This is a genomic window from Achromobacter sp. ACM04 (genome assembly GCF_014851465.1).
Classification (GTDB): Bacteria; Pseudomonadota; Gammaproteobacteria; order Burkholderiales; family Burkholderiaceae_B; genus Achromobacter; species Achromobacter aegrifaciens.
On record NZ_JACUZS010000001.1, the window covers coordinates 954,818 to 1,012,289 of the forward strand.

A 57,472-nucleotide genomic window follows, 5' to 3' on the forward strand; every position below is an offset into this window, starting at 1 on the left:
CCGGTGGCGCCCAAGGCCTGGCGCCCACCCATGCGCAACTGCGCGCCTTCGGCCGAGCCCGCTTCGATGCGGGCCAGCACGCCGCGCATCTGGCGTTCGTCGACCATGGCGCCCATGGCGGTGGCGGGATCCAGCGGATCGCCCGGTTGCAGGGCGGCGGCGTAGTCCGCGACCTTGGACATGAAGGCGTCGTAGATGCCGTCCTGCACATACAGGCGCGAGCCCGCGATGCAGACTTCGCCCTGGTTGGAGAAGATGGCCAGGGCCGCAGCCTGAGCGGCGCGGTCCAGGTCGGGGCAGTCCTCGAACACGATGTGCGGCGACTTGCCGCCGCACTCCAGCCACACGCGCTTCAGGTTCGATTGTCCCGAATACTCCATGAAGCGCTTGCCGGTGGCGGTCGACCCGGTGAAGGCGATGCAGTCCACATCGGGATGCAGGCCCAGCGCCTGGCCGGCCTGCGCGCCCAGGCCGGGCACCACGCTGAAGACGCCGGCGGGGATGCCTGCTTCCTCGGCCAGCGCCGCCAGCCGGATGGCCGACAGCGAGGCCTGTTCGGCCGGTTTGAGGATGACGCTGTTGCCGGCGGCCAAGGCTGGCGCGACTTTCCAGGCGGCCATCATCAGCGGGTAGTTCCACGGCACCACCGCCGCGACCACGCCCAGCGCTTCGCGCGTGATGGTGGCCAGCGCGTCCGGGCCGGTGGGGGCGATCTCGTCGTAGATCTTGTCGATCGCCTCGGCGTACCAGGCGTAGCAGCGCGCCGTCTCGGGTACGTCGAAGGCCAGCGCGTCGCGGATGGGCTTGCCCATGTCCAGCGTTTCCAGCAGCGCGAGTTCCTCGCGGTGCTCGTCGATCAGCGCGGCCAGGCGCAGCAGATGCTGCTTGCGCTGGCGCGGCGCCAAGGCGCTCCAGACGCCGGCTTCGAAGGCGCGGCGGGCGGCCTGCACGGCGCGGTCCACGTCGGCCGCGCCGCAAGACGCCACGTCGGCCAGCTTGCGCCCGTCTATCGGGCTGGTGGCGGGGAAGGTGGCGCCATCGGCCGCGTCGCAATAGGCGCCGTCGATGTAGGCCTGGCCATTGAAGGCGAGCGCGGCGGCGCGGGCGCGCCAGTAGGCGGCGTCCTGGGTCATGAGCGGACCTCCTGGGCGTTGGCGCGCGCCACCATGGCGTCGAGCAGCACGTTGCACCCGGCTTCCAGGTCAGCGGGCTTGGCGTCCTCGATCTCGTTGTGGCTGACGCCGTCCTTGCACGGCACGAAGATCATGGCGGTTGGGGTGACGGCGGCCATGTAGACCGCGTCGTGGCCCGCGCCGGTGACGATGTCCATGGCGGCCAGGCCGCGGCGCGCGGCGCCGTCGCGCACCTTGCCGACCAGGTCCGGGTCGAACGGGGTGGGCGGGAAGTACTGCACGTGCTTCACGTCCACTTCCACGTTGTGGCGCTGGGCGATTTCGGCGCAGATTTCGTGCCAGCGCTGGTCCATGCGGGTGAGCGTGGCCTCGTCCTCGTGGCGCAGGTCCACCGTGAAACGCACCTGGCCCGGGATGACGTTGCGCGAACCGGGGTGCGCGTGGATTTCACCCACGGTGCCGCGGCCATGCGGCTGGTTATCGTTGGCAATGTCGACCACCGCCTGCAGCAGGAAGCTGGAGGCGTACAGCGCGTCGCGCCGGATCGGCATGGGGGTGGGGCCGGCATGCATTTCCATGCCGGTCACTGTCACGTCGTACCAGCGCAGGCCGAGCGACCCGGTCACCACGCCAACCACTTTTTCTTCATGCTCCAGGATCGGGCCTTGTTCGATGTGGGCCTCGAAATAGGCGCCCACCGGGCGGCCGCCCACGGGGTCCGTGCCGGCATAGCCGATGGCTGCCAGCTCGTCGGCCACCGACTTGCCGTCGCGGTCGGTCGCGGTCAGCGCCACTTCCAGCGGGAATTTGCCGGCGAATACGCCCGAACCCATCATCACGGGCACGAAGCGCGAGCCTTCCTCGTTGGTCCAGATGGCGACTTCCAGCGGCGCCTCCGTGACCACGCCGTGGTCGTTCAGGCTGCGCATGACCTCCAGGCCCGCCAGCACGCCATAGCAGCCGTCGAACTTGCCGCCGGTGGGCTGGGTGTCGATATGGCTGCCGGTCATGACCGGCGGCAGGTCATTGTTGCGGCCGGCGCGGCGGGCGAAGATGTTGCCCACTTGGTCCACGCGCAGCGTCATGCCGGCATCGCGCATCCAGCCGGTGACCAGGTCGCGGCCCTGGCCATCCAGCGCGGTCAGCGCCAGGCGGCAGTTGCCGCCCTTGGCCGTGGAGCCGATCTGCGCCAGGTCCATCAGCGACTGCCACAGCCGCTGTCCGTTGATCGATATCGTCGTCGTCATGTTGGAGTTCCTCTGTGTCAGTGGCTGGCGGCGGCATTGCGGGCCAGTGCGGCTTCGCGGATGCCCATCAGGGTTTCGCCCGGCGAAATGCCATTGGCGTCGTAGCGGATTTCCAGAAGGGCCGGCATGTTTTCGCGTTCGGCAAAGGCCAGCGCGCGTTCGAATGCGGGACCGAAGCTGGCGGTGTCTTCCACGGCTTCGCCGTAGCCGCCGTAGCCGCGGATGATCTGCGTGAAATCCGGGTTCTCGAAGGACAGGGCGATGGTGCGCGCCGGGAACTCGCGTTCCTGGTGCGCGCGGATGGTGCCCCAGATGCCATTGTTGAACACCAGCACCACCACGCCCAGGCGGTATTGCAGCGCCACGCCCAGTTCTTGCATGTTCATCTGGAAGCAGCCGTCGCCGGCATAGCAGACCACCGTGCGCTTGCGGTCTTCCAGCTTCGCCGAGATCGCCGCCGGCAGGCCGTAGCCCATGGAGCCCACGGTGGGCGTGAGGCTGGTGCCGGGGCCGGCATAGCGGCGGTAGCGGTGGGGATACAGCGCATAGTTGCCCGCGCCCACGGTGATGCAGGCGTCGGCCGGCACGTGCGCGTCGACGTAGGCGGCGGCCTGGTCCAGGCTCATCGGCCCGGGCGAAGGCAGCGGCTTGAGGCTGTCAACCAGTTCCTGGTGCGCGGCGCGCACCGCCTCGCCGCGCGCCGTCTTGTGGCCGGGGACCAGGCCCGCCACGCTGGCGGCGAAGCTGGCCACGTCCGCCACGATGGCCTGGGTGGGCGAGAACACGCGGCCCAGTTCGGCGGCGTCCGGATACACGTGGATCAGTTGCTGGCGCGGCAGCGGGCTTTCGATGACGGTATAGCCTTCGGTCGTGGCCTCGCCCATGCGCGTGCCCACGGCCAGCACCAGGTCGGCGTCGTGCAGGCGCTGGCGCAGCTCGGGCGTCATGGCCCAGCCGACGTGGCCGGCGGCGTTGGGGTGGCGCTGGTCGAAGCACTCCAGGCGGCGCCAGGCCGTGCCTACCGGCAGCTCGAAGCGTTCGGCGAAGCCGGCGATCTGGTCGATGGCGGTCTGGTGCCAGCCATTGCCGCCCAGCAGCAGGAAGGGACGTTCGGCAGCGTCCAGCAATTGGGTCATGCGGGCCAGGTCGGCGGCGCCGGGGTGGCTGTGCACGCGCGGGTAGCGCGGCAGGTCGGCCACGCGGGCGCGGCCCCACAGCGTGTCCTCGGGCAGCGCCAGCACCACGGGGCCGGGACGGCCGCTGGTGGCAATTGCGAAGGCGCGCGAGATGTACTCGGGGATGCGGTCGGTGCGGTCGATCTGGGCCACCCATTTGGCCATCTGGCCGAACATGCGGCGATAGTCGATTTCCTGGAAGGCTTCGCGCTCCATGAAGTCGTTGCCCACCTGGCCCACGAACAGGATCATCGGGGTGGAGTCCTGGAAGGCGGTATGCACGCCGATGCTGGCGTTGGTGGCGCCCGGGCCCCGCGTGACGAAGCAGATGCCGGGTTCGCCGGTCAGCTTGCCATAGGCTTCGGCCATGTAGGCCGCGCCGCTTTCCTGGCGGCAGACGATGGCCTCGATGGCATCGGTGTGGTCGTTCAGCGCATCGATGCAGGGCAGATAGCTTTCGCCGGGGATCATGAACACGCGGCGCGCGCCATGGATGCGCAGCTGCTGCATCAGGATCTGACCGCCATTGCGTTCGGGAATTGCTGCTGACGTCATGCGGAGTCTCCTTGTTGCGGGACGGCCTGCGCGCGGCGCTCGGCGGCCCATCGTTCGAATTGGTGATGGCGCGCCAACAGGCGGCGCGCGGTGTTGTAGACAGGCGGATCGATGCGCTCGGCGTCGTGGCGGCCGGCGCGCTGGGCTTCATAGCGGGCGACGCAATCATGGGCCGCCATGACTTCGTCCGGGGCGGGCGTGAACACCGCGTGGATCAGCTTGACCTGGTCGGCCACGGTGGCGCACTTGGACTTCAGGCCCATGCGGCGGGCCCAGCGCACATCGGCTTCCAGCGCCGGCATGTCGCGGTAGTTGAAGGGGCAGTCGATGGGCAGGCAGCCGGCCGCCGTGCAATCCAGCAGGAAGCGGGCGCGCAGGTGATGCAGTTCGATGCCGTCCTTGCCGCGCTCGGCGCCCAGGCTGGCGGTCAGGTCCTCGGCGGCCAGCAGGCAGGCGGACACGCGCGGGCTGGCGGTCAGGATGTCATAGGCGCGGTGCACGCCCAGCGCGGACTCCAGCGTGGGCACGATCTCGGTGCTGCCCGCGGGGAGGCCCAGTTCGGCTTCCAGCGCGGTGATCGCCTGGTCCAGCGCGGCGATCTGCGCCGCGCTTTCGGCGTGGGGCAGGAACACCGCGTCCGGCGCGCCCGGCATCACGCCGCGCAGGTCCGCCAGGCCGTCGTCTTCGAGCTTGTTGATGCGCACCGCGGCCACCACGCCCAGGGCGCGGCAGCGGCCGAACAGTTCGGCGATGATGGGGCGCGCGGCTGGCCGGTCCGCCGGGGCGGTGAACTCTTCCAGGTCCGCGACCAGCGCATCGGCGCCGCTGGCCAGGCCGTCGGCCTGGGCGTTGGGGTCGAATCCGGACACGAACATCCAGCTGCGGCGCAGGAAGGGGGGACGGCGGGAGGGGGTAATAGGGGTCATTGCACGTGCCTCGGCAGGAACAGCACCAGTTCAGGTACGAAAGTCAGCAGCAGCATGACCGCGGTCATGGCCAGCATCATCCAGGACAGAGGACGCAGGGTCTGCATCATGTTGATGCCGCCGATCTTGCATGCGGCCATCAGGTCGACCCCGACGGGCGGCGTGTTGGCGCCGATGGCCATGTTGATCGACAGCAGGATGCCGAAGTGCACCGGATCGATGTTGTAGTGCGCCAGCACCGGCATCACGACCGGGGCCACGATGATGATGACCGGGATCGCTTCCATGAAGGTGCCCAGCAGCAACAGCACCACGGTCAGCACCAGCAGCACGGCGGTCTTGCTGTCGGTCCATTCGACCAGCAGCGTGGACAGCGCCTGCGGCACCTGCTCGGCCACCAGCACCCAGGCGAACAGGCCCGACGCGCCGATGATGAGCAGGATGGATGCGCTGCTTTCGCCGGTGGACTTCAGGTTGTCCCACAGCGACTTCAGGCTCAGCGTGCGGTACCAGAAGAAGCCGATCAGCAAGGCGTAGATGATGGCGCTGGAGGCGGCCTCGGTAGCGGTGAAGATCCCGAAGCGGATGCCGCCGATGATCAGCACCGGCACCATCAGGGCAGGCAGCGCGTCGATGGCGGCGGCGCGCAGTTCCGGCCAGCTGAATGGCTGGCCGCCGGCCCAGTTGTGCTTGCGCGACTGCCAGACGGCCACGCCGATCAGCGACAGCCCCAGCAGGATGCCCGGAATGATCCCGGCCACGAACAGCTTGCCCACCGAGGTGTCGGTGATGGTGCCGTAGACGATCAGCACGATGCTGGGCGGGATGATGGTGGAAGTGGCGCCGGCGCTGCCGATCAGGGCGCAGGAAAAGCCCTTGTCGTAGCCGCTGCGGGCCATGGCGGGCAGCAGCAGGCTGCCGATGGCGACCACGTCGGCCACGCCGGAACCGGACAGCGCGCCGAACATCAGGCAGGCCAGCACGGCCACCACCGCCAGGCCACCCTTGATGTCGCCGACGATGGCGGCGCACAGGCGCACGATGCGCTGGGTCAGGCCGGCGCCGTTCATCAGCTGCGCGGCCAGGATGAACAGCGGAATCGCCAGCAGCGTGAAGCTGTCCAGCCCCACCACATACTGTTGCGCCGCCACCATCATGGGCGCGGAGTCGAAGACCGCCAGATAGGCCAGGCAGGACAGCACCAGGCCGAAAGCGATGGGCATGTCGATCAGCACCGTGATCGTGAACACGCCCATCAGGAAGAGAGCACCCGTAGACATCTTGTTAATCCTTTGCAGCGGCGGGAGCGGAAGAGAACAGCTGCGCCAGGTGCACCACGATGGTGATGGCGCAGGCGAAAGGCAGCGCCAGGTAGACGGTGCCGGCGGACACGTCCAGCGCGGGCAGGGTCTGGTCCATGGTCAGCTCGGCCAGCTGCCAGCCGGCATAACCCAGCGCCGCCAGGCCGACGATGATGAGCGCCTGGTTGATGCGTTCAAAGGCGTTGAGGATCCGGGGATTGCGCACCACGAACGGCAGCAGCCCGGCCATCAGGTGCGAACGCTCATGGCTGCAGACGACGCCGCCGATGAAGGCCGACCACACCAGCACCAGCCGCGGCAGTTCCTCGGCCCAGTGCGGCGTGGTGTGGGTGACGAAGCGGGCGAACACCACGTAGGAGATCAGGATCGCCAGCAAGGCCACCGCCAGGGCGGCGAAGGCCTTGCTGATGCCCGACAGGATCGCGGACAGTCGGTTGAGCATTACTTGGCCTCGCGGTACTTCTGCACCAGCGCCATCAGCTCGGGGCCGTAGGTGACCGAGTAGGTCTTCCACACCGGCTCCACCGCGGCGGCGAAGGCGGCCTTGTCGACCTCGTTGACCTGCATGCCCTTGTCCTTCAGCTGGGCGATGTATTGCTGGTCGCCGTCGGTGATCATCTGGCGCTGGGCGTCGCGCCACTTGTCGGCGGCGGCCTGCACGATCTTCTTGTCCTCGGCCGAGAGGCGGTTCCACACCGGCTTGGAGATGATCAGGTTGGCCGGACCCCAGACGTGGCCGGTCAGCGACAGGTATTTCTGCACCTCGAAGAAGGAAGAGGTGTAGATGATGGACAGCGGGTTCTCCTGGGCGTCGAACACCTTCTGCTGCAGGGCCGAATACAGTTCGCCGAAGGCCAGCGGCGCGGGGTTGGCGCCCAGCGCGGTAAAGGTGTCCAGGCGCATCTTGTCGGGCGTGACGCGGGTCTTCAGGCCGGCCAGGTCGGTGGGCTTGGCCACCGCGCCGCGGTTGTTGGTGACGTGGCGAAAGCCGTTTTCCCACCACGAGATGATGGTCAGGTTCTTCTTGTCGGCCAGCTTGGCCAACGCCTCGCCCAGTTCGCCGTCGAAGGCCTTGTAGGCCTGTTGCGAGGTCGACCAGGTATAGGGCAGCTCGACCACGCCGAACTTGGGTTCGATGGGCTGCAGCGAGCCCGAGCCGATGATGGCCGCGCCCTGGCTGCCGATCTGCAGGCCTTCGAGCATGGTCTTTTCATTGCCCAGCTGGCCGCTGGGGAACAGCACGAAATTGACGCGGCCGGCGGTCTTTTCCTTGACCTCGGCGGCAAAGCCTTCGGCGGCCTTGTTCCAGCTGTGGCTGGGCGCCAGCACGTGGCCGAGCTTGATATCCAGGGCGTGGGCCGACAACGGCGCGAGGCCGGCGAGGGCGAGCAGGGCGGCGGCCAGCAGGGCCGGTTTCTTTTGAGGAGCGGTGGTCATGGCGGAACTCCGGGAGCAGGGGGGATGGGTAGGGTCAGTAGGATTGGGCGCGCATCGAAGCGGGCCGTCCGGGCAGGGCGATGCGGGTGCCGGTGTCGCTCAGGTCGTGGTCGCCCACGGCCAGAACCTGCATTTCGGCATCGAGGAAATTGCCGACATAGAGGTAGCGGCTGTCGGGGCTGAAGGCCAGACCCTCGGGCAGCGCGCCGACTTCGATGGCGCCGGCGCGGGTCACGGACTGTCCGTCGATGCGCAGCAATACGATCTGTCCGCGCGGGTGGTGGAACCAGACGCTGGACGGGTTGTTGGAACCTTGCACGATGGCGACCGCGGCATGGCGGCCGTCGGGACTGATGGCGATGCCTTCGGGGCCGTCCTCGACCATGACGCGGTCGATCACGCGCGGCGGATCGGCGCGCAGGTCCACCACGCTGACCGAATCCGCGTGGCCGTCCGACGCGGTCGGGCTGCCCATGTCCACCACCAGCGCCAGCGCGCCGTCGGGCGACACCACCAGGTTGAACGGCACCAGGCCGGTGGTCAGATCCTCGGCCGGATCGTGGGTCACGATGGGGGCCGCGCCGCTCTCGTCGATGCGCAGCACGCCCAGGCGATGGGTGTCGGTCTTGACCACGAAGGCGCGGCGGCCGTCCGCGGAAAATGAAACGGCCACCACAGGGGTGCCTACGTCCACTTCGCCGCAGACCTCGGCGCGCTTGCCCGCGATGCGCAGCACCGACACCGAGCGGCCGGCCTTGTTGGCCACCAGCGCCAGCGTGCCGGCGCGGTTGATGGACAGGCCGGAGGGCTGCAACCCGACCTCCAGCCGCTGCACAATGGCGGGCGGGCTGGCTTGCAGGTCGATCACGTACAGGCCGCGGCCCGGCTCGGGCTGCCAGCCGGCGCCGTCGGCGCGCGCGGGCCAATCCATCGAATCCGCGATCAGGCCCAGGCGCTGGTCGGGCGTGACGGCCAGGTTGACTGGCGGGCCGAACAGGGAGTTGGGCAGGGACAAGGTGGCGACCAATTCCGGCGCGGCGGGATTCGCGCCGGCGTCGTAGACGCACAGGCTGTCATTGCCCGGGGCCAGGAAACGGATCCGGCCGTCGTCCCAGGTGACTTTCTGGTCGTTGCCGACCAGCAGCAGGTGGCGGGTGGCGGGTGTGGTCATGCCGCGAGCTCCTGCGCCTGCGGTACCGCCAGGGTGGCGCCGATGAGCTGCCGCGTGTACGGGTGGACCGGCTCGAAGTAAACCTGGCTGGCAGGACCGCGTTCGACCACGCGGCCGCCTTGCAGCACCACGATCTCGTCGGCAATGTGCTGCACCACGGCCAGGTTGTGGCTGATGAACAGATAGCCCAGGCCGCGTTCGCGCTGCAGTTCCATCAAAAGGTTCAGGATCTGCGCCTGCACAGATACGTCCAGCGCCGAAGTGGGTTCGTCGCAGATCAGCAACTGCGGCTCCAGCATCAGGGCGCGCGCGATGGCCACGCGCTGGCGCTGGCCGCCGGACAGCTCGCGCGGATAGCGCGCGGCGAAGGCCGGCACCAGGCCCACGGCGTCCATCATGCGGCGCACCGACGCGGCCTGGGAGGCCGCATTGCCGATGCCATGCGTGCGCAGCGGCGCGGTCAGGATCTCGCTGATGGTGCGGCGCGGGTTGAGCGAGGAATAAGGATCCTGAAACACCATCTGGATGCGGCGGGCGCGGGCGCGGGCCGGCATCGCGGCCAGCGGCTTGCCGTCCAGCAGCGCCTGGCCCTGGGTCGGCGCCAACAGGCCCAGCATCAGCTTGGCGATGGTGGACTTGCCGCTGCCGGATTCGCCCACCAGGCCGATGGTCTGGCCGGCGGGCACGTGCAAGTCGATGTCATGCAGGATGCGCGGCGCGGGCCGGCGCGAGAACAGGCCGGCGCGGCCATACTGGAAGCACAGCGCGTTCAGGCTGATGCTGGCGGAAGTGGCGGTCGGGCTGCTCATGCCGTGGCTCCTAGGCGCAAGGCGCCGGGTTTGATGCACAGGCAGCGGTGTCCGCCCTGCACGCGCGCGGGGAAGGGCTGGGCACAGCGGGCTTCGGCCGCCGGGCAGCGCTCGCGGAAGGCGCAGCCGCGGATGGCGGTGTCCAGCGAGGGGACGGCGCCGGCGATGGTGGGCAGGTCGGCGCGCGGCGCGGTGCGTCCGGGCTGGGGGATGCAGTTCAGCAGCATCGCGGTATAGGGATGGCTGGGTTGCTCCAGCACTTCGCGCACGCTGCCGCCTTCGACGATGTCGCCCGCGTACATGACGATGACATGGTCGGCGATGCGCGCCACCAGGCCCATGTCATGGGAGATGAACACCATGCCCAGACCGAACTCGGCCTGGATGTCGCGCAGCAGGTCCAGCAGCTCGGCCTGCACGGTGACGTCCAGCGCGGTGGTGGGCTCGTCGGCGATCAGCAGCTCGGGACCGCACATGAGCGCCATTGCGATCATGACGCGCTGGCGCAGTCCGCCCGAAAGTTCAAAGGGATACTGCCGCATGCGGTCGCGGGGATTGGCGATGCCGACGCGGCGCAGCAGGTACTCCGCGCGTTCTTCAGCCGCGCGCCGGCTGACACGCTTGTGCCGGCGCAGCACGTCGACCAGCTGGGTGCCGATGGGGAACACCGGGTTCAGCGAGGTCATCGGATCCTGGAAGATCATGGCGATGCGCGCGCCGCGCAGCTGCGCCAGTTCGGCGGGCGTGAGCGCCGCCAAGTCCTGGCCGGCGAACTCCAGCTTCGCCACGCGGCGGCGCGCGGCCGCCGGCAGCAGGTCCAGCAGCGCCAGCGCGGTCAACGATTTGCCGCAACCCGATTCGCCCACGATGCACAGTGTCTTGCCGCGCTCCAGACTGAAGTCCACCGCGCGCACCACGTGCTTGACGTGGGTGGGCGTCTGGATGTCGATGTGCAGATCCTGGACCCGCAGCAGGGGATGGCTGGTATCGGTCATGGGGTCAGCCCTTCTTCATTTGCACGGCGCGCAGCGATTCGCCCGCGCGGTTCACGCACAGCACCAGCACGAACAGCACCACGCTGGGGATCACCACCAGCGAGGGCTGGAACAGCATGTTCTCCTTGCCTTCGGCGATCATCAGGCCCAGCGACGGCATCGGCGCCGGCACGCCCAGGCCCAGGAACGACAGCGACGCTTCCAGCGTGATCGCCATGGCGGCGTCCACGGTGCCGATGATGAGCAGGTTGCCCACCAGGTTGGGCAGGATGTCGCGCCAGATGATCTGCAGATGGGTGCAGCCCTGCAGGCGCGAGGCCGTGACGAACTCGGCGTTGCGCAGGCCGGCCGCCATGGTGCGGGCCACCAGCGCATAGCGTTCCCACAGCAACAGGCCCAGCACCAGCATCACCACGGTGAGCGAGGCGCCCACCACCGACACCACCGCCAGCGCCACCAGGATGATGGGCAGCGCCAGGCGCGCGGTGATCAGGAAGGACACGGCGCGATCCACCGCGCCGCCGAAGTAGCCGGCGGCCACGCCCAGCGTGGTGCCGATCAGCCCGCCCATCAGCGCGACCGACAGGCCGATCAGCGCCGACACGCGCACGCCGTACAGCGCGCGCGCCAGCACGTCGCGGCCCAGCTGGTCGGTGCCGAGGATGTGGTTCCAGCTGCCGTCTTCGCCCCAGACGGGCTCTTGCAGCCGCGCCAGCAGGTCCTGCGTGTACGGGTCGTGCGGGACGAGGTAGGGGCCCAGCAGTCCGGCCAGCACCAGCAGCGCCAGCACGGCCAGGCCCAGGTTGCGGCCCAGGCGGGCCGCGCGTGCGCCGCGCGAGCGGACGGGAAAGGAGGAGGCGATGACGCTGCTCATGAGGAAACTCGCACGCGGGGGTCGAGCCAACCGTTGATCAGGTCGGCGACCAGGGTCAGGACGATGTAGATCAGGGCGAAGATCAGGATCAGCGCCTGCATCGTGGGAAAGTCGCCGCGCAGGATCGAGGTCCAGGCCAGGAGGCCCGCGCCGTTGATGGCGAACACGGTCTCGATGACGACGGAACCGGCCAGCAGCGTGCCCATCTGGGCCGCGGCCAGCGACACCAGCGGCCGCAAGGCGTTGCGCAGCGCGTACTTGAGCACCACGCTCGGGCCGCCCAGGCCCATGGCCCGCGCAGTCCGGATGTAGTCGGTGGCCAGCACGGTTTCCATTTCGGATTTCATCAGCCGCAGCATTGCCGGCATGGCGAACAGCCCCAGCGCGGTCACCGGCATCACGTAGTGCTTCCAGCTGTCAAAGCCCGAGGCCGGCAGCCATTGGTTGCGCACGCTGAAAAGGATGATGAGCAGGAAGGCCAGGCAGAACGGTGGCATGGCCTGGGCGCAGGCCGACAGCAGCATGGTGGCGCGGTCGATCAGCGAGCCGCGGCGCAGTCCGGCGACCACGCCCAGCGGTATCGCCAGCAGCAGCGCGAACAGCATGGCGGCCAGGCCCAGCTTGGCGGTGGCGGGGAAATGCTGGGTCAGCAGTTCGGCCACCGGGCGGCTGAAGTACAGGCTGTCGCCGAAGTCGCCGCGGGCGACGCCGGCCAGCCAGCGGCCGTACTGCACCAGGATGGGGTCGTTGAAGCCGTGCAGCTGCGCCAGGCGGGCCGCGTCGGCGGCGCTGCCTTCACCGGCCAGGCGCGCCGCCGGGTTGCCGGAAGCGAACACCAGCGAGAAGCTGATCAGCGAGACGAACACCACCAGCAGCGCGGACACAATCAGGCGGCGGAACAGGAATGCAATCATGGGGCTACCTATGACGGAATGCGCCGGAGAGGCCGCCGCTCCCGCCCGGCCGGGCGTGGGAACGGGGCCGCGCCGGCGGCGCCGGTCAGTTCCAGCGGGCCTTGTAGAAACGCGGGAACTCGTCGCCGTCGACCGAGAAGTTCAGGTCCTTGGACTGCACGGCGTTGAGCGAGTGGTTCCACAGCGGCACCCAGTAGGCCTGTTCGGCCACGATCTTCTGGGCGGCGGCGTAGTTCTTGGCGCGCAGCTCGCGGTCCACGGAGGTGTCGGCGGTTTCCAGGTACTTGATGACTTCCGGGTTGCGCGCCTGGTCGTCCGGACCGCCGCGGAAGAAGTTGCTGGTCGACAGCGCCGCGTCGGCGATGCCGTAGGAGCCCCAGTTGGACGACAGCATGGCGATCTTGCCTTCGCGCCAGTTGGTCATGGCGGTGCCGTACTGCTGTTCGACCAGGTTCAGCTTGATGCCGGCCTGCGCCATCTGCGCGGCGGCGGCGTCCAGGATGGCGCGCGGCGGGGCAGATATCACCAGGTCCAGCGTCACGCCGTTGGGGTAGCCGGCCTGGGCCAGCAGCTGCTTGGCGCGGGCGGGGTCGAACTTGTAGGACTGCACGTCGGCGGCGCAGCCGAACTGCGCCGGGTTGCAGGCCGCGTTGATCACCTTGGAGGCGCCGCCTACCAGGGCCTTGCGGATGGCTTCGCGGTCGATGGCGTAGTTGATGGCCTGGCGCACTTCCTGCTTGGCCAGCGGCGACTTGCCGTCGTCAGCGCGCGGGTTCAGCGAGATGTAGCTGATGCGCATGATGCTGCTGCTCTTGACTGTGACGGCCGGCTGCTTTTCCATGCGCTTGGCCACGTCCGGCGGCACGCGCCAGATCCAGTCCAGGCCGCCGGACAACATCTCGGCGTATTGGGTATTGGCGTCCGGCAGCACGCGCACCACCAGCTTCTGCACGGCGGGCTTGGGGCCGAAGTAGTCCTCGAAGCGCTCGTACACGTAGCGGCTGCCGGGCTGGCTTTCCACCAGGCGGTAGGGGCCGGTGCCGATGGGCTTGGCGCCCATGTCGGACTGGTTGGCCTCGTAGTACTTGCGCGGATAGATCGGCAGGTTTTCCGACAGCATTTCCAGCGCCAGCGGGTACGGCGTCTTCATCTTGATGCGGACGGTATCGTCGGAAGCCTTTTCGGCCTTGGCGATCCAGGCCACCTGGTTCTGGAAGCGCGCCTTGTAGCCTTCGGATGACACCAGGTTCAGGGTGTACAGCACGTCGTCGATGGTGAGCAACGAGCCGTCATGGAACTTCACGTCCTTGCGGATGGGCAGTTCGATCGTGGTGTCGTCCACGAACTTGTAGCCGGTGGCGATGGCCGGACCGAATTCGCCCGTGTCCTGGTTCTTCTGCAGCAGTCCCGAGAACACCATGCGCGCCAGCGCCAGGCCGGGACGGTCCGATTCCTTGTAGGCGTCCAGCGTGGCGGGCGCCGCGTCGAACGCGATGTTGAGGGAGTTGTCAGCCTTGTTGGCCTGGGCGGCATGGGCGCCAAGCGCCAATAGCGCCGCGCTCAAAAGCTTCACGGTACGGGTCAGCTGCATGTTTTCACCTTGATGTGTTTTAGGTATGGGACTTACGGGTACTGCGGAACTGCTGTTTGCGTATCGGCGGGCAAGCCGCTCCCCTTGCCGCAGGCGGCGCGTTCTGCGCCGGCGGTGCTTGTTCTGTCGGTAAGGGGAGGGGCCTGGCGTTCAGGCCGGGGTTCAGGCGTTCATCAAATCATCGGATCCCAGCGCTGCCGAAGTCTTCCCGCAGGCGGGCCAGGATGCCGACCAGGTGGTCGTGCATGGCGTGGCGCGCGCGGATGGGATCGCGGTCGGAAATGGCCGCGAGGATGCGTTCGTGTTCCTGCTGGGCTTCGCTCCACACCTTGGTGGTCACGAAGTGCTCTTCAAGACGGTTGAATACGGGACTCAGCGTGCTGAGGTGCCAGATATGGGAAATTGCCGCCGCCAGGGCGGCGTTGCCGCAGGCCGCGCCGATCGCGCTGTGGAAGGCGCGGTCGTGCACGCTGGGCGATTCGGTCAGGGACATGCCTTCGTGCGCGGCGCGGATCGCCGCGATCTGGGCGGGCGATGCCTTTTGCGCCGCCAGGGCCGCGCACTCGGGTTCCAGCAGCAAACGGGTTTCCAGCAGGTCGAAGGGGCCGATGTCGGTGGCTTCGACGCCGTTGGCGGCAACCGGCGCCTGCTGTGGCGACAGGTACTGGCCGTCTTCGCGCGCCGGGTTCACGAACACGCCCGTGCCTACGCGCACTTCTACATAGCCTTCGATTTCCAGCGCGATCAGCGCCTCGCGCACCGAGGCGCGGCTGACCTGCAACTGTTCAGCCAGTTCGCGCTCTGCCGGCAGCCGCCCGCCTGCGGGGAAGTCGCCCGCCTTGATGCGCGCGGCGATCTGGTCGGCAATCATGCGGTAGAGGCGGGTGGAGGCGACGGCCTGGAGAGAGGTCATTGTTGCGTTTGGATGAATGGTCGGGATGTAGAGGGTAATGGGTCAGCCCGGGCTTTGTCTTGCGTGCCCCCCGGGCGATCACCGAGGGTGCCTGGATATCTGGTGGCCCAGTGGTCAGGCCACTGGACGAAATGTACCGGAGGCGCCCCGGCTTGTGAACCGGGCTTTTCCATTTCTAGGGAAAACCACTAGCGCGGCTTTTGCGCCACGGCAGCGGACTTGCGGCCGGCGTCCGCGGCGGGACGCCGGCGGCGCGCGGGGTCAGCCCGAAGCCAGTCCGCCGAAGAAGCGCGAGGCGTTCGATTCCAGGCCTTCGATGTAATAGCCGCCCTCTTGCACGATCAGGGTGGGCAGCGCCAGGCCGCCGACTTCCCGGCCCAGGTGTTCGAAGCCGTTTTCGCTGACGGCGACCATGGCCTGCGGGTCCTTCTCGAAGATGTCGAAGCCCAGCGACAGCACCAGGGCGTCGGGTTGGAACAGTTCGATGGCGCGCCGCGCCTCTCCCAGCTTGTCGAAGAACACCGATTCCGGCGAGCCATGGGGCATGGGCAGGTTGATGTTGTAGCCGTATCCCGGGCCGGCGCCGCGCTCGTCCTCGTAGCCCGCGACGACGGGATAGAAGTTCTCGGGATCGCCGTGGATGGACACGTACAGGACGTCGTTGCGTTCGTAGAAGATCTCCTGGATCCCCTGGCCGTGGTGCATGTCGGTGTCCAGGATCGCCACGCGCGGAAAGCGCGAGGTCAGGCGCTGCGCGGCGATCGCGGCGTTGTTCAGGTAGCAGAAGCCGCCGGCCGCGTCGCGCCGCGCGTGATGTCCGGGCGGACGGCAGATGGCGTAGGCGTGGCGCTCGCCCGCCAACAGCGCATCGGCGCCGGCGATGGCGCATTGCGCCGACCAGTAGGCAGAGTGCCAGGTGTGCTGGCCGACCGGGCAGCTGCCGTCGGCCAGGTAACGCGCGGCCTGGGCCAGCACGCCGCGCAAGGGGTTGGGTTGGCGCACGAAGACGTTGGAGACGACCTCGTCGCCCCAATCGTCGGGCAATTGCTTCCAGGCGGAGTGCGCCCCTTGCAGGAAACGCAGGTAGTCCAGCGTGTGGACCGCCGAGATCGCGCCCGCGCCCTGGTCGGGCGGCGCCTGCACGTCAAAGCCCAGCTTGCGCGCGGCCTCGGCCAACGCGTCCAGGCGCGATGGCACTTCCTGGGGCGTGCGCATCTTGCCGCGCGAGAAATAGGTCTGCGGATGGTGCAGTTTCTGGTCGTCGTGGAAGTATGCCTTCATGCGGGGTGACACCTGGTTGCGGGTTGACGCGACGCCGGCCGGGTCTGTTGTCCCGGGCAGGCGGCCAAGACGACGTTATACGTGGCCGCGCTGCGAAGGACAATTGGCAACACCCAGGATTCAGCGCAAGGCGGCGCGCGCGGCGGTCTCCAGACTTACCAGGCGTTCATGGAGCTTGCCGCGGTCCTGGGCTGCCGCATACTGCCCCATCTGCATGCAGAGGTCGGCCACGGCGGTCTTTCCTATCATGGCGAACGCGCCGCGGATCGAATGGCATTGTTCGCGCACGCCTTGAAAGTCCGCTCGCGCCAGCGCGTCGCGGATGGCCGCCAGCGAGAAGCCCAGGCTGGAGTCCAGCGCCGCCAGGACGGCGGGATCCGGCGGCAACGCCGTCGGTTCGGCAAGCCCCGCGGGCTCTTCATTCAGCCGCGCCCGCGGAATGTGCTCGCTTATGATGCGCCGTAGCGTACGCAGCGACATGGGCTTGAGCAGCACCGCGTCGAAGTCCGCCTGACTGTTGTGCAGTTCGTCCGGCTCCACGTGCGCCGTGACCGCGACGACCGGCAGCCTGGGGCCGCGTTCGCGCAGGAACTGCGCCAGCGCATAACCGTTGATCTCGGGCATGGAGATGTCCGTCAGCACCATGTCGTAGCGGCGCATCTTCACGCAGCGCATCGCCGCCGCCGCTCCTTCCGCCGCGTCTGCCGCGACGCCCAGGGCGGCCAGCTGGTCCAGGATCAGTTCGCGGTTGGCCGGATGGTCGTCGACCACCAGCACGCGGATGTCCTGAGGCAGGGCGTCGGGCGCAGGCGTTGCGGGGTCGTCCGCGGACGGCGCAGCGTTCAGCGTTTGCGCGCAGGGATGCAAGGGCAGCGTCACCGTGAATGTGGCGCCCCCGTCGGCGGGGCAGGCGACGGCGATCGTGCCGTCCATCATTTCCACGAGCTTCTTGCTGATCGGCAGGCCCAGTCCGGAGCCGCCGTAGCGGCGGTTTATCGAGCTGTCGGTCTGCGCGTACAGCGTGAACACGCGATCCGCCTGTTCGGGCGTCATCCCGATGCCTGTGTCGCGCACGCGCATGAGCATGGAATCCGCCAGCGCAGGGTCGCGCGCAGGCTCGACCGTGATTTCCACTGCGCCCGCGTCGGTGAACTTGAGGGCATTGCCGACCAGATTGACCAGAACCTGACGTATCCGCGTCGGGTCGCCGGCATAGATCTGGGCCACCTCGCTGCCGACAGTGGCGGACAGTTGCACTCCCTTGGCGAGCGCGGCGGGCTTGAACATCGCGACGACCTGGGCGACAAGCTGCGGCAGGTCGAACGGTATGCGCTCGACCGTCATCTGCCCCGACTCCATACGCGACACGTCCAGAATGTCGTTGATGAGATCGACCAGTGCGCGCGAAGCGTTGCGGACGGTGCGCAGACGCCCGCCCTGGCCGGCGGCGGCCGGATCCCGGTCCAGCAGTTCCAGGTGGCCCAGGACCAGGCTCAGGGGAGTCCGGATCTCGTGGCTCATGCTGGCCAGGAAGACGGACTTTGCCCGCGCGGCATCGATCGCGGCGATGCGCGCGTCCTCGCGCTTCTTTTCGATGTCCTTGCGGGCCGTGGCGTCCGAGAAGCTGCACAGCAGCACGTCATCGCCGTGATAGCGGGTCTTGACGATGTTGACCAGCAGTTCGCATTCGCGGCCATCGTCCAGCGTCAGGGTAAGTTCGCGGTCGCGCTGCAGCCAGGCCTCGCGGTCGCCGCGGGCGTGGCAGTCACGCAGCAAGGCATGCAGCGACACGCCTGGCGCGGCGCGGGCAGCGTAACGCTGCATCATCGCGTTTTGCAGCAGCGCCTCGCCGCTTGCGCAGGACACCAGTCCCACGCCGAACTGCGCCGATGCGATGATGGAGCGGTTCATGTGCTCGCTTTCAAACACATGCTGCGAACGGCGGTACACGGGGGCCAGGGCCTTGCGGCTGAACCACAGCAAGAGCGCCCAGAGCGTCCCGAGCAGCAGCACGGTTACGGTCAGGTATAGCGTGAGGCTGGGCAGAAGCGCGGCGGCGACGGTGCGCCAGGAATAGGCATACACCAGGGTCCAACCGGTATCGAGCAACCGCGCGCCGACGCTGAACACGCCGTCCTGATAGCGCGTCAGGGGTTCTTGCGTCGCCTGCTTCCACGGATGCGACGCCAGCGCGATCCGGCTGGGCGTATCCAGGCCTGCGGCGGATTGCGCGCGGTCGAACTCGAGCAGGATGCCGCCATTGCCGTCGACCAGCGCCACGGCGGTGCCCGCGGGGATGTCATCCAGGCGGGCTGCCAGGGCGCTGACGGGGTAGTCGCTGACGAAGATCATGAACGGCTGGGGCCCGTCGAACGCGGGTTCGACCAGCTTGATCACGTTTTGGCCCGTCAGCGGATTGATTGCGGGCGGCTGCCAGAGGATGCGCCGGCTGGTCTCCCATTGTTTGGCCACGGCGGGATCGGACAGCATGCCGAGGTCATAGGACAGTTGGCCGATGAGACCGGCGGTGTCCGCCGCGCCCAGGTGCTCGAGCAACTGCGCATAAGGCGTGGAGGGCGCGGGCATCAGGGCCAGGAAACTCAGGTCCGGACTGTAGCCGTAAGCCGTCAGCGGCAGCTTTCTTTCGCGCTCGCTGGCCGTCGCGGTGAACGCCTGCAGTTCCGTCATGCCCAGGTAGCGGGCGTAGCTGGCCGGGGGCGCGGCGGCCGTGACGCTGCCGGCCGCCAGAATGGATGGCAGGCCCGCGCCGACCTGCAGCCGCGCGTGGCCGCCGCCAGCGCGGAAAGCCGCCTCGGTTTCGGGCGTGGGCGCGGGGCGCGCCTGCCAGAGCAGCTCCGCATGGATGACGCCGCGCCGCATGGCCGTCTGCTTGCCTTCGAGGTCCAGCGCCACCTGGGACTGGTGCGCGACGAGTTCCGTGTGCAGCCTGGAGATGGCGGCATGCGCGGAGTGATAAAGCACCAGGCACGCCGCGACCACGATCAGGACGGACAGCACGATGCCGCCTCCGAACAGCATCACGGAGTGATAGCGGGCGAGGAGGCTGAGTTCCCTGGCATGTCGCGCACCAGCGCTGAGCAGGTTTTGAGGATCGCCAAGGCTGGCCGTGGCGGTGGTATTCGGCATATCGGTGTATCGGTTGGGACTGCGCGCGCGGATGTGTGGCGCGCGCGATGCAGAAGCGAAGAATCCCATGAAATTCCCGCTTGCTATCCATTTTCAGGGCTATATTTGCATTTGTTTTCCAGTATTCGGATTCGTCCTATATCAATGGCTTACGAACTAGGACACGGCTGATGAATTCGCCCCTGGACAGGACTGCGGGCAGGGCGCGGACGGCTACGCCGGCTCAGGCTCGGAGCGCGCAACGCAACTCCATCGCACCGCAGCGAACCGCCTGTTCCGCTCAAGCCCGCACCGCCTGTTTGCCCGGCGTCAAGGCCGGCTTCGAGGTGGCCTGCAGGCCACGCTTCGCGCTTCCAGACTTGCCGCCGCGCAAGAGACTGTTGTGCCACGTCCGGGGCGGCGGCTCCGCGCTCTCAATTCCGAGACCTGGCAGTCGTTATCCGGTCATGAATGAAGAATATGCGGCGCCCTTGCCGCATTTGTTGAGGAGTTGACATGAGGCATCCTGCGAGGATTTCTGTTCGTATGGTCATGGCAAGCGTGTTGGCGGCGGGCGTGATGCCCTGGGCGGCGCATGCCGCCGGAGGGACGGTCTCGTTCACCGGCGGCATTTCCGCAGCTTCATATACGCGCACGCTGGCGCCGACGGCGGCAGGCGCCGCCATGCAGTTCCAGGGCGCGCGCGTCGAGCGCAGCAGCGCGACCGTCAGCCTCGTCAATCTGGACGCATCGTCATATGCCCTGGCTTGCGCAGGCATGGGCAAGCAGCAGGCCGCGACCTGCCATCTGCCCGCGGGCGGCGGCGCGCTGGCCTTGACCGCAAGCCGGACGCATCCGCCGGCCGGGCCCGCCAAGGCGGTCGTCATGCTGGCCTACGACTAGCCGGTGGCTGGCGGAGCCCGCCGTGGTCGGGCGGGCTCCGCCTTTCGATACTCGCTGACGCCATTAGGGCGAATACAATGCAGCGCCCCGGCAGCGCGCCGGACCAGAGGGTCGGACATGGACGAATTCAAGATCAAGGTGATGCTGGCGGATGACCATCCCGGCATGGTCGCGGGCGTACAGCACGCGCTGGCCGAAGTGCCCACGATTGCGCTGGTGGGCGCGGCCGCCAACTCCACCGAGCTGGTCGCATTGCTGGACCGTACGCCCTGCGACGTGGTGGTATCCGACTACTCCATGCCCGCGGGCGATTTCGGCGATGGAGCATCGCTGTTCGGCTTGTTGCAACGGCGCTATCCGCAACTGAAGCTGGTGGTCCTGACCATGCTGGACAACGCGGCGGTCCTGCACACGCTGGTCACGCTGGGCATAGGCGGCATCGTCAGCAAGTCTGACGCGCTGGCGCACTTGATACCCGCCATCCACGCCGCGCATACCGGCGGCAAGTACTATTCGCCCAGCGCCAACAAGGTAATCCAGGGCATAGACTGGAACCGGCGTGGACGCAATCCGGAAAGCGTGTTGAGCCAGCGCGAATCCGAGGTCGTGCGGCTGTATGCCTCGGGCCTGACGATCAATGAAATCGCCGAGCGCCTGCATCGCAGCAAGAAGACCATCAGCACCCAGAAGGCCAAGGCCATGGAAAAGCTCGGCATCGAACGTGAGGTCGACCTGTTCCGGTATGCGATGGAGAACGGCCTGACAGCCACGCTGGCCGCGGACTCCGCGTCCCCAGTGCAGGAGCCGGCGGAAGGCGCGCAGGGTTGAGGCCGGTCGCTTGCCCCGGCTTATGACGATGCAGGCGCTTGGTCCATTGCGCCTGCCGGGCTTCCCGACGGATTGGCGCTGACCAGTCCCGATTCGATGCCGTAGCGCAGCAGTTCAATGTCGCGCTCCAACCCCAGCTTTAGCATGGCGGTGCCTTTCTGCGTACTGATGGTCTTCTTGCTGCGATGCAGGCGCTCGGCGATTTCGTTGATTGTCAGGCCGGACACGAACAGGCGCACCACTTCCAGCTCGCGCCGGGTCAGCATGTGGATCCCATAGTCGCCGCGGTCCAGCGCATTGGCCAGATCGGCGATCCGCGGCGAAAGATAGCGGCCGTTGGCATGGGCGCCATGTATCGCGGGCAATAGATGATTCAACGAATCGGACTTGCTGAGGACGGCGGGAATGCCCAGGTTCAATAGCGAATGCACGATGCCGGGGCTTTCCAGCATGGTCAGCACGACGATCTTCAGGCCGGGGTAGCGCTGGCGGATCAGGCCGAACAGGGTGATGCCGTCGCCGAAATGGCCGCCCGGCATGGAATAGTCGGAGATCAGCACCTCGCACGGATGCCGGCTCAGCATCTCCATCAGCTCGGTGGAGTCGCGGGCCGCGCCGATCACGGATACGGTGCTGCTGGATGCGAGCGTGTGTTGCACGCCGGCGCGCACGGCGGGATGGTCGTCGGCGACCACGACGCGTAGATTCAGAGGCTTCATGATGGAACAGGGTGGGACCAGGCTGGCGAGGCGGCCAGGCGCGGCGAGGCGGCGCAGGACAGACTGTAGAGGCGCGTGGTCTGGCGGATAAGCAGCCGAGTCCGATTGCAGGCCTGGTTCGGATAGGACTAAGCCTATTTTTCGGCGTCGCGGGGGGGGCGCCCTGCGAGGGCTGCCAGCGCCATGGGTTCGAACACGTCCAAGGCCTCAGCCAAGGCATCGGTGCGCCGGTTGCGCGCCAGGTCTTCCATCTGTGCGCACCGGTCTGCCAGCGCCGTTTCGTGAATCATGGCGTAGGCCCCGCGCAGCGAGTGCAGATGCGCTCCCGCCTCGGGCTCGGCGGGCGCATTGCCGGTTCGGATCGCCGCGAGTTCCTTGCGGATGGCTGCGAGCGACTGGTGCAGCGACCGCGTCAGTGCCTCATGGACTCGCGCAGGCAGCGGGCCTTGTGCGATCTCGTCCCGGGCGCGCGGGCGCGGGGCAGGCGCCGGGGCGCCGCGCAGCAGGCGCCGGATGGCGGCATCCAGCTTGTCCAGCAGCAGGGGTTTGACCAGCACCGTGTCGATGCCAGCGTCGCGGCATTGCTGGTGCTCCTGCGCGCCGACGTGGGCGGTGTAGGCGATGATGGGCACTTGCGCGCCTTGTGCGCGCAGGCAGCGGCCCAAGGCATAGCCGTCCATGCCGGGCATGTTCACGTCGGTGATGACCAGGCCGTAGGCCTGTTCCATGAAGCGCGCCAAGGCCGCGCTGCCATCCGCCGCCAGGTCCGCCTGATAGCCCAGGGTCTCCAGCTGTATTTTCATGAGCTCGCGGTTGGCGGGGTTGTCATCGATCACCAGGATGCGGGCGGCAAGCGGCTGCTCCGGTTCCAGCGGCGCCGTGCTCGCCGGAACTGCAGCATCCGGGGCCTCGGCGGGTGCGGGGGGCAAGGGGAGCGTGACGAGGAAGGTGCTGCCTTCCTGCGGCTTGCTGGTGACGGCTATGCTGCCGTGCATGAGCGTGGCCAGCCGGCCGCATAGCGCCAGGCCCAGCCCCGTGCCGCCGTAGCGCCGGGCGATGGAGGAATCCGCCTGGGTGAACGGCCGGAACAGCACGGCTTGCTGCGCCGGGGTCATGCCGATGCCCGTGTCGCTGACGCCGATCACGATAGGGGTGTCGGGCGCATCGTCGTCCTGGCGGTAGACCTCAAGAAGCACATCGCCGTGGGATGTGAATTTGATGGCGTTGCCGACCAGGTTGAACATGATCTGGCGGATGCGCGTGGGGTCGCCCAGATAGCGGGGCGCCAAGCCGTCGTCTATGCTGCAATCCAGCTCCAGGCCCTTGGCCTGCGCGGCGGGCGTGAAAACGGCGACGACTTGCCGGGCGGCTTCCGCGAGGTCGAAAGGAATCGACTCGACGCTCATCTGGCCGGATTCGACCTTGGAGAAATCCAGAATGTCGTTGATGATCTCCAGCAGCGTGGCCGAGGAGGACGTCACCGCCCGCAGGCGCTCGCTCTGGGCGGGCTGCAGGCCAGAGCGCTCGAGCAGTTCGAGATTGCCCAGGATGGCGTTCAGCGGCGTGCGGATTTCGTGGCTCATGGTGGCCAGGAAGGCGGATTTGGCCTGATTCGCCGTGTCGGCGGCGACGCGGGCTTCGTCCAGTTTCTGTTCAAGTTGCTTGCGGGCCGTGATGTCGGTGAAGTTGCACAGCAGCACGTCCACGCCCTGGTACTTGGTCCGCACCGCGTTCACCAGCAGATCGCTGTGGCTGCCGCCGATGCGCGGATGGGCCAGTTCCAGCTCGGCGTGCCAGCCGGCGGCGTCCGAAGCGCCGCCATACAGGGCGAGCAGACGCGCATGCAAGGGCGGGCTGCCGGGCGCTGCGCTGGCGGCATAATCCTGCATGACCTCGTTCTGCAACAGCACTTCGTCCGTGTTCAGCGACAGCAGCGCAAGGCCCGAGGGCGCGGTGGCGACCATGGTGCGGTTCAGGTTCTCGCTTTCGAATATGCGCTGTGAGCGGGCATAGCCGGGCTTGAAGACCTTGCGGTCGAGCAGCAGCAGTACCGCCCAGACGAACGTCACCATCAGCAGCGTCGCGAGCGCGTAGCCGGCCAGCCTGGGCCATAGGTCGGCGACTATGGTGCGCCAGGAAAAGGCGTAGGTCAGGCGCCAGCCGGATTCGGAAACCTGGTCGCCGAGGATGAACAGGCCGTCGCGGTAACGCACCTCCGACGGCGCGACCGGATCCGATCGCGTTGCGTCCAGCATCCTGGCAGCGATCTTCGCGTCTTGCTCTTCCATGGCGACAGGCAGGAGCTGGCGCCCGTCCTGGTCAACGATCAGGGCTGCCTCTTCGTAGCGCGTTGTCGTCAGATAGGCGTTCAGCGTATCGGCAGGATAGATGGCAACAAAGATGGCGAATATGCGGCCCTGGCTGCTTGCGGCCTGGTACAGCCGCAGGGACAGCTTGCGCGTCAAGGGATCGACGGCGGGCGGCAGCCAGCGCGGTCCGCCTGCCGCCATCAGGCGCTGCTGGATCTCGGGCGATTCCAGGTCGCCCAGGTCGGGGGCGATCGTCCGGATCAGTTCCGCGACGTCTTTCGCGCCCACCAGCGCCAGCGGATCCACGGTGTCGGACATGGGACCCACGCCGAGGAAGCCGCGGTCGGGGCTGTAGAAGAAGCCGCTGACCGAAAGCGCCTTGGCGTAGGCCGCAGCGGAATAGCTGATCTCGTCGGTCAGATGCAGATAGGGCAGGTAGGCGGCGGCGGGCCGGCCGGGTTCGATGTCGGCCAGGGCCACCACCGGAGGAAAGTTGGGGTTGCGCTGGAATTCCATGCGCCCTTGCAGGCGCGCGAAAGTCTGCACCAGGTCGGGGGCCGCGGACGACACGCGTGCGGGCCAGGCGTACTCCTCGTGCGAAAGACCGATGCGGAATGCGCCCTCGCGCACGCCCAGCGCCGTCTGCAACAGCGCTTTGCGCACCACGAAGCCGGCATAGCGTTCCGCGACGTAATCCTTGGCTTGCGCGAACAGCATGACGCCAGCGACTGTCAGCAGGACCAAGGTTGTGACGGCGCCACCCACATATAGCAGCGCCCGTTGATAGCGGTTCAGGATGCTGATGGCGCTGCGCGACGGCCGGCCGGCGGTCTCGGGCTCAGGGGCGTCTTGGATCTGCGCGGCCATGCTGGGTTCGGCTCCGCCGGAATGGGTGACGCCATGATAGAGCCAAACAGGCCGGAACCGGCAATATAGGACTCGGCTGATTTCCGTTCCCGGCGGCGGGTGGAACAATGAATTCGTCGGCAGTTCGCTGCCTGGCCTTCCGCCCGCAGGCGCCTCGCCGCCGCGCCATGGGCGCTTCGTTCCCCGGGACCATCATGCTCAAATCCGCCCTAGTTGTCGACCAAGACGAATTCCAACGTGCCGCGCTGGCGCGGATGCTGGGCAAGATCGGCGTGCCTGAAGTGGCGACGGCGCACGACGGCGCGTCGGCCGTGGCGGCGATCCAGCAGCAGCAATGGGATCTGGTCATTGTCGATCTGGACATGGCGGACCGCACCGGGCTGCAGATGATCGATGCGCTGGCCGATGCCGGCGGTTGCGGTGGCATCGCGATCGCCAGCAGCCATCCGACCCGGATCCTGCAGGCGGCGGCGACCTACGCCCGGAATCGCGGCCTGCCCATCATCGCCGCGCTGGGCAAGCCGCTGGAGGCGGCCTGCCTGATTTCGATGATCGAATCCCTGGCCCGGACCGCGCTGGCCGATGGCGAGGCGACGTTGCGCGCCGCGGCGCAGAGCAGCGGCGTCGCGCTGGCCGGCCTGGACACCGAACGTCTGCGCCGCGCCCTGGCGCAGCGCGAGATTGCTGCGTACTTCCAGCCACAGCATTGCGTGTCGACGGGCGAACTGCGCGGCGCTGAAATGCTGGCGCGCTGGGTCGCGGATGACGGCGCGATGATTCCTCCGGCCGCTTTCCTGCCGGCTTTCGAGGCGGCGGGCTTGCTGGGATCGCTGACCGACTACATGTTGGCGCGCGCCTTCGAGGCGCAGCGCGAACTGGGCGGCCGGCCCGATTGCGTCATCAGCATCAACGTGCCCGCGGCCGTCGCAAGTTCCATCTGCTGGGCCCAGGACGTGGCCGACCGGGCCGAATTCGCCGGCGTGGATCCGAGCCGCATCGTCATCGAGATCACCGAGGACGGTGGCGCGCGCTCCAACGGGGCGCTGGCGGGCGCCATCACGCAACTGCGCTTGCGCGGCTTCAGCTGCGCGATCGACGACTTCGGCACCGGCGACTCCTCGCTCGACCGGTTGCTGTGCGCGCCTTTCGACGAATTGAAGATCGATCGCGACATGATCGCCCGGGCGCGCCGCCATCGCCATGCCCAGGATGTCCTGGCCTGCACCGTCGAGATGGCGCGGTCGCTGGACATGACGGTGGTGGCCGAAGGCATCGAGAGCCAGGAGGACTACGACATGGTGCGCGCCTTGGGCGCGCAGGTCACGCAAGGGTACTTCCATGGCAGGCCGATGCCGCTAGGGGCATTCAGCCAGTACGCGCTCAGCCAGGGAGTCATCGGGCATGGGATCCTGCGGATGTACGCGAACGCCTGAAGCGGGCCGTGTACCGTATCGCAGGCTGGTCGCGGATAGCGATCAGGCCCCCGCCAGCACCACCAGCACCGCCAGGCACAGCAGCAGTCCGAACGCCGCCAGCGCGTAGGGCAGCAACTGCACGTACACGCCGCGCTCTTCGCCGCGGCCATGCGCCAGGCCAGCCGCGATCGACATCCGCACCGGTGAAAAAATTCCCATCGACGTGCCCGACACATGCAGCAGCGCGGCCGCAGCCGGCACGCTCAGGCCCGCATTCAAGGCCAGCGACAGTTGCGCAGGCATGAAGAGGCTGTTGGGCGCGTTGCCGCTGTTGGCCAGGATGCCGAATACGCCGGCCAGCAGCGGCGTGATCAATATGGTCCAGTCCTTCAGGCTGGCGAACAGGCCGTCGGCATACGCTTGCGAGATGCCGGCGCCGGCCAGGACTTCGGCCATCATGGCGAACAGGAACACGGAGTACACCGCGTGGCGTCCCGTGGTCCAGGCCGCGCGCGCCTGCGTCGCGAGCAGGTCGCGCTGGCGGCAAATGGCGGCCATGAGCACGGCGCCCACGATCAGCCAACTGCCGGCATGCAGCAGCGGCATCCAGCCGGGCAGGTCCGGGAACGGCTTGAACGCAGCCAGTCCGGCCAGGCCGCCGTTCAAGCCTGGCAGCAAGCGCGTGGCCACCAGCCAAGCAATCATCAGGATATAGGGCAGCGCCTTGCGCGCCGCCGCCGTCATCCGGGGCCGGTCGGGCCGGCGGTCCAGCAGGAAGCGCAGCACGATGAGCGGGCCGTAGGCCGACAGCAGCGCGGTTTCCGGTCCCAATAGCGCTGTCGCGGCGCTCAGGGCGGCCAGGCTCGCGATCATCCAGACGGCTTCGCGCACATGCTCCGCGGGTTCAGCGCGCAAGCCTGCGCGCCTGGCGGTGCGCCAGTACAGCAGCATCCACAATACCGTCAGCAAGGCGACCGGCGCCATGCCGTAGAGCGCCAGCTCCGTGGCCGGGACGCGCGCATAGGCCGACGCCAGCAGCGTGCCGCTGCCCATGGCGCCCCAAGGGATCAGGGTCTGGCTCAGCAGCGCGAACACCATGGTTTCGCGCGGCTTCAAATTCAAAGGCCGGATCAGCAGCACCGTTCCCAGCATGCCCACGCCGAAGCCGGTGGCCGCTTCGGCGAAAGGGCCGACCAGGAAACAGGCAAAGAACAGCAGCCGGCGGCGCGCCAGCGGGTGGGCCAGTGCGGTGTTTGCGCCGTCCGCCGCCGCGTGCGGCGCGCGTCCTTGTGCCGCCATGTTCCAGAACAGCAGCCCGCCCAGGATGTACGGCGTGATGATCCCGCCTATCCAGAGGCCGCGTTCCAGCGCCACCCCGAGCTGGCCGGTGGTGAAGGAGGCGGGCGCCGCATACAGGGCGATGGGCACGGCGGCCAGCAGGCCCAGCAAGGCGGCGGCCGTGGTGTTCAGGCGTCCGCTGGCGATGGCGCCGATGACGGCCAGGGCGGGTAGCGACCACAGTAGGTACATCATGGATTGAGCGTGTGCATGGCGGGGTCCGGGACAGGCTTGGCGCGTAGCAGTGTATGCCGAGAGCCGCGCCGCGGCGGTTCATGCCTGCCCGATCGCGGGGTCTTTTGGAAGGCGCGGCAACCGTACGCTGCGTCCCGCGTCTGGAACGCGGGACGATGATAAAAATGCCGCAACCTGCGGGGGCGGGTTCAGAAGTCCAGCGTGGCGTGGGGCCAGCGCTTCGTCGCCACCAGCTCGCGCGCTACCTGGCGCAGGATCTCGACCGCCGCCTTGGTGGCGCGCGAGGCCGGCCGATCCGAAGGGTGGGCCAGGATGCGGCACAGGCTGAGGCCGTCGATGGGCTGGGCGGACAGGCGGCCTGCCTCGATGTCTTCCAGCACGGTTGCGGCGAAGTGCACGGTCACGCCGACCTTTTCCTTTATGAGGCGCTTGGCGACTTCCATGGTTTCGACTTCCACCACCGGATTCAGATGCACCCCGGCGTGCGCCGCCTGGGCCTCGAGCTCGAGCCGCACGCCGGACTTGGCCAGGCCGGTCATCACCAGCGGCAGCTCGGCCAGGTCGCGCACGCCGATCCGCGCGGGCCGGGCCTTGCGATGCGAGGGCGGTCCGATGAGGCACATGCCTTCGGTCAGGAAGGGATAGGTGAGCAGGTTGGCGACGGGAACCGGACCGTTGAGCATGGCCAGGTCCACCTGGCCCTTGAGCAGCATTTCGTGCAGCGTGGGAGAGAAGGCTTGAACGAAGCGCAGCCGGACTTCGGGGAGCTGTTCCTGCACGGCGCGAGTCAGGGGCACGGCCAGCGTCATTGCGAGTCCGGGAGAAAGACCGATGACGACGGGGCCGCTGGGATGGCGTTGCAGGGCAGACATGTCCTGCTTGAGCTGTTCGGCGTAGCGCAGCAGGAAAGAAGCGCGTTCCAGCAGGAAGGCGGCTTCTTCGGTGGGCGACGCGCCGCGCGAATGGCGCACGAAGAGCTGGACGCCGAGCTCTTCTTCCAGCAGCTGGATCTGGCGCGTAAGCGCGGGCTGCGCCACATGCAGGACGCTTGCGGCGCGGCCGAAATGCCCCTGGTTGGCCAGAACGACAAAGTAGCGAAGTTGCCGCAGATCCATTTCCGTAGCAGCCCTATGTGGCGGATTGAGTCATAACAAAATTATATGGGAGCGGTAAGAAAATGGTAGTGGACGCTGCATCGGGGTGAGCTTTAACTTGCATCAGCCGCGAGAAAAGCCGCAGCATCTCTCTCTTTAAAGCTCATCAGAAAAAGGAATGACATGGATATCAATGCTCAGGAAATGGAAGCCACCCGCATCGCGCGCTGGGGCAAGGTCGAGCCCTACCGCGAGACCTTCATCGAAAGCCGCCTGCCCGGCATGAAGAAGAACATCTACAAGATCATGAACCGCGGCGTGCTGGAGAACAAAGGCGTGGAGCCAGCCATCCCCGGCAACCACCGCTTTGGCGTGACCTTCATCGAAATTCCCGTGGGGCAGGGCGCCAGCCTGCATGCGCACAAGACCGAGGAAGTCTTCTGCCCTCTGAACGGCCAGATGGAAGTGATCTGGGGCGAGAAGGGCGAGCACTCGGTGATGCTGAACCAGTGGGACGTGATTTCCTGCCCCATCGGCGTGATGCGCGGATTCCGCAATCCCAACCCGCATGCCCTGGTCGTCTATTCCGTCGTCGGCGGCACCGACGAGGAATGCGGGCGCATCGCCTGGCATCCCGACGTGGTGCGCGCCGCCGAGAACACTGGCCTGGTCTACGGCACCGACGGCTTCCTGAAAGAGAAAGCGGAAAGCTGATGCCGGACGATGGCCTGCGCCGGCCAGGTGCGGCGCCATCGATAACAAAGAGAACAACAGAGGAGACATGGAATGAGCGATGACTATGGCGTATCCCGGCTGATTGCAAGAAGACGCGTGTTGCGGGCCGTCGCCTGTACGGGCGCGCTTTGCGCGGTGCCTGCGATGGGCCAGGCCAAGCAGCTCGTTCCGTTCTTCGGCAGGAGTTCGCGCACGCCGGTGCGCCTGGTGGTGCCGTTCGCCCCCGGAGGCTCCACGGACATCGTCGCGCGCCTGCTGGCCGCGCAGCTGCCGGCCTATCTGGGGCAGAGCATGATCGTGGAGAACCGCCCAGGCGCAGGCGGCAATATCGGCGTGGCCTCGGTCGCCCGGGCGCAGGCGGACGGCGGCACGCTGCTGCTGGTGTCGTCCTCGTTCGTCACGAATCCTGCCATCGCCGCAGAACGGCCCGCCTACGATCCGGTGCGCGACTTCGCGCCGGTGAGCCTGGCGGTGAGTTCCCCGGACGTCATCGTGGTTCGCGCCGAAAGCCGCCTGGCCACGCTCAAGGATCTGCTGGACGCTGCCGCCCGGGATCCCGGCACGCTCACGTACGCCACGCCGGGCAACGGCAACAGCGTGCATCTGGCGGCCGAACTGCTGTGGCGGCGCGCGGGTGTCAAGGCTTTGCACGTCCCGTACTCGGGCGCGGCGCCCGCAGTGCTGGCGGCGCTGGGAGGCCAGGTCGACTGCGCCTTTGCCGCGCTGCCTGCGGCGCAGGCGTTTCTCGCCGACGGCCGGCTCAGGGCCTTGGCCGTGGGCGGGGAAGAGCGCTGGCCGGCGCTTTCCGGCGTGCCGACGATCGCGCAAGCCGGCTTCGCCGATTTCCGCTCGGAAACCATGCAGGCGCTGTTCGCCCCGGCGGGCACGCCGGCCGCCACGGTCGAACGCATCAACAAGGCGGTGGCCGAAGCGCTGGGCAAGGAGCCGGTGCGCAGGCAGCTCGACGGGCTCGGATTTCGCGTCATCGCCAGTTCTTCAGCGGCGCTGAAGGCCAGGGTGGCGCAGGAGGTCCCGCAATGGGCTGCCGTGGCGGCCCAGGCGGGAATAAGCGCCGACTGAAGCGCGGCACGAAAATTTCATTAGTCAGACTACAGGGTTGAATGTTTATGAGTCATGCCAATTCCTGCGCGGACACGCGCGCCGCCGGCGAACAGCGCGCCATACCCGCCACGCCGCAAGCATTGCTGCAAGCCGTTCTTGCGGCCAACCAGGCCATGGACCCGCGCACCCGCGAGGTTCTTGATTCCCTGATCCGCCACTTGCACGCGTTTGCGGCGGACGTGAAACTGAGCTACGAGGAACTGCACCGGGGCCTGGATTTCATGGTGCGAGTGGGCCAGGCCACCAATCCGCTGCGGCACGAAGGCATCCTGCTGGCCGACATCCTGGGCGTGGCCACGCTGGTCCTGTTGATGGACGCCGAGGGCGTGCTGGAGGCCGGCGGCACGGAGCCCGCGCTGATCGGGCCGTTCTGGCGCGCCAACCAGCCCGTACTCGAAAACGGTTCCAAGATCGCCACCGAGGATACGACCGGCGATCGGCTGCTGGTGACGGGGCGCATCTGCACGCTGGATGGCCAGCCGCTGGCCGGCGCGCGCCTGGAAACCTGGCAGGCGGCGCCCAGCGGCCTGTACGAAAACCAGGATCCCGAGCAGGAAGACATGAACCTGCGGGCCGTGTTCATGACTGACGCGGACGGCCGCTTCTGGTTCGACAGCGTCAAGCCCGCCGGCTACGGCGTGCCCATCGACGGCCCCTGCGGCGACCTGCTGGCGCTGCAGCAGCGCAACCACATGCGGCCCGCGCACCTGCACTTCATCGCCTCGGCGCCCGGCCACAAGGTGTTGACCACCCAGATCTTCGACGCCAACGATGCCTACGCGTATAGCGATGCGGCATTCGGCGCGGTGGGGTCGCTGCTGCGGAAGTTCGAAGCGACGGGCGACGGCACCTACCGCCTGGACGTGGAACTCAAGCTCGAGCCGGGCGAAACGCGCATGCCCAAGCCGCCGCTTTCCTGATCCGGCTTTCCCCGCTTTCGACCTCAATCCCGGCGCGGCCTGCCGCGCCTTGGGCAGCCTTTGCCCGCAACAACCAGAACCAGAGACAGACATGAGCAAGAAAACCCAAGCCCTGCGCGTGATCGAACGCGTTTCCACCGTCGCCGAGCTGCGGCCGGCCCTGGTCGACATCTCCGTGCCGCAGGCGCCGGAAGGCCATGCCGTGGTCGAAGTCAGCGCGGCCGGGATCAATCCCAGCGACGTCAAGGCGGCGATGGGCATGATGCCTTACGCGATCTGGCCGCGCACGCCCGGACGCGACTACGCGGGCAAGGTGATAGCCGGACCCGCGGAATGGATGGGGCAGGAGGTGTGGGGCACGGGCGGCGACCTGGGCATTACGCGCGACGGGACCCACGCGCGCTACCTGGTGCTGCCCGTGGCCGCCTTGGTGCGCAGGCCTGCCCACATCGCAGCGGCCAGCGCCGCCATGGCGGGCGTGCCGTTTGTCACCGCCTATGAAGGGCTGCGCCGCGCCGGCCTGTCTGGCCCGGGCCAGACGGTGGTGGTGTTCGGCTCGAACGGCAAGGTCGGGCAGGCCGCCATCCAGCTGGCCAGCCGCGCCGGCGCCCGGGTGATCGGGGTGGAGCGCGGCGGCGAAGGCTACGTCGGCCATGCGGTTTCAGGCGTGTCGGTCATCGATGGCAGCCGCGACGGGATCGCCCAGCGTGTCATGGAGCTGACCAGCCAGACGGGCGCGGACATTGCCTACAACACGGTGGGCTCGCCGTACTTCGCCGCGGCGCTGGAATCGTTGAAGGTGGGCGGGCGGCAGATCGTCATTTCCACCCCTGACCGCAACGTGCCCTTCGACATCCAGGCCTTCTACCGCCGCGACCTCCAATTGATCGGCGTGGACAGCCTGAAGCTGGACTCGGCCCGCTGCGCCGCGGTGTTCCGCGAGCTGCTGCCCGGCTTCGAGGACGGCAGCCTGCAGTCCTTTCCGGTCAGTCCGGCCGCCGTGGTGCCGCTGGCGCAAGCCCGCGAGGCCTACATCAAGGTGCTGGAAGGCGCGCAGGACCGGCCCGTCCTCGCCCCCTGATCCGCGACCCGCTTTATCCGGCCGATCGCCTGTCCGTCATGGGCGATCGGCTTTTTTTTCGCGCAGCAGAAGCATAAAAGGAGACAAACCATGACACTGCACCGCAGACATTTTCTTCAATACGCGACGGCCCTGGCCGGCGTCGTGGGGCTTAGCGCCACGCTGCAGGCCCAGCCGGACTATCCGGCGCGCCCCATCAGGATGGTAGTGCCGTTCACGGCGGGGTCGACCACCGATGTCATCGGCAGGACGGTGGCGGAACAGCTGGAGAAGAAACTCGGCCAGCCGGTGGTGGTGGAGAACCGGCCGGGCGCAGGCGGCGTGCTGGGCGCCACCATGGTGGCGGGCGCCGCGGCCGATGGCTACACGGTGCTGGTGCACTCCGCCGCCCACGTGGCCAACCAGTCGCTCTACGCCAACCTCAAATACGACACCCTCAAGGACTTCACGCCCGTGACCATGCTGGCCTCGATGCCGAACGTGATCGTGGCGTCGAACGCGCGCAACTTCAAGTCGCTGAAGGACCTGGTGGAGCGCGCCCGCGCCGAACCCGACCAATATACCTACGGCTCGTCCGGCAGCGGCAGCGGCGCGCACATCGCGGGCGAAAAGTTCAGGGCCGCGACTGGCATCCAGGCTATCCACGTGCCGTACCGCGGCACGCCGGAGGCGGTCAACGACGTGATCGCCGGCCGGGTCGACTGGTTCTTCCTGCCATTGCCGCTGGCGCTGCCCATGGTCAAGGCTGGCAAGCTGACCGCGCTGGCGATCAGCGCCGACCACCGCTCGCCCGCGTTGCCGGACGTGCCCACGACAGCAGAGGCTGGCTACCGCGACGTGGACCAGCTGTTCTGGGTGGCCATGTTCGTGCCGGCCGCGACGCCGCCGGCGGTCCTGGCCAAGCTGCATGCCGGCACCGAACAGGCGCTGCGCGCGGACGCCACGCGCGAGCGCTTCGACAACCTGGGGGCCGAGCCCGCGCCCATGCCGCAGCAGCAATTCGCCGAGCTGATCGGCCGGGAAATGGAAAGCACCGGCAGCCTGATCCGCGGCGCCGGCATACGCGTCGGCAATTGAGTCGGGGAAACTGGGGGGAATATGTCAATAATCAGAAGAATCGGGCTGTTGGGAGCCTGTGCGCTGGCGGGACCGGTGTTTGCGCAATCGTCGTCGCTGACCCTGTTCGGCCACATCGACCTGAACGTGACCAGCGCCACCGCGGGCAGCACGTCCAAGATCGGCATGGACCAGGGCGGCTACATGCTGCCCAGCCGCATCGGCATGCGCGGCACCGAGAATCTGGGCAACGGCAACTCGGTGGGGTTCTGGCTGGAGGCGCCCATCCTGCCGAATAGTGGCGGGCCGCAAGGCCTGAACTGGACACGGCGTTCGACCATCAGCTTGAGCAACGAGCGCTACGGCGAACTGCGGCTGGGGCGGGACTACACCGCGGCGTTCTGGAACGTGTCCTCGTTCTCGCCCTTCGGCACCGTGGGCGTGGGCGGCAGCAGCAACATCATCAAGGGCTGGCCCTTGGGGATGGAGGGCGCCACCACGCTCTCGCGCGCCAGCAACATGGTGGCGTACTTCCTGCCGAAGAAACTCGGCGGGATATACGGACACCTGAACTATGCGCGCGAAGAAGACCTGCGCGGCGCCGACTATGCCGGCGGTCGGCTGGGCTACCAGTCCGGTCCGCTCAATGTCGCCGCCGCATACGGCAGGACGTCGATGGGCAGCGGCGAGCACTACGAAACCGCGACCCTGGGCGCCAGCTATGACTTCCGCGTGGTGAAGCTGTTTGCCAACTACCTGCAGCAGAAGATCGGGTCGGACAAGCAGCACGTGGCCCTGGCGGGCGCGTCGGTGCCTGTGGGTGGCGGCCACGTGAAGCTGTCGTACTCCCGTTCCACCCAGAGCGGACAGTACGAAGGCGACGACGCCCAGCAGTTTGCGCTGGGCTACACCTACGCGCTCAGCAAGCGCACGGTGCTGTACACGGCGGCGTCCTTCATCAAGAACGAGGGCAATGCCGCCTTCGTGACCGGGGACGTCGCGCCGGAAGGCGTGCCGGGCGCGAACTCGAAGGGCTTCCAGGTCGGGATCAGCCACTCGTTCTGAGCGTGATGCGCTGCGGCCCCGCTCAGTGCGGGGCCGCAATTTTTTATCGAACCGCCTTGGCAGGCGCCGCCGGCAACACCCCGGCATCATGCACCGGTTTGCCGCCCAGCAGCGTGAGCACCGAACTGATGGCGTGGATCTGGTCCGCCGGCATCGTCAGGTAGGGCTGGTCCAGCACCGCCAGGTCGGCCAGCATGCCGGCGTTCAGTTGCCCGCGGTCGTCTTCGTCGAATGCCAGCCAGGCGGCCTGGCGCGTGTAGAGCGCCAGCGCTTCCTCCCGCGTGAGCAAGGCGCCGGGCTCGCGCAGCACGGTGGCGCCGATGGCGCGTCCCTGCACGTGGTACTCCACGGCCTGCCAGACGCCAGCCACGCCGATGCGGGTCGAATCGGTGCCGCCCGCGACCGGCAGACCCAGGTCCAGCGCCGTGCGCACCGGCGGCGAATCCTGCTCCGCCCCCTTGGGATTGGCCTCGCGTATCGCCTCGCCCTCGAAGTACGGACCCATCTGCACCGTATAGGCCAGCCCCAAACGCGCCATGCGTTCCAGCGTGCGGCGCGAGCCGGTGTTCAGGTGGGCGATGGACCAGCGCAGCGGGCGCAGGTCGTGGTCGCGGCCGACTTCCTCGAACACGTCGAGGATGGCGCTGGCGGCATCGTCGGTGTAGGCGTGGATCTCGAGCGGGATGCGGCGTTCGGCCGCGTAGCGGGCGATGCGGGCGAGTTCCTGGCGCGCTTCGGCCGGCGGGTTGAATCCCGGGCCCATGCGCACGCCGTCGTTCATGGCGGACACCAGGTTTTCACCCAATCCCAGGAACGCGAGCTTGCCGTCGTCATGGCGCGGCGGGCGGAAGGCCATGATGTCGCGGAACCATTGCGCCTCGCCGCCGGCGCGCATGGCCGAGATCCGGTAGCCCGCGCGCACGGTGAGTTCGCCACGGTCGCGCAGCGCGTAGAGCGGCTCGTAGGCTTCAGCGCCGCCGGCCGACGGATCGATGAAGCCCGTCAGCCCGCGCGCGTTCATGGCGCGCAGAAAGGCTTGCAGCCCGGCGGGGCGGTCGGCGGTATGGCTCAGGCGGGCGAACAGCGCGTTGAATGGGCCGATGCCGCCCAGCAGCCTGCCGGTGGCGCGGCCCTGCGCGTCGCGCTCGACCGTGATGCCGTGCAGTTCCGGCGGCTGCGGGCCGTCCAGGCCCAGGGCTTCGATGCCGCGGCTATTGAGCAGGGCGTAGTCGTACAGGTATTGGACATAGGCGGGATGCCCGGGGACCGCCTGGTCCAGGTCGGCGCGGGTGGGCGCGCGGCGCTCGCGGAATTGCCGCGGATGCCAGGATCCGACCACCGCGACCCAATGGTCGCGCGGGCGTTGCGCGGCGTCGCGCGCCAACCGGCCCAGCGCGTCTGCCAGGCTGGGTGCGTCGTACCAGTAGGTTTCGAACGCATAGGTCTGGCCGCCGCGGATGGCGTGGATGTGCGTGTCGATGAGGCCGGGTATCACCGTGCGGCCCTGCAGGTCCAACTGGCGCGTGGCCGGTCCGACGTGTTGCTCGACATCGCCGTCCCCGCCCACCGCCACGATGCGTTCGCCCTGGATCGCGAGTGCAGTGGCGCGCGGCGCGGCGGGATCCATGGTGATGATCTGGCCGTTGCGCAGCACCAGGTCGGCGTCGCGGCTGTGGGCGGCGCAGGGCAGCGCGGCTGCCAATGCGAGGACGAGCGCCGTGGTTCTTCTCATGTGTAGTCTCCGGTCATCGAGGGGGGTCAGTAGCGCCATAGCGCTTCCAGGCCAAAAAAATGGACGGTTTCGGCGCGCCCCGTATCGCGGATGAAGCTTCCGGGCCGGAACACCGAGTAGGCGGCTTCGAAACTCAGGTGGCGCGACACTTCCCAGCCCAGCACCACGTCGGCCTGTGTGCCGATGTAGCGGGCGCGGCTGGCGCCGGCCGGGCGCAGCAGATTGCCGGCCACGCCGTACACGCCGTCCTGCAGGCTTTGACGCCAATAGAAGACCGCCGCGGTTCCCAACGTCCAGCCGGAGCCCAGGTCCAGCGTGAGCGAGGGATGCAGGTTGATCAGGTTGGAAGGGCCGATCAGGCCCGCTTCGCCGAAGTACTTGCCCTTGGGGAAGAAGACGGCAAAGGTCTGGAGCTTGGGATCGTCCGGATTGCGGTCGCCGCTGATGATGTTGGCCTTCAGGCCTACGCGCGGCTGCAATGGCGTGCCGTGGAAGGTGTAGCTCACGTCGCTGGCGAGCGACCAGGCGCGCGCCGGCGCGCCGGCGAAGCTGCCGTATTGGTAGACCGCTTCCAGGTCCCAGCGCCAGGAGGCGCGCTGGCCGAAGTAGCGCGCGCCCAGCGCGTTGCGGGTTTCGGGGCCGCTGCCCTGGTTGTAGGTGGCCGAGTCGCTGGACAGCGACAGCAGGTAGGCATCCAGGCCGGTGTCGCCCAGGCCGCCGGGCGCGGACCAGGTGCCGTAGAGGCCGCCGAGCCGGCGCTGGGAGTCGGCGCGGTCGCTGAAATCGTCCGGATCGTTGCGCACCGGGCGCACCAGGAAGCCGTCCACGCGCAGCCCCTGGCCTGCCCAGCTGAGCGCGCCGCCGTCGAACGAGCGCAGCACGTTGGGACCGTAGCGCGCCGAGATCAGCCGTTCGCTGCCATAGGCCATGACCTGGCGGCCCGCGCGCGCGGTCCAGGTGCCCCCAGCGCCGGCAAGAGAGACGTCGACGAAAGCCTGCAGCACGTCGCTGCCGGTGTCGTCGGGCGGTCCGATGGAGCCGGTGTCGCGTTCGGCATGGGTCAGGTTCAACTGGCCGAAGGCGCGCACCTGCCGGCCCAGCCGCAGGTCGGCATAGGGCAGGAAACGGTACAGCTGGTAACCCTCGTCGGGTACGGCCGCGTCGCCGAATTCGTTGTTGCGGTAGCGCTCATAGCGGACGCGCAGCTCGGCGCCCAGGGTCAGCGCGGAGGAATCGCCCAGCCGGATCCACTTGCCGGCTTCGCCCCAGGCGCCCGTGCGCTTGGCCGGGTCGTCCAGGTAGCTGTAGTCCTCGGTATAACGCCAGGGATCGATGGGCGGCAGCGCGGACCCGGCGGCCTGCGCGGCGCCGATTGCCAGCGCGGCCAGCGGGAGGATTGCGAGTCTGTGGAAGTTCAAGTTGCCTGGGCTGCAGCCGACGCGTGCAAGCGTCGACAGCGGTAGAAGTGACCAGGCGGCAAGATAGATTAAGGACAATGGCGTCGGTAGTCGCCATTTTTAGCCCTGGCTGTCCTGAAAACGGAACGCTGGGCTAGTCTTCCTGCAACTTCCCGAAGCGCTCCGCCAGATAATCCACCAAGGCCCTGACCGACGACAGCAGGCCGCGCCGCGACGGGAACACCGCGTGTATCAACTCGCGGCGCGGGGCCCAGTCAGGCAGCAGCCGGACCAGCTGTCCCGCCTGCAACTGTTCGCGCACCATCATGGTGGGCAGCTGCACGACGCCCACGCCGGCCACCGCCGCGTTGCGCAAGGCGATCATGTCGGTGGTGATCATCCTGGGGGCAAGCGAGACGGTGGCCTGCTGGCCGTCCTGCTTGTACAGCTCCAGGCGATAGGCCTGGTTGGGCGAGCCCAGCGCCAGGCTGGGCCAGGCGCCCAGGTCGTCCGGCGTTGCGGGCTGGCCGCATTGGGCCGTCAGGCCCGGGCTGGCGACCAGGCTCTGGCCGCGGTCCGACAGCACGCGCATGACCAGTTCGCTGTCTTCCAGCGGAGGCGGGCGGACGCGGATCGCCACGTCCACGGCTTCACCCAGCACGTCGACCCGGCGGTTGGTGGCCTCCAACTGTATGACCACGCGCGGGTACTTGATCATGAAGTCGGCGAGCATGCCGCCCACATGGGTATGCAGCAGGGCGATCGGGCAGGTCAGCTTGACCACGCCGCGCGGCTCGACCTGGGCCGCGTCGATCACTTCCTGCGCGGCTTCCGCTTCGGCCAGCATGGCCTTGCAGCGCTCGTAGTAGGTCTGGCCTATGTCCGTGACCATGAAATGCCGGGTCGAGCGCTGGATGAGGCGCACGCCGAGGCGCTCTTCCAGCAGGGCCAGCCTGCGGCTGAGGCGGGACTTGGGCATGCCCAGCGCACGTCCCGCGGGGGCAAAGCCCTGGTGCTCGACGGTCTGCACGAAATAGAAAAGGTCGTTGAGATCCTGCATGGGCATCCCTTTGGTTCAAAAATAGAACGCTGAAAGCAAAAAATCGGTCTTCCGACAATTTTGTTCTATTTTTAATATTTGTGCAGCCATAAGGCTTCTGATTCGGCCACAAGCCGTCGACCTTTCAAATTAGGAGTACACCATGTCCGCACCCGCCAACTTCAACGGCCAACGTCCTGTTATCGACGCCGACGACGCCGTCATGCTGCTGATCGATCATCAGAGCGGCCTGTTCCAGACCGTGGGCGACATGCCCATGCCGGAGCTGCGTGCCCGCGCTGGCGCCTTGGCGTCGATGGCCACGCTGGCCAAGATGCCCGTCATCACCACGGCTTCCGTGCCGCAAGGCCCGAATGGTCCGCTGATTCCCGAGATCCACGCCAACGCCCCGCATGCGCAATACATTGCGCGCAAGGGCGAGATCAACGCCTGGGACAACCCCGAATTCGTTGCCGCCGTGAAGGCCACCGGCCGCAAGACGCTCATCATCGCCGGCACCATCACCAGCGTGTGCATGGCGTTCCCGGCCATCAGCGCCGTCGCCGACGGCTACAAGGTGTTCGCGGTGATCGACGCCTCTGGCACGTACACCAAGATGGCCCAGGAAATCACGCTGGCGCGCGTGGTGCAGGCCGGCGTGGTGCCGATGGACACTGCCGCCGTGGCCTCGGAACTGCAGAAGACCTGGAACCGCGAAGACGCCATGCAGTGGGCCGAGGTCTACACCAAGGTGTTCCCGGCCTACCAGCTGTTGATCGAAAGCTACTCCAAGGCGCAGGAAGTGGTGAAGAACAACGAAGTCCTGGATTCGCAGCGCTGATCCGCTTCGATATAAGCGGAGGCCCGGGCCTCGCGGCCCGGATCAAGCCGCCACGCCATGCCGCTCGGCGATGCGCAGCAGCAAGGCTTCCAGTTCCTGGAGAATGGGCCGGTGGTCGTCCACCCGCCTGACCAGGGCAGAAGGCATGGCGGGCAGGTCGATCTCGACGAATGCGATCTCGGGCGTCGCGTAATAACTGGCGGCGCGCTTGGTCAGCATCAGCAGGCCTTCGCGCGTGTTCACGGCCGCGATGCCCTCGCGGATCGTGCGCACCACCGGGCCGTCGCCGATGGGCTTGCCCTTGGGCGTGTAGCGCGGAAAGTGGTAGTCCTGCCATTCCTGGTTGACCGATCCCGGCACCATGCGCACCAGCCGTTCCTCGGCCAGCAGCTCAGGGTCCAGCAGGGTCGCCGCGGCAAACGGGTGATCAAGCGGGACGCACAACATGCGCTGGTCCCGCAACACGATGGGCCCATGGCACAGGCCGTCCGCGCCCAGCGGCAAACGGCAGAACGCAATGTCGACCGAGCCGTCGGCCACCGCCGCGTAGTGGGTGACGTAGGTCAGTTCCACGAACTCCAGCTCCACGTTGGGATGCGCGGCCTTGAATTCCGAGACCAGCGGGCGGTATAGCTCGTAGAAACCGCCGCCCAGGAAGCCGATGCGCAGATGGCGCGGCTTGCCCGCGGCCTGGCGCTTGCAGTCGTCCAGCGCGGCTTTCAGCATGACCACGGCCGGTCCCGCGCCCAGCTTCAGGGTTTCGCCCAACGGCGTAAGCGCGACGCGGCGGCTGCTGCGCTCGAACAAGGGGGCGCCCAGCGTCTTTTCCAACGCCTTGACCGCTTCTGATACGGATGACTGGCTCATGTGCAGCGCTTCCGCCGCGCGGCCGAAATGCAGCTTGTCCGCAACGGCCAGAAAACAATCGAATTGGCGTAGATCCATGGCTCCGGGGCACCTTCCGTGCGCGTAGTAGTCGTTCTTATATCGATCGGGATTAACGATTGATGGCGTGAATAATAGCGCTTGTTCGCGCCAGGCCCGATGGGCAGAATTCGACCTGTTCACACAAGCTTAGCTCATTGATGAGCGATAAGGAGACAGGCATGAGTTCATCTATGCCAGAACGATCAGGCCCAAAAGGATCGGCAGAACCGATTGAATTCCTGGTCGAAGGAGATCTGGTGCGCGGTACCTTCTACCGGCCCGAGCAGGCCAGCGGCCCGGTCGGCGCGGTCGCGCTCGCGCACGGCTGGTCCATGGTCGCCGGCGGCGACCTGGAAGAGTACGCGGCCGCTGTGGTGGCCCGGGGCCTGGCCGCGCTGACCTTCGACTTCCGCAATCTCGGCCGCAGCGAGGGCATGCCGCGCCAGGAGATCGATCCGCAGCGGCAGATCCAGGATTTCCGCTCGGCAATTTCCTATCTGCGCCAACGTCCGGAAGTCGACCGTGAGCGCATCGGCATCTGGGGCAGCAGCTACAGCGGCGGCCACGCGCTGACGGTGGCCGCCATCGACCGCCGCGTCAAGTGCGTGGTCAGCCAGGTTCCGACCACCAGCGGTTTCTCCGCGGCCCAACGGCGCGTGCGCTACGACAAGGCGCAGGCGCTGCAGGCCGCGTTCGAAGCCGACCGCGAGGCACGCGACGCGGGCCAGCCGCCTGCGATGCTGCGCATGGTCGATGCCGATCCCGACGCGCCGGTCGCCTATCCGGGCCCGGACTCCTACAACTACATGACGGGCGAAGCGCGCCGCTGCCCAAGCTGGGTCAATGAGGTCACGTTGCGGTCGCTGGAACTGGCCCGCGCCTATGAGCCCGGCATGTACGTGCGCCGTATCGCGCCCACGCCGCTGCTGATGATCGTCGCCACCGGCGACGGCCTGACGCCTGCCGATCTGCAGCAGGACGCTTTCAACGCGGCGCATCAGCCCAAGGAGTTGCTGCTGCTGCCCGGCGGCCATTACTCGGTCTACACGGAACATTTCGAACGCACCAGCAACGCCGCGGCCAATTGGTTCGCGCGGCACCTCGGCCAAGACCAGCACGGATAAAAAAATGACGACGACAATAATGATGGAGACACAGGACCGCCAACGCCGCCACGCTTCGCTGCGCGCGGCGGCCGTGGGCAATGCCCTGGAATGGTTCGACTGGACCTTGTACGGCACGTTCTCGGCCTATCTGGCCATGAACCTGTTCGACCCGTCCGACCGCGGTTCGGCGCTGCTGGCCACGCTGGCCGTGTTCGCGGGCGGATTCCTGGCGCGGCCGATCGGCGGCTGGCTGTTCGGCCGCATCGGCGACCGCTACGGCCGCAAGTTCACGCTGGTCCTGACCATGTGCCTGCTGGCCCTGACCAGCCTGGCGATCGCGCTGCTGCCCACCTATGAGCAGGCCGGCGTGCTGGCTTCGGTATTGCTTTTCATCTGCCGCCTGATGCAGGGGCTGGCGCATGGCGGCGAGTCTGGCGTGGCCTATACCTATGTTGCCGAAATCGCGCCGCCGGCCAAACGCGGGCTGTGGTCGAGTTCAGTGTTCGTCAGCGTGACCATCGGCGTCATGGCCGCGACCGCGCTGGCGGCGTTGCTGACGTCCTGGCTGGGCAAGCCCGCGATGGAAGCCTGGGGCTGGCGCGTGGGCTTTGGCGTGGGGGCGCTGCTGGGCGTCTACGCGCTGTTCCTGCGCCGCAGCGCAAGCGAAAGCGAGGTCTTCGAACACAGCGCGGAGCAGGGCGGTACGCAGAAGGTGTCGGCGCGGCAGGCCTTGAAGATCGCCCGCAACATCGTGATGATCGCCGCGGCGTCCAACGCCACGTATTACACCTGGGTCACCTTCGCGCCGGCCACGGCCATCGCGACCAAGGGCATGGATCCGGCGGGCGCCTACACGGCCAGCCTGATCGCGCAGTTGGTGTGCCTGTTGTGGCTGCCGGTCTGCGGCTGGCTGGCGGACCGCTACGGCCGCAAGCCGATGGTGATGGCCTTCGGCCTGGGCGTGGCGCTGGCGGTGTTCCCGGTATCGCACATCGTGACCGACCAGCCCTGGACGCTGTTCGTGGGGCAGTTGATAGGCCTCCTGGTTTGGGCGCTGCTGGCGGCGATCTTCCCCGCCGTGGTGGCCGAACAGGTGCCGACCGGCGCGCGCGCCATGGGCGTGGGCTTCATCTCTTCGCTGTCGGTCGCGATCTTTGGCGGCACCGCGCCCTACATCAATGCCTGGCTGGGCGCCCAAGGGCTGGATTGGGTCTACACGGCCTACGTGGGGGCGCTGGGGCTGATGGCGTTTGCCGGCGCCTTCCTCATCAAGGAGACGGCGGGCATGGACCTGAACGACATCCGCCTGCCGGGCGAGGAAGCCGGCAACACAGCAGTCAACAAGGCCGCCAAGCGCGCGGCATTCAACTGAACTCCAATTTTTTCATCATCACATGAGCAAAATGAACTATCCGGATCTGGCAGGGAAAATCGCGGTTGTCACGGGGGCCGGGGGCGGTATTGGACGCGCCATGGCGGCGGCGTTCCGCCAGCAGGGCGCGACCGTGGTCGCCACCGACCTGGACCTTGGGGCGCTGTCCGGCGTGGACGCGGATTGCCGCCAACTGGACGTCACGCAAGCGCAGGCGGTACGCGCACTGGCCGACGCGGTGGCTGCCCAGTACGGCGCGCTGGACGTGTGGGTCAACAACGCCGGCTTCATGGCCCGCATGCCCGCCCTGGACCTGGACGAAGCCGCATGGCAACGCACCATGGACATCAACCTGAAAGGCACGTTCTTCGGCGCGCAGGCGGCTGCGCGCCACATGATCGCGCAAGGCAGCGGCGCCATCATCAACCTGTCCAGCTATGCCGGCGTCAAGCCGCGCCCGAACTGCGCCGACTATGCGGCTGCCAAGGCCGGCGTGGCCCATCTGACCCAATGCCTGGCGCTGGAGTGGAGCCCCAAGGGGCTGCGCGTCAACGCCATTGCGCCCGGCTTCATCGAAACGCCGATGAGCAGCTGGATGCACGCCGACGCCGCCACCTTTGCCGAATACGTGGAGCGCCTGCCGGCGCGCCGCGTGGGCCAGCCGTCCGAGATCGCCGACGCGGCGCTGTATCTGGCTTCGCAGGCATCCGGCTATGTCACTGGTCACGTGCTGATGGTCGACGGCGGAGTGTCCAAGACATGAGCGACGACAAGGACGTGGCATCGTGGTGGAACGGCAAGGCGGCCGTCGTGACGGGCGCGGCCAGAGGGCAGGGCGCGGCCGAGGCGCTGCGCCTGTTGCAGGCCGGCGCAACCGTCTACGCGCTGGACGTCTTGCCCGAAAGCGATGCGACCTGGGCGGAGTTGCGCGCGGCGGCGGGCGCGGATGCCGAACGGCTGCGCATCCGGGTCGCGGACGTGGCCCGCGAATCCGATTGGCTGGCGTTGGCCGATGAGATTTCGGCTGCGGGCGTGCCGCTCTACGGCCTGGTCAACAACGCTGGCGTGACCCTGCGCAAAACCGTGACCGAGACCACGCACGCGGAATGGCGGCGCCTGCTGGACATCAATCTGGACGGGCCATTCCTCGCCATCCGCAACCTGGCCGCACTGATGCCGCAGGGCGCGGCCATCGTCAATACGTCGTCGACGGCGGGGCTTACCGGCTACTTCAGCGCAGCCTACACCGCCAGCAAGTGGGCCCTGCGCGGCCTGACGCGGGCGGCATCGCTGGAACTGGCGGGGCGGGGCATACGCGTCAACACCGTATGCCCCGGCCTGGTGGAAACGCCGATGATCATGCAGCCCAATGCCGTGCATGACGCCGGCCGGGCGCGCCTGTTCTATGAAGGCAACCGCGACGCCACGCCGCTGTCGCGCGGCGCGGATGCCGATGAGATCGCGGCGGCGGTAATGTTCCTGTTGGGGCCCGAGGCTTCGTTCATCACCGGCGCGGACCTGCCGGTCGACGGCGGCATGACGGGAGGAGGCGTGTACTGGCGGATCGGCAAGTCCACCGGCAATCTGTAGCCGCAGTCCCGGGCCGCGGCCCGGGGCTGGCCATTGCGCAAGGGCGGAGGCTTAGTGCTTGTCGCCGTAGATATTGCCGGCAATGCCGCCGGCGGCGGCGCCGATGGCGGCCCCAGTCCAGCCGCTGCCGCCCGCGATGGCGGCAATGCCCGCGCCGGCCGCGGCGCCGATGGCCGCGCCCGACAGGGTGCCTTGCTGCTTGGAACTCATGTTGGTGCAGGCTACCAGCGACCCCATCATGAGGCCTATGGCGATCGATCGGATGACTTTCATGGTTGACTCCTAGCGGGCGCGCTTGGCGGGAGCGGCCGGCGTGGCCGGCGCCGCGGGCGCGACGATTTCGAACCAGAGCGTTTCGACCACGGGGCGGTCCATCCGGGTCGGATTGGCCGCGTACCAGCTATCCAGCCGTTCGCGCACCGAATCGAGCGTATGGCTCTGCAAACCCTTGGCGAAACGCGGGATCAGCGTCTGGTTGTCCGCCGGCGCGCGGCGCTGCTGATAGGCCTGCTCCACCTGGATGAGGTTCGCCATGCCCAGCAGGTAGGCCTTCTTCAGATTCGCGTCGGACTCCGACCATTGCTTGCCGGTGATGATGGGCGCCGGGTCGGTAGGCGCCGCTACCACCGGCGCGGCGACCAGCAGTGACAGCGCAAGGGCTGCCGGGCCTAACAGGTGTTTCACTTTCATCATATCGCTCCTTGGTGGAACAAAAGACAGAAAAACAACCAGAACGCCATGCGCGCAGTTCGCTTGCAATGGCCAAGCGCCAGGCGACCAGATCAATTTAGGCTTGAAAGCATGCTTGCGCAAGAGGCGTGCCGCTCTGCCATCGGGCTTCAACACGGACCTGGCGCAGACGTTACCGATTCTGGCAAGCCTGTTCAAATGAAACAGCGTTCGCCGCCTTTGGAATTTCGCTGTACATATTGCTAGCTGTCGCGTCGGGCGGCATGGCCCCCTCGATGCCGGCAGGCACATAGAAGACAAATAAACCCGAGGAGGAGTCAATGCGTACGTTCAATCGCAGGGCCGCGGCATTCCTGGCGAGCGGGCTGATTGCAGTGCTGGCAGGCTGCGCGTCGCCCGGAGGCAAGAAAGAAACCGTCGATATGAAGGGGCTGTCCCAGCCAGTGGAGATCGTGCGCGACCGCCACGGCGTGTCCCACATCTACGCGCAGAACCAGGATGACCTGTTCTTCGCCCAAGGCTTCAACGCGGCGCGCGACCGCCTCTGGCAACTGGACCTCTGGCGCCGCCAGGGCGAGGGCAAGATGGCCGAACAGTTCGGTCCGCGCTTTGTCGAGCAGGACCGCGCGGCTCGCCTGTTCCTGTACCGCGGCGACATGCAGGCCGAATTCGCCAGCTACCACCCGCAGGGCAAGGCGATCCTCACGTCCTTCGCGGCGGGCATCAATGCCTACATCGATTGGGTCAAGGCGAATCCCGATCAGATGCCGCCGGAATTCAAGCTGACCGGCACCGAGCCCGGCTATTGGAGCCCCGAGACCTCGCTCATCCGCATCTATGGCCTGACCCGCAATCTCAACGAAGAGGTGCGGATGGCGCAACGCGTCGCGGCGCTGGGCCTGAACGCCGTGCAGGGACTCAGCACCTTCGAGCCGCCGCTGGCGCTGCAGGTGCCTGCCGGACTGGACGTGCGCGACGTCGACAGCAAGGTCCTGGGCGACTACAACCTGGCGCGCAACGGCCAGAAATTCGTCGCCGCCGACTTCCCGCGCAGCCCGCTCGCGGCCGCCGAGCGCGAAAAACTTGCGCAGGAATTGTCCGCGAATCTGCTGGCGTCGCTGGATCCGGCGTTCGACCCCATGGCGACCCGCTACGAGAGCAACAACTGGACCATAGCCGGCCAGCATACGGCCAGCGGCAAGCCCATCCTCGCGGGCGATCCGCACCGGTCCATCACCATGCCGTCGCTGCGCTACATGGTGCACCTGAACGCGCCGGGCTGGAACGTGATCGGCGCGGGCGAGCCGGCGCTGCCCGGCGTGTCCATGGGCCACAACGACCGCATCGCTTTCGGGCTGACGATCTTCGCCTTTGGCGACGAAGAAGACCTGTACGTCTACGACACCAATCCAGCCAGGCCGGACGAATACCGCTACAACGGCCGCTGGGAAAAGATGCGCCAGGTGGATGAGTCGATCCCCGTGCGCGGGCAGGCAGCGGCAACGCGCCAGCTGAAGTTCACCCGCCACGGCCCGGTGATCTACGTGGATCCGGTGAAGCGCAAGGCCTACGCCTTGCGCGCGGCCTATCTGGAATTTCCCGGAACCGCGGCCTATCTGGCCAGCCTGCGGCTGAACCAGGCGCAGAACTGGAACGAGTTCGTCGCCGGCATGGAAAAGCACTACACGCCCAGCGAGAACATGGTGTATGCCGACGTGGACGGCAACATCGGCTGGTTCGGCGGCAGCATCGCGCCGATACGCCCGCGCGCGGATTGGTCCGGCATGCTCCCCGTGCCCGGCAATGGCGAGTTCGAATGGCGCGGCGTCCTGCCGGGCAGCGCGCTGCCCCGCGCCTACAACCCTCCTGAGGGCTATGTCGCCACCGCCAACGAATACAACCTGCCGGCCGACTACCGCTACAAGGACATGTCCGCCCGCACCTGGGCCGAACCCTACCGCGTGCAGCGCATACGCGAGGTGCTGGCCGACAGCAAGGGGCAGACGGTCCAGAGTTCGCAGGCGCTGCAGTACGACAACCTGTCCATTCCGGCGCGCACGCTGACGGGCTACGCGAAGTCGCTGAATTCGGCCGATCCCGCGACGTCGCAGGCCTTGAGCATGCTGAAGGACTGGGACGCCCGGGTGGGAACGGAATCGCGCGCGGCCACGGTGTACGAGTTCTGGCTGCCCGAGGTCGTCAAGCGCGTGACTGAACTCTACGTGCCTGCCAACGGCCGGGCCGCCTTCGGCAATCTGTCCACCGCCAAAACGCTGGAGAAGCTGGCCACGCCGGACAGCGCTTTCGGTGCGCAGCCGCAGCAGGGCCGTGACGCGCTGCTGCTGCAGGCGCTGAACGACGGCTTGCAGAAGCTGCGCGCCAAGTTGGGACCGGATTCCTCGCAATGGCAGTGGGGCAAGCTGCATCACATCCAGTTCGAGCACAGCCTGGCCAGCCTGTTGCCCGAGGCCACCGCCAATGCCTACGGCACGCCGCGCTATCCGGTCAGCGGCGACAACGACACCGTGCACCGCGCCACCTTCCGCGCCAGCGACTTCCGCCAGACCAGCGGCGCGTCATACCGCCAGGTGATCGACGTGGCCGACTGGGACAACTCGCGCATGCAGAACGTGCCGGGACAATCCGCCGACCCGCGCAGCCCGTATTACCAGAACCTGCTCAAGGACTGGGCAACGGGCGAGTATTTCCCCATGGCGTTCAGCCGCGCCAAGGTGGATAGCGAGAAGGCGGGTACCTTGAATCTGCGCCCGGTACAGCGCTGATTCAGGCCAGCCTGCCGGCGGAGCGCCGTTCGATCAGCGTGGCCTCGCTGATCGAACGGCGCAATAACGCAGGGCAGGAGAGAGTTATGCAACTTAAACTCTCCGCGTGCGGCCGCGCATGGGCGCGGCGGGCGTGCCTTTCAAGACCGAATTGACAAGGGTGCTTACCGACGGTTGCGGGTGCGGCGGGGCTTGCGCAGTTAAGGTTTTGGGGTCGCACGGCATTCCCGATCCAGGAGACTGAGGCCCCCATGCATTCCACGCAATCCTACAAGACCGTTATCCCGCGCCAGTCCGCGAGCCGCTCGCCGTTGGGCTGGCTGCAGGAGCGTACGCAGTTCGTCCGGGCGCTGCTGTCCAATCCCGCGGCCATAGGCGCTGTGGCGCCGTCCGGCCCGGCACTGGCAGCGGCCATCACCGCCTGCATACCGCCCGGCGCGGGCAAAGTCCTGGAGCTGGGCTGCGGCACAGGTGTTTTTACCCGCGAAATGCTGCGCCGGGGCGTGGATCCGGCCAACCTGGTGCTGGTCGAACAGGACATGGCCATGAGCAGCAGCTTGCAGGCGCAGTTTCCGGAGGCAGCGGTGCTACGGGTGCCGGCGCAGGAACTCTGCCGCAAGCGCCATCCCGAGATGGATGGCATCGGCGCCGCCATCTGCGGCCTGCCGTTGCGCAACATGAGCCAGGCGCATCACCAACAACTGCTGGCCGCCGTGTTCGACGCGCTGCCGGCAGAGGGCTCGATGGCGCTATTCACCTATGGCGTGCGTTGTCCGATATCCGCCAGTGTGCTGGAGGCTTGCGGCTTGCAGGCCAGCAAGGTCGGGTTCGTGCCGCTGAACCTGCCGCCAGCGTCGGTGTACAGCCTGGCCCGGCGGGCCTAGGCCGCGCCGGCTGGCATGGGCTCGTCCTATCCAAATGGGCTAGGGCAGGGTATTGCAAATAACTAATTGACACGAAAAGATCGCTCAACCAACATCGCAGTCATAACTATTGGCGGCCTGGGACACGTGCGTGCGGGGTAGACAGCCACGTCGTAGCAGGCCGGCAGGGTTCTGGAACACCAACGATTCCGGACCCCAACGAGGAGACTGCAATGCGTTCATCCCTGATCGAGAGCGCGGCGCGGCGGCGCCTGTTGGCTGGCGGCGCCAGCGCGCTGGCCGCAGCGGGCCTGGGACGCGCGGCCTTGGCCGCGGAACAGAAAGCCGCGCCAGCCGCGGCTGCGCCACCGGCCCCGGCATCCGCCGCCAAGCCGCTGCCGGCCTACGCGGCCTGGAAGCAGCCCGATGCGATGATCGTGCACAGCGCCAACACCATAGAAACGCGGCGCGAGGCATTCGGCAGCGGGGTGGTCACGCCGCTGCGCCAACTCTACGTGCGCAACAATCTGCCGCCGCCCGACGAGTCCATCGTGGCCGACCGCGATGCGTGGGTCGTCGAAATCGCCGGCGTGGCCAAGCCCATGTCGCTGAGCGTGGGGCAGCTGAAAAGCATGGGCCTGCAGACGCTGGCGATGGTCTTGCAGTGTTCGGGCAATGGCCGCGGCTATTTCCCCAACAAACCCAGCGGCACGCCTTGGCAGGTCGGCGCGGCTGGCTGCGTGATCTGGAGCGGTTTGCCGGTCAGCGTCCTGGTCGAGCATTGCGGCGGACTGGAGGCGGCCGCCGTGTACATGACCGGCACCGGCGGCGAGAAGCTGCCCGACGGCCTGGATCCGAACATGGTCATGGTCGAGCGTTCTGTACCCAAGGAAGCGATGCGGGATGCGCTCCTGGCGTGGGAGCTGAACGGCGAGCCGATCCCGCTGGCTCATGGCGGCCCCTTGCGCCTGATCGTGCCGGGCTACACGGGCGTGAACAGCGTCAAATACATCAAGCGGCTGGCCTTCACCGAAAAGGAAAGCCCGGCCGCCATCCAGCAGACCGGCTATCGCCTGGCGCCGCCGGGCCAGAAGGGAGATCCCGGCCAACCCTCGGTCTGGGCCATGGGCGTGAAGTCGTGGATCAATACGCCCAATCCGGCCACATCTACCTTGAAGGCAGGGCGCGTGGTGGTGCAGGGGGTGGCGTTTGGCGGCACCAACGGCATCAAGCAGGTCGAGGTTTCGATCGACGGCGGCAAGAGCTGGCGGAAAGCGGAACTGGTCGGCCCCGATCTCGGGCGTTATGCGTGGCGCCAGTTCGCATTGCCGGTGGAGTTGGCGGCCGGTGAACATGTGCTCGTCAGCCGCGCGACCGATACCGAGGGGCGGGTACAGGAAGAAGAACGTCCACAGAATTCCGGCGGCTATATCAACAGCAGTTGGCGCGATCATGCCGTGGCGGTGGTGGCCAAGGCATGACGGCGAAAACGCTGGCATCGCCTTGGAAGAGCGCGTTGAGCGCCGGATTGCTGAGCACCATCCTGTCTGGTCCCGCGCAGGCAGCCGAACCCGACATGGAGGCTGGCCGCGCCTTGTTTGTCGGCGCGACGCCAGCCTGTGCGATTTGCCATACCTTGAACGACGCGCAGTCCAGCGGCGCCATCGGCCCCAAGCTCGATGAGCTCAAGCCCGATGCGGCGCGCGTGGAGATGGCCATCCGCAATGGCATCGGCCAAATGCCGGCTTACACGACCTTGTCGGACAAGGAAATCGAGACGCTGGCGGCCTATGTGGCCAAGGCTACCGGCGCGCAATAGTGAACCCGCCGGAATCGCGGCGGGAACGCGCGAGACTCGAACCTTAGGAGGCCGCGTTGACCGCCCCTTCCAGAAAGAGCTTCTGCACCATCGACGCCATCCCGAGCGGCGCAATTTCCCCGCGCTGAGCGGCATCCATCGCCGCATACAACATATAGTCGTACGCTCTGACCAGCCACAGGGCAGGCACGTCTATGCGGAAGACACCGGCCTTCTGGCCGTTCAGGAAGAAGGTCTCCAGCGCTTCTCCGTAGAACGAGGGTATCGGTACGTTGGCGTCCTCGGTTCTCGCATCGATTACGCGGATCCACTCGGCGTGATTCCAGAACAGGTAGTACTCCCGGCCCTGGACCACCGCTTCGGTCAGTCGTTGCAGCGCCGCGGCATGGGGCGGCGTCTGCAGGTCCGCCCGGGCCAGCGCATCCTGCAGGTGTTGGGTTGCCCGCTCCATGAGCAGGTCGATGACCCCCTCGCGGGTGGGCGATATCCGGTACAGCGTGGCCTTGCTGATCCCGGCGCTGCGCGCCAGTTGTTGCAGGTTGGCCCTGGGCTGTTGCGAGACGGACAGGGCCAATGCCCGAGCAAGTTTGTCGTCGAGGCCTTCAGACATGGGAGTTCTCCTGGCGACCGATGTTGATGAGTCTTTTTAAATTCAATTGTGGTGAAAAACACACGCATTAAGTCTACTACGAATCTAAAGAGTCTACGAAATATCGAATGAATCGATATTGACTCATTTAAATCTAATAAGTACTATCGGGTCCTCGATCGCCTCAGCCTGAGGCGGCAATGGATGTCAGAGGACTACATGACCCGATTCAGAGCCAGCGCCATGGCGCTATGCCTACTCGCCGTTCTCGCCGGGTGCGGCAAGCCGGAACCGCAAGCGGCGCAGGTGCCGCCCATCGAAGTGGAGCCGCTGGTCATTGCTCCTCGGCCCCAGGCGATCATGGTCGACTTGCCCGGGCGGATTTCGCCCGTGCGCGTAGCCGAAGTGCGCGCCCGGGTGGCGGGCATCGTCCAGAAGCGGCACTTCGACGAAGGGGCCACGGTGAAGGAGGGCGATCTGCTTTTCACGATCGAGCCTGCGCCATTGGACGCGGCGCTGGGCCGTGCACGAGGCGCGCTGGCGCGGGCCCAGGCCCAGGTCAAGCAGGCCCAGGCTTTGGTCAGCCGGTATCAACCGCTGGTCAAGATCGAGGCGGTCAGCCGGCAGGAATATGACGACGCGCTGGCCGCGCTGCAGACCGCGCAGGCCAATCAACAGTCGGCCCAGGCGGACGTCAAGACCGCGCAGCTGGACCTGGGCTACGCCAGCGTGCGTGCGCCCATCTCGGGCCGCATCGGCCGCGGCCTGGTGACCGAAGGCAGCCTGGTCGGCCAGGGCGAATCGACGCCCATGGCGCTGATCCAGCAGATTGATCCCATCTATGCGGACTTCCGGCAGCCCGTCAATGCGGTGCTCAAACTGCGCGAGGCAGTCGCGGGCGGCCAGATGCAGGCTGGCGGCCAGGCCGAATCGGCGGTGAGCGTGCGTGTCGACGGCACGAACTACACGGCCCAGGGCAAGCTGCTGTTCTCCGACGTCTCCGTGGACCCGGGCACGGGCCAGGTGCTGCTGCGCGGCGAGTTCAGCAATCCCGACGGATCGCTGCTGCCGGGCATGTATGTGCGCGTCAGCGCCGAGCAGGGCATGGACCGGAACGCGATCTTCGTGCCCCAGCGGGCCGTCATGCGCGGCGCCGACGGGCAAGCCAAGCTGCTGCTGGTATCGGCCGAGGGCCAGGCGGAGGAGCGCACGGTGCAGACCGGCGCGATGCAGGGTACGGAGTGGCAGATCACGCAGGGGTTGGCGGCGGGCGACAAGGTCATCGTGGAAGGCGCCGCCAAGATCCCCGCCGGCACGCCCGTGACCGTCAAGAAACCTTGAGCCCGGACGGATCTCATCATGCCGAACTTCTTCATCCAGCGGCCCAACTTCGCGTTGGTCATCGCGATCTTCATTTCCCTGGCGGGCCTGCTCGCCATCTTTGCGCTGCCCGTGGCGCAGTACCCCAGTGTTGCGCCGCCGCAGGTCATCATCAAGGCGACCTATCCGGGCGCATCCGCCGAAGTCATCAACAACACCGTCATCAGCCTGATCGAGGAAGAGCTCAACGGCGCCAAGGGCCTGCTGTACTACGAGTCGCAGAGCAACAGCTCGGGTGTGGCGGAAACCACGGTGACTTTCGAGCCGGGCACCAATCCCGACCTGGCGCAGGTGGACGTGCAGAACCGCATCAAGCGGGTGGAGTCGCGCCTGCCCCAAGCGGTCATCCAGCAGGGCCTGCAGCTCGAGCAGGCCAGTTCCAGCTTCTTGCTGATCTACGCGCTGACGTACAAGGACGCGGGCAAGGACCAGGTGGGCCTCGCGGACTACGCAGCCCGCAACATCAACAATGAAATCAGGCGCGTGCCGGGCGTGGGCCGGGTGCAGATGTTCGCGGCCGAACGGGCGCTGCGCATCTGGATCGATCCGGCCAAGCTGGTCGGCTACGGCTTGTCGGTAGACGAGGTCAACAAGGCCATCGCCGCGCAGAACGTCCAGGTCTCGGGCGGCTCAACGGGTGAACAGCCCAGTCCCGCGACGCAGGAAATCACCGCGAGCATCATGGTCCAGGGCCAGCTCACGAGCATTCCCGAGTTCGAAGGCATCGTGCTGCGCGCCAATGCGGACGGTTCCACGGTGCGACTGGGCGACGTCGCCCGCATCGAGCTGGGACGCCAGGACTACCGCTTGTCCAGCCGCCTGAACGGCCAGCCGGCGGCGGCCATGGGCGTGCAGCTCGCGCCCGGCGCCAACGCGCTGGAAACCGCCAAGGGCATCAAGGCGCGCCTGGCCGAACTGTCCAAGAACTTCCCCGGCGACATCGAGTACAGCGTGCCGTTCGATACCTCGATCTTCGTCGAGGTGGCCATCTCCAAGGTGTTGATGACCCTGGCCGAGGCCGTCGTCCTGGTGTTTTTGGTGATGCTGCTGTTCCTGCAGAATTTCCGCTACACGCTGATTCCGACTATCGTCGTGCCCATCTGTCTGTTGGGCACGCTGGCGGTCATGCTGCCGCTGGGGTTCTCCGTCAACATGATGACCATGTTCGGCATGGTGCTGGCGATCGGCATCCTGGTGGACGACGCGATCGTGGTGGTCGAGAACGTGGAACGTTTGATGGCCGACGAGGGGCTTTCGCCCAAGGAAGCGACCATCAAGGCCATGGGGCAGATCAGCGGCGCGATCGTGGGCATCACGCTGGTGCTGGCGGCGGTGTTCCTGCCGCTGGCCTTCATGACGGGCTCCGTCGGCGTGATCTACCGCCAATTCTCGGTGTCGCTGGCGGTGTCGATCCTGTTCTCGGGCTTCCTGGCGCTGACTCTGACGCCGGCGCTCAGCATCCTGTTGCTCAAGCCAATCGAAAAAGGGCACCACGAGAAGAAGGGCTTCTTCGGCTGGTTCAACCGGGTGTTTGCGCGCATGACCGAGCGCTACTCGGCCATCAATGCCCGCCTGCTTGCCCGCACCGGCCGCATGATGCTGCTGTACGCCGTCCTGGTGGGCGCGCTGGGCTACGTCTATACGAGCCTGCCGTCGGCCTTCCTGCCGACCGAGGACCAGGGCTACATGAACACCGACGTGCAGTTGCCGCCTGGCGCCACGCTGTCGCGCACATTGGAAACGACCCAGCAGTTGGAAGGCTACCTGGGCACGCGCCCGGCGGTCTCGGACGTGCTGACGCTGCAAGGCTTCAGCTTTTCCGGCCAGGGACAGAACGCGGGCCTGGGCTTTGTGATGTTCAAGGATTGGGCGCAGCGCGCCAAGGGCGAGTCGGCCATGGCAGAGGCGGACCAGGCCAACCAGGACCTTGCGGCGGTTCCCGACGGCGTGCTGTTTTCGGTGGTGCCGCCTTCGGTGGAGGGCATGGGCAATTCCTCGGGCTTTGCGTTGCGGTTGCAGGACCGCGCAGGCCTGGGCCGGGACGCCTTGCTGTCGGCCACCGAAACCCTGATGAAGAAGGTGTACGAGAATCCCAAGGTCTTCTCGTACATCCTGATCGAGGGGCTGTCCGACGCGCCCGAGCTGGACCTGCGCATCGACCGCAGCAAGGCCGAAGCCCTGGGCGTGTCGTTCGACGCCATCAACTCGGCTTTGTCCACCGCGTTCGGCTCGGCGCTGGTCAACGAATTTCCCAACCAGGGCCGCATGCAGCGCGTCATCGTGCAGGCCCAGCCCGAAAGCCGCGATACGCCGGAATCGGTGGCCAAGCTCAACGTCCTCAACCGCGCAGGCGAGCTGGTGCCGCTGGAGTCCTTCAGCGAGATCGGCTGGAAGCACGGTCCCGTCCAGTTGATCCGCTACAACGGCTATCCCAGCATCAAGCTGATCGGCGATGCCGCGGCCGGAGGCAGCACGGGCGACGCGATGAAGGAAATCGAACGCCTGATCTCGGAATTGCCTGCCGGCATCGGCTTCGAGTGGACCGGCCTGTCGTTTCAGGAAAAGGCCACGGGTTCGCAAGCCCCCATGCTGCTGGCGCTGGCGCTGCTGGTGGTGTTCCTGGTGCTGGTCGCGCTGTACGAAAGCTGGAAGATCCCCGCGTCGGTGCTGCTGATCGTGCCGGTGGGCGCGCTGGGCGCGGTGGCCGCGGTGATCGTGGCCGGCCTGCCCAACGACGTGTACTTCAAGGTGGGGCTGGTAACCATCATCGGCCTGGCTGCCAAGAACGCCATCCTGATCATCGAGTTCGCCAAGGATTTGCACGAGCAAGGGCGCACGCTGAAGGAAGCCGCGATCGAGGCCGCCCGCCTGCGGTTCCGTCCCATCGTGATGACCTCGGTGGCCTTCATCCTGGGCGTGGTGCCGCTGGTCATCGCAACGGGAGCGGGCGCCACCAGCCAGCGCGCCATCGGCACGGGCGTGCTGGGCGGCATGCTCAGCGCCACCATCCTGGGCGTGCTGTTCGTGCCCGTGTTCTTCGTCTGGACGCTATCCGTGTTCGAGCGCCGCAAGGCGCAGCCCGCGCCCAGCCAATTGGCGACCCATCAAGCAGGTGAGAAGTGAAAACGATGAACCTTACCCTCATGCGGCTCAAGCCGCTGGCCGCGGCCGCCGCTGTCGTGGCCATGCTGACGGGTTGCGCGCTGGCGCCGACCTATGAGCGGCCCGCGTCCCCCGTCTCCCAGCAGTGGGGCGCCGAAGGCCAGGCGGACTTCGCGTCCCAGCCGGGCTCGGCCGCCGCCACGCTCGACTGGCGCGGCTTCGTGACCGACCCGTCGCTGCGCGGGCTGATCGAAACCGCGCTGGCCAACAATCGGGACTTGCGCCGCGCCTTGCTCAACGTCGAGGCGGCGCGCGCGATGTACCGCGTGCAGCGGTCCGAACAATTGCCGTCCATTGGCGCCCAGGCCAGCGGCTCGCGCCAGCACAATCCGGCGGATCTGAATGCCAACGGCACCTCCGGCGTGCAGAGCGAGTGGCGCGCGGGCGTGGGCGTCACGGCCTTCGAGCTGGACCTGTTCGGCCGCGTGCGCAGCCTGTCGGAGGCGGCGCTGCAAGAGTACCTGGCCACCGAGAACGGCGCGCGCAGCGTCCGCATCAGCCTGATTGCGGAAGTGATAGAGGCCTACCTCACACGTGAAGGCGCGCGCCAACGCGGCCTGCATACCGAGCGCACGCTGGCATCGCGCGAGCAGTCGTTGCAACTGATCGCCCGGCGCCGTGCCGAAGGCGTCGGTAGCGCCCTGGACTATGAGCAGGCGAAAGGCCTGGCGGACCAGGCGCGCGCCGATCTGGCGCGCATGGAGCGGCAGTACCGGCAGTCGACCAATGCGCTGACGCTGCTGGCCGGGGTCAGCGACATGAGTCCGTACCTGGCGCCCAATGACGGCGCCGCGCCCATGCTGGTGCAGCAACTGCGTGCAGGCACGCCGTCCGAGCTGCTGGCCAACCGGCCGGACATCCTGGCCGCCGAGCATCGCTTGCGGGCGCGCAACGCCGACATAGGGGCTGCGCGTGCGGCATTTTTCCCGCGGATTTCGTTGACCGGCATGTTCGGCAGCGCCAGTTCGGACCTGTCGGACCTGTTCTCGGGCGGCCAGCGGGCCTGGTCCTTCGCGCCGCAGATCACGCTGCCCATCTTCGACGGCGGCCGCAACCAGGCCAACCT

At 67.3% G+C, this 57,472-nt stretch carries 48 protein-coding genes (2 of these 48 cut by a window edge); 21 read left to right on the top strand and 27 right to left on the bottom strand.

Features of this window, described 5'->3' with window-relative positions:
- The 16 genes from IB259_RS04540 to IB259_RS04615 all read right to left on the bottom strand — a co-directional run.
- A protein-coding gene (locus tag IB259_RS04540; RefSeq protein ID WP_192327764.1) for an aldehyde dehydrogenase crosses the window boundary here: on the bottom strand, positions 1-1,133 show its 5' portion. The gene continues 364 nt to the left of window position 1, outside the view; only the first 1,133 of its 1,497 coding nucleotides appear in the window; the start codon lies at positions 1,131-1,133; its stop codon lies off the left edge, out of view.
- Positions 1,130-2,380 carry a Zn-dependent hydrolase gene (locus tag IB259_RS04545; protein ID WP_192327767.1) on the bottom strand — a complete coding sequence of 417 codons (1,251 nt, stop codon included), beginning with the start codon at positions 2,378-2,380 and terminating at the stop codon, positions 1,130-1,132. Before IB259_RS04545 ends, IB259_RS04540 begins: the two co-directional genes overlap by 4 nt.
- Positions 2,381-2,397: 17 nt before the next feature.
- Positions 2,398-4,110: a thiamine pyrophosphate-binding protein gene (locus tag IB259_RS04550; RefSeq protein ID WP_175162802.1), complete on the bottom strand. Its 1,713-nt coding sequence runs from the start codon at positions 4,108-4,110 to the stop codon at positions 2,398-2,400.
- Complete coding sequence (locus tag IB259_RS04555; RefSeq protein ID WP_192327770.1) at positions 4,107-5,036, bottom strand: CoA ester lyase; 930 nt, start codon at positions 5,034-5,036, stop codon at positions 4,107-4,109. Before IB259_RS04555 ends, IB259_RS04550 begins: the two co-directional genes overlap by 4 nt.
- Complete coding sequence (locus IB259_RS04560) at positions 5,033-6,316, bottom strand: TRAP transporter large permease (RefSeq protein ID WP_192327773.1); 1,284 nt, start codon at positions 6,314-6,316, stop codon at positions 5,033-5,035. Before IB259_RS04560 ends, IB259_RS04555 begins: the two co-directional genes overlap by 4 nt.
- 4 nt (positions 6,317-6,320) lie before the next feature.
- Positions 6,321-6,800 carry a TRAP transporter small permease gene (locus tag IB259_RS04565; protein ID WP_054454489.1) on the bottom strand — a complete coding sequence of 160 codons (480 nt, stop codon included), beginning with the start codon at positions 6,798-6,800 and terminating at the stop codon, positions 6,321-6,323.
- Complete coding sequence (locus tag IB259_RS04570; RefSeq protein WP_192327777.1) at positions 6,800-7,795, bottom strand: DctP family TRAP transporter solute-binding subunit; 996 nt, start codon at positions 7,793-7,795, stop codon at positions 6,800-6,802. The genes IB259_RS04565 and IB259_RS04570 overlap by 1 nt, the downstream gene beginning before the upstream one ends.
- A 34-nt stretch (positions 7,796-7,829) precedes the next feature.
- Positions 7,830-8,966, bottom strand: coding sequence for a YncE family protein (locus IB259_RS04575; RefSeq protein WP_192327780.1), 1,137 nt, complete (start codon positions 8,964-8,966; stop codon positions 7,830-7,832).
- Entirely contained in the window at positions 8,963-9,775 is an 813-nt protein-coding gene (locus IB259_RS04580; RefSeq protein WP_054454483.1) for an ATP-binding cassette domain-containing protein, read from the bottom strand. Before IB259_RS04580 ends, IB259_RS04575 begins: the two co-directional genes overlap by 4 nt.
- Positions 9,772-10,770, bottom strand: coding sequence for an ABC transporter ATP-binding protein (locus IB259_RS04585; RefSeq protein ID WP_175180920.1), 999 nt, complete (start codon positions 10,768-10,770; stop codon positions 9,772-9,774). The genes IB259_RS04580 and IB259_RS04585 overlap by 4 nt, the downstream gene beginning before the upstream one ends.
- 4 nt (positions 10,771-10,774) lie before the next feature.
- The gene (locus tag IB259_RS04590; RefSeq protein WP_192327783.1) at positions 10,775-11,644 is read right to left on the bottom strand and encodes an ABC transporter permease; all 870 of its coding nucleotides are present in this window, start codon (positions 11,642-11,644) and stop codon (positions 10,775-10,777) included.
- The gene (locus tag IB259_RS04595) at positions 11,641-12,558 is read right to left on the bottom strand and encodes an ABC transporter permease (RefSeq protein WP_175162792.1); all 918 of its coding nucleotides are present in this window, start codon (positions 12,556-12,558) and stop codon (positions 11,641-11,643) included. Before IB259_RS04595 ends, IB259_RS04590 begins: the two co-directional genes overlap by 4 nt.
- Positions 12,559-12,643: 85 nt before the next feature.
- Complete coding sequence (locus tag IB259_RS04600; protein ID WP_054454475.1) at positions 12,644-14,149, bottom strand: ABC transporter substrate-binding protein; 1,506 nt, start codon at positions 14,147-14,149, stop codon at positions 12,644-12,646.
- A 178-nt stretch (positions 14,150-14,327) separates the two neighbouring features.
- Positions 14,328-15,062: a FadR/GntR family transcriptional regulator gene (locus tag IB259_RS04605; protein WP_054454472.1), complete on the bottom strand. Its 735-nt coding sequence runs from the start codon at positions 15,060-15,062 to the stop codon at positions 14,328-14,330.
- Between the two features lie 261 nt (positions 15,063-15,323).
- Positions 15,324-16,343, bottom strand: a complete 1,020-nt coding sequence (locus tag IB259_RS04610; RefSeq protein ID WP_192327785.1) for a histone deacetylase family protein — start codon at positions 16,341-16,343, stop codon at positions 15,324-15,326.
- Between the two features lie 120 nt (positions 16,344-16,463).
- On the bottom strand, positions 16,464-19,490 hold the full coding sequence (locus IB259_RS04615) for a sensor histidine kinase (protein ID WP_192327788.1): 3,027 nt from the start codon (positions 19,488-19,490) through the stop codon (positions 16,464-16,466).
- Between the two features lie 525 nt (positions 19,491-20,015).
- On the opposite strand from IB259_RS04615, the gene IB259_RS04620 reads away from it, so the two are divergent.
- On the top strand, positions 20,016-20,372 hold the full coding sequence (locus tag IB259_RS04620) for a hypothetical protein (RefSeq protein WP_192327791.1): 357 nt from the start codon (positions 20,016-20,018) through the stop codon (positions 20,370-20,372).
- 117 nt (positions 20,373-20,489) lie between these two features.
- The gene (locus tag IB259_RS04625; RefSeq protein WP_175180924.1) at positions 20,490-21,200 is read left to right on the top strand and encodes a response regulator transcription factor; all 711 of its coding nucleotides are present in this window, start codon (positions 20,490-20,492) and stop codon (positions 21,198-21,200) included.
- 20 nt (positions 21,201-21,220) lie between these two features.
- Here IB259_RS04625 and IB259_RS04630 read toward each other — a convergent pair whose 3' ends face one another.
- Both IB259_RS04630 and IB259_RS04635 read right to left on the bottom strand, forming a co-directional pair.
- Positions 21,221-21,919: a response regulator transcription factor gene (locus IB259_RS04630; protein WP_175162782.1), complete on the bottom strand. Its 699-nt coding sequence runs from the start codon at positions 21,917-21,919 to the stop codon at positions 21,221-21,223.
- Positions 21,920-22,053: 134 nt separating this feature from the next.
- Positions 22,054-25,095, bottom strand: a complete 3,042-nt coding sequence (locus tag IB259_RS04635; RefSeq protein ID WP_225596775.1) for a hybrid sensor histidine kinase/response regulator — start codon at positions 25,093-25,095, stop codon at positions 22,054-22,056.
- A gap of 194 nt (positions 25,096-25,289) precedes the next feature.
- On the opposite strand from IB259_RS04635, the gene IB259_RS04640 reads away from it, so the two are divergent.
- The gene (locus IB259_RS04640) at positions 25,290-26,528 is read left to right on the top strand and encodes an EAL domain-containing protein (protein WP_175162780.1); all 1,239 of its coding nucleotides are present in this window, start codon (positions 25,290-25,292) and stop codon (positions 26,526-26,528) included.
- 42 nt (positions 26,529-26,570) lie between these two features.
- On the opposite strand, the gene IB259_RS04645 is transcribed toward IB259_RS04640, so the two are convergent.
- Positions 26,571-28,043: a hypothetical protein gene (locus tag IB259_RS04645; protein WP_192327794.1), complete on the bottom strand. Its 1,473-nt coding sequence runs from the start codon at positions 28,041-28,043 to the stop codon at positions 26,571-26,573.
- 188 nt (positions 28,044-28,231) lie between these two features.
- Positions 28,232-29,158, bottom strand: coding sequence for a LysR family transcriptional regulator (locus IB259_RS04650; RefSeq protein ID WP_192327797.1), 927 nt, complete (start codon positions 29,156-29,158; stop codon positions 28,232-28,234).
- Positions 29,159-29,320: 162 nt separating this feature from the next.
- Between IB259_RS04650 and IB259_RS04655 the strand changes: the two genes are divergently transcribed.
- The 6 genes from IB259_RS04655 to IB259_RS04680 all read left to right on the top strand — a co-directional run bounded on the left by IB259_RS04655 (position 29,321) and on the right by IB259_RS04680 (position 35,116).
- Positions 29,321-29,851 (top strand): cupin, encoded by a 531-nt coding sequence (locus IB259_RS04655; RefSeq protein ID WP_054454462.1) that lies wholly within the window; start codon positions 29,321-29,323, stop codon positions 29,849-29,851.
- 72 nt (positions 29,852-29,923) lie between these two features.
- Entirely contained in the window at positions 29,924-30,952 is a 1,029-nt protein-coding gene (locus tag IB259_RS04660; RefSeq protein ID WP_192327799.1) for a tripartite tricarboxylate transporter substrate-binding protein, read from the top strand.
- Positions 30,953-30,999: 47 nt separating this feature from the next.
- Positions 31,000-31,914, top strand: coding sequence for a dioxygenase (locus IB259_RS04665; RefSeq protein ID WP_192327802.1), 915 nt, complete (start codon positions 31,000-31,002; stop codon positions 31,912-31,914).
- Positions 31,915-32,005: 91 nt separating this feature from the next.
- Positions 32,006-32,995 (top strand): zinc-binding alcohol dehydrogenase family protein, encoded by a 990-nt coding sequence (locus IB259_RS04670; protein WP_175162774.1) that lies wholly within the window; start codon positions 32,006-32,008, stop codon positions 32,993-32,995.
- A gap of 90 nt (positions 32,996-33,085) precedes the next feature.
- Entirely contained in the window at positions 33,086-34,072 is a 987-nt protein-coding gene (locus IB259_RS04675; protein WP_192327805.1) for a tripartite tricarboxylate transporter substrate binding protein, read from the top strand.
- 21 nt (positions 34,073-34,093) lie between these two features.
- Complete coding sequence (locus IB259_RS04680) at positions 34,094-35,116, top strand: porin (protein WP_192327809.1); 1,023 nt, start codon at positions 34,094-34,096, stop codon at positions 35,114-35,116.
- Positions 35,117-35,159: 43 nt separating this feature from the next.
- Here IB259_RS04680 and IB259_RS04685 read toward each other — a convergent pair whose 3' ends face one another.
- The 3 genes from IB259_RS04685 to IB259_RS04695 form a co-directional block, all read right to left on the bottom strand.
- Positions 35,160-36,848: an amidohydrolase gene (locus IB259_RS04685; protein ID WP_192327812.1), complete on the bottom strand. Its 1,689-nt coding sequence runs from the start codon at positions 36,846-36,848 to the stop codon at positions 35,160-35,162.
- Positions 36,849-36,874: 26 nt separating this feature from the next.
- Positions 36,875-38,266 carry an alginate export family protein gene (locus IB259_RS04690; RefSeq protein ID WP_192327815.1) on the bottom strand — a complete coding sequence of 464 codons (1,392 nt, stop codon included), beginning with the start codon at positions 38,264-38,266 and terminating at the stop codon, positions 36,875-36,877.
- A gap of 133 nt (positions 38,267-38,399) precedes the next feature.
- The gene (locus IB259_RS04695; protein WP_054454875.1) at positions 38,400-39,305 is read right to left on the bottom strand and encodes a LysR family transcriptional regulator; all 906 of its coding nucleotides are present in this window, start codon (positions 39,303-39,305) and stop codon (positions 38,400-38,402) included.
- A gap of 142 nt (positions 39,306-39,447) precedes the next feature.
- On the opposite strand from IB259_RS04695, the gene IB259_RS04700 reads away from it, so the two are divergent.
- A complete protein-coding gene (locus IB259_RS04700) occupies positions 39,448-40,125 on the top strand; it encodes a hydrolase (protein WP_054454449.1) in 678 nt (225 codons plus the stop codon).
- 42 nt (positions 40,126-40,167) lie between these two features.
- Here IB259_RS04700 and IB259_RS04705 read toward each other — a convergent pair whose 3' ends face one another.
- The gene (locus IB259_RS04705; RefSeq protein ID WP_192327818.1) at positions 40,168-41,070 is read right to left on the bottom strand and encodes a LysR family transcriptional regulator; all 903 of its coding nucleotides are present in this window, start codon (positions 41,068-41,070) and stop codon (positions 40,168-40,170) included.
- Positions 41,071-41,243: 173 nt separating this feature from the next.
- Between IB259_RS04705 and IB259_RS04710 the strand changes: the two genes are divergently transcribed.
- From IB259_RS04710 to IB259_RS04725, 4 genes are read left to right on the top strand one after another with little or no spacing between them, the layout of a single operon-like run.
- Positions 41,244-42,176, top strand: a complete 933-nt coding sequence (locus tag IB259_RS04710) for an alpha/beta hydrolase (protein WP_225596814.1) — start codon at positions 41,244-41,246, stop codon at positions 42,174-42,176.
- A gap of 22 nt (positions 42,177-42,198) precedes the next feature.
- Positions 42,199-43,530 carry an MFS transporter gene (locus tag IB259_RS04715; protein WP_175181070.1) on the top strand — a complete coding sequence of 444 codons (1,332 nt, stop codon included), beginning with the start codon at positions 42,199-42,201 and terminating at the stop codon, positions 43,528-43,530.
- A 22-nt stretch (positions 43,531-43,552) separates the two neighbouring features.
- Complete coding sequence (locus IB259_RS04720) at positions 43,553-44,293, top strand: SDR family NAD(P)-dependent oxidoreductase (protein WP_225591362.1); 741 nt, start codon at positions 43,553-43,555, stop codon at positions 44,291-44,293.
- Entirely contained in the window at positions 44,290-45,120 is an 831-nt protein-coding gene (locus tag IB259_RS04725) for an SDR family NAD(P)-dependent oxidoreductase (protein ID WP_225591363.1), read from the top strand. The genes IB259_RS04720 and IB259_RS04725 overlap by 4 nt, the downstream gene beginning before the upstream one ends.
- Positions 45,121-45,171: 51 nt before the next feature.
- Here IB259_RS04725 and IB259_RS04730 read toward each other — a convergent pair whose 3' ends face one another.
- Together IB259_RS04730 and IB259_RS04735 are read right to left on the bottom strand one after the other, a co-directional pair.
- Positions 45,172-45,393, bottom strand: coding sequence for a YMGG-like glycine zipper-containing protein (locus tag IB259_RS04730; RefSeq protein ID WP_013393765.1), 222 nt, complete (start codon positions 45,391-45,393; stop codon positions 45,172-45,174).
- 9 nt (positions 45,394-45,402) lie between these two features.
- On the bottom strand, positions 45,403-45,810 hold the full coding sequence (locus IB259_RS04735; RefSeq protein ID WP_082401051.1) for a hypothetical protein: 408 nt from the start codon (positions 45,808-45,810) through the stop codon (positions 45,403-45,405).
- 320 nt (positions 45,811-46,130) lie between these two features.
- Between IB259_RS04735 and IB259_RS04740 the strand changes: the two genes are divergently transcribed.
- The 4 genes from IB259_RS04740 (at position 46,131) to IB259_RS04755 (ending at position 51,275) form a co-directional block, all read left to right on the top strand.
- A complete protein-coding gene (locus IB259_RS04740; RefSeq protein ID WP_192327825.1) occupies positions 46,131-48,593 on the top strand; it encodes a penicillin acylase family protein in 2,463 nt (820 codons plus the stop codon).
- Between the two features lie 251 nt (positions 48,594-48,844).
- A complete protein-coding gene (locus IB259_RS04745; protein WP_192327829.1) occupies positions 48,845-49,477 on the top strand; it encodes a class I SAM-dependent methyltransferase in 633 nt (210 codons plus the stop codon).
- 212 nt (positions 49,478-49,689) lie between these two features.
- The gene (locus IB259_RS04750; RefSeq protein ID WP_192327832.1) at positions 49,690-50,937 is read left to right on the top strand and encodes a sulfite oxidase; all 1,248 of its coding nucleotides are present in this window, start codon (positions 49,690-49,692) and stop codon (positions 50,935-50,937) included.
- Positions 50,934-51,275, top strand: coding sequence for a cytochrome c (locus IB259_RS04755; protein WP_125471313.1), 342 nt, complete (start codon positions 50,934-50,936; stop codon positions 51,273-51,275). Before IB259_RS04750 ends, IB259_RS04755 begins: the two co-directional genes overlap by 4 nt.
- 43 nt (positions 51,276-51,318) lie before the next feature.
- Here the strand turns inward: IB259_RS04755 and IB259_RS04760 are convergent, their stop codons facing one another.
- A complete protein-coding gene (locus tag IB259_RS04760; RefSeq protein WP_125471312.1) occupies positions 51,319-51,885 on the bottom strand; it encodes a TetR/AcrR family transcriptional regulator in 567 nt (188 codons plus the stop codon).
- 198 nt (positions 51,886-52,083) lie between these two features.
- Here IB259_RS04760 and IB259_RS04765 point away from each other — a divergent pair, with 198 nt between their 5' ends.
- The 3 genes in view from IB259_RS04765 to IB259_RS04775 are tightly spaced (at most 18 nt apart) and all read left to right on the top strand, a layout consistent with a single transcriptional unit that may run on beyond the window.
- Entirely contained in the window at positions 52,084-53,205 is a 1,122-nt protein-coding gene (locus IB259_RS04765; RefSeq protein WP_125471311.1) for an efflux RND transporter periplasmic adaptor subunit, read from the top strand.
- An 18-nt stretch (positions 53,206-53,223) separates the two neighbouring features.
- Positions 53,224-56,367, top strand: coding sequence for an efflux RND transporter permease subunit (locus tag IB259_RS04770; protein ID WP_192327835.1), 3,144 nt, complete (start codon positions 53,224-53,226; stop codon positions 56,365-56,367).
- Positions 56,368-56,372: 5 nt separating this feature from the next.
- Positions 56,373-57,472, top strand: the 5' portion of a protein-coding gene (locus tag IB259_RS04775; RefSeq protein ID WP_304503460.1) for an efflux transporter outer membrane subunit. 346 nt of this gene lie beyond the right edge of the window; only the first 1,100 of its 1,446 coding nucleotides appear in the window; its start codon is at positions 56,373-56,375; the stop codon falls past the right edge of the window.

Bases quoted from the DNA above. Each gene is read 5' to 3' on its own strand.
- IB259_RS04600 (WP_054454475.1), bottom strand. From the start codon at position 14,149: ATGCAGCTGACCCGTACCGTGAAGCTTTTGAGCGCGGCGCTATTGGCG.
- IB259_RS04550 (WP_175162802.1), bottom strand. From the start codon at position 4,110: ATGACGTCAGCAGCAATTCCCGAACGCAATGGCGGTCAGATCCTGATG.
- IB259_RS04625 (WP_175180924.1), top strand. From the start codon at position 20,490: ATGGACGAATTCAAGATCAAGGTGATGCTGGCGGATGACCATCCCGGC.
- IB259_RS04675 (WP_192327805.1), top strand. From the start codon at position 33,086: ATGACACTGCACCGCAGACATTTTCTTCAATACGCGACGGCCCTGGCC.
- IB259_RS04725 (WP_225591363.1), top strand. From the start codon at position 44,290: ATGAGCGACGACAAGGACGTGGCATCGTGGTGGAACGGCAAGGCGGCC.
- IB259_RS04760 (WP_125471312.1), bottom strand. From the start codon at position 51,885: ATGTCTGAAGGCCTCGACGACAAACTTGCTCGGGCATTGGCCCTGTCC.
- IB259_RS04615 (WP_192327788.1), bottom strand. From the start codon at position 19,490: ATGCCGAATACCACCGCCACGGCCAGCCTTGGCGATCCTCAAAACCTG.
- IB259_RS04720 (WP_225591362.1), top strand. From the start codon at position 43,553: ATGAGCAAAATGAACTATCCGGATCTGGCAGGGAAAATCGCGGTTGTC.
- IB259_RS04695 (WP_054454875.1), bottom strand. From the start codon at position 39,305: ATGCAGGATCTCAACGACCTTTTCTATTTCGTGCAGACCGTCGAGCAC.
- IB259_RS04670 (WP_175162774.1), top strand. From the start codon at position 32,006: ATGAGCAAGAAAACCCAAGCCCTGCGCGTGATCGAACGCGTTTCCACC.
- IB259_RS04765 (WP_125471311.1), top strand. From the start codon at position 52,084: ATGACCCGATTCAGAGCCAGCGCCATGGCGCTATGCCTACTCGCCGTT.
- IB259_RS04630 (WP_175162782.1), bottom strand. From the start codon at position 21,919: ATGAAGCCTCTGAATCTACGCGTCGTGGTCGCCGACGACCATCCCGCC.
- IB259_RS04580 (WP_054454483.1), bottom strand. From the start codon at position 9,775: ATGAGCAGCCCGACCGCCACTTCCGCCAGCATCAGCCTGAACGCGCTG.
- IB259_RS04610 (WP_192327785.1), bottom strand. From the start codon at position 16,343: ATGAAGGCATACTTCCACGACGACCAGAAACTGCACCATCCGCAGACC.
- IB259_RS04680 (WP_192327809.1), top strand. From the start codon at position 34,094: ATGTCAATAATCAGAAGAATCGGGCTGTTGGGAGCCTGTGCGCTGGCG.
- IB259_RS04565 (WP_054454489.1), bottom strand. From the start codon at position 6,800: ATGCTCAACCGACTGTCCGCGATCCTGTCGGGCATCAGCAAGGCCTTC.
- IB259_RS04650 (WP_192327797.1), bottom strand. From the start codon at position 29,158: ATGGATCTGCGGCAACTTCGCTACTTTGTCGTTCTGGCCAACCAGGGG.
- IB259_RS04555 (WP_192327770.1), bottom strand. From the start codon at position 5,036: ATGACCCCTATTACCCCCTCCCGCCGTCCCCCCTTCCTGCGCCGCAGC.
- IB259_RS04645 (WP_192327794.1), bottom strand. From the start codon at position 28,043: ATGATGTACCTACTGTGGTCGCTACCCGCCCTGGCCGTCATCGGCGCC.
- IB259_RS04595 (WP_175162792.1), bottom strand. From the start codon at position 12,558: ATGATTGCATTCCTGTTCCGCCGCCTGATTGTGTCCGCGCTGCTGGTG.
- IB259_RS04740 (WP_192327825.1), top strand. From the start codon at position 46,131: ATGCGTACGTTCAATCGCAGGGCCGCGGCATTCCTGGCGAGCGGGCTG.
- IB259_RS04585 (WP_175180920.1), bottom strand. From the start codon at position 10,770: ATGACCGATACCAGCCATCCCCTGCTGCGGGTCCAGGATCTGCACATC.
- IB259_RS04590 (WP_192327783.1), bottom strand. From the start codon at position 11,644: ATGAGCAGCGTCATCGCCTCCTCCTTTCCCGTCCGCTCGCGCGGCGCA.
- IB259_RS04705 (WP_192327818.1), bottom strand. From the start codon at position 41,070: ATGGATCTACGCCAATTCGATTGTTTTCTGGCCGTTGCGGACAAGCTG.
- IB259_RS04640 (WP_175162780.1), top strand. From the start codon at position 25,290: ATGCTCAAATCCGCCCTAGTTGTCGACCAAGACGAATTCCAACGTGCC.
- IB259_RS04655 (WP_054454462.1), top strand. From the start codon at position 29,321: ATGGATATCAATGCTCAGGAAATGGAAGCCACCCGCATCGCGCGCTGG.
- IB259_RS04545 (WP_192327767.1), bottom strand. From the start codon at position 2,380: ATGACGACGACGATATCGATCAACGGACAGCGGCTGTGGCAGTCGCTG.
- IB259_RS04700 (WP_054454449.1), top strand. From the start codon at position 39,448: ATGTCCGCACCCGCCAACTTCAACGGCCAACGTCCTGTTATCGACGCC.
- IB259_RS04730 (WP_013393765.1), bottom strand. From the start codon at position 45,393: ATGAAAGTCATCCGATCGATCGCCATAGGCCTCATGATGGGGTCGCTG.
- IB259_RS04735 (WP_082401051.1), bottom strand. From the start codon at position 45,810: ATGAAAGTGAAACACCTGTTAGGCCCGGCAGCCCTTGCGCTGTCACTG.
- IB259_RS04660 (WP_192327799.1), top strand. From the start codon at position 29,924: ATGAGCGATGACTATGGCGTATCCCGGCTGATTGCAAGAAGACGCGTG.
- IB259_RS04770 (WP_192327835.1), top strand. From the start codon at position 53,224: ATGCCGAACTTCTTCATCCAGCGGCCCAACTTCGCGTTGGTCATCGCG.
- IB259_RS04750 (WP_192327832.1), top strand. From the start codon at position 49,690: ATGCGTTCATCCCTGATCGAGAGCGCGGCGCGGCGGCGCCTGTTGGCT.
- IB259_RS04665 (WP_192327802.1), top strand. From the start codon at position 31,000: ATGAGTCATGCCAATTCCTGCGCGGACACGCGCGCCGCCGGCGAACAG.
- IB259_RS04575 (WP_192327780.1), bottom strand. From the start codon at position 8,966: ATGACCACACCCGCCACCCGCCACCTGCTGCTGGTCGGCAACGACCAG.
- IB259_RS04685 (WP_192327812.1), bottom strand. From the start codon at position 36,848: ATGAGAAGAACCACGGCGCTCGTCCTCGCATTGGCAGCCGCGCTGCCC.
- IB259_RS04620 (WP_192327791.1), top strand. From the start codon at position 20,016: ATGGTCATGGCAAGCGTGTTGGCGGCGGGCGTGATGCCCTGGGCGGCG.
- IB259_RS04635 (WP_225596775.1), bottom strand. From the start codon at position 25,095: ATGGCCGCGCAGATCCAAGACGCCCCTGAGCCCGAGACCGCCGGCCGG.
- IB259_RS04560 (WP_192327773.1), bottom strand. From the start codon at position 6,316: ATGTCTACGGGTGCTCTCTTCCTGATGGGCGTGTTCACGATCACGGTG.
- IB259_RS04745 (WP_192327829.1), top strand. From the start codon at position 48,845: ATGCATTCCACGCAATCCTACAAGACCGTTATCCCGCGCCAGTCCGCG.
- IB259_RS04755 (WP_125471313.1), top strand. From the start codon at position 50,934: ATGACGGCGAAAACGCTGGCATCGCCTTGGAAGAGCGCGTTGAGCGCC.
- IB259_RS04710 (WP_225596814.1), top strand. From the start codon at position 41,244: ATGCCAGAACGATCAGGCCCAAAAGGATCGGCAGAACCGATTGAATTC.
- IB259_RS04715 (WP_175181070.1), top strand. From the start codon at position 42,199: ATGGAGACACAGGACCGCCAACGCCGCCACGCTTCGCTGCGCGCGGCG.
- IB259_RS04570 (WP_192327777.1), bottom strand. From the start codon at position 7,795: ATGACCACCGCTCCTCAAAAGAAACCGGCCCTGCTGGCCGCCGCCCTG.
- IB259_RS04605 (WP_054454472.1), bottom strand. From the start codon at position 15,062: ATGACCTCTCTCCAGGCCGTCGCCTCCACCCGCCTCTACCGCATGATT.